The organism is uncultured Brevundimonas sp. (genome assembly GCF_947305955.1).
Taxonomy (GTDB): domain Bacteria; phylum Pseudomonadota; class Alphaproteobacteria; order Caulobacterales; family Caulobacteraceae; genus Brevundimonas.
Map to the genome: position 1 here is coordinate 57,152 of NZ_CAMZFB010000004.1, position 52,043 is coordinate 109,194.

A 52,043-nucleotide genomic window follows, 5' to 3' on the forward strand; every position below is an offset into this window, starting at 1 on the left:
GTCCGGCCCTGCCAAGGTCCAGGGACCGTTGCATTACTGGTCGCTGGTAGGGCTGTTCACGGTCTTCTCCGCGGGCTTTGCCTATGCCTCATGGTCGTCCGGCTCGGCTGGATATCCTTTCGCCATTGTCGCCTTCACCATGGGGGCGGTCGCGGTCTGGTCGCTGATCATGGCCGTCGCCCTGACGTTCAAGAAATAGGCGCGGCGGTTACGGGGCGCGATCCTTATGACACCGCAAGACATCCGTTGGCTGTCCGAGGCGCAGAACGGCTCGGACCTTGCCTATGGGCGGTTGATGGCCAGCCATCAGGCGATGGTGCGGGGTTTCCTGCGCCGGATGCTGGGCGGTGGCTGGGCCGATGCCGACGACGTGGCGCAGGAGGTCTTTGTCCACGCGTGGCAGAGCCTTTACGCCGTGCGCGAGCCGGAACGCTTCAAATCATGGCTGATCGGCATAGCGTGGCGCAGGGCGCAGGATCACATCCGCAGCAGCCAGCGCCGCGCCCGCCGCGATCAGGACTGGCTGCAATCCCTGTCCGTACCCGATGGCATCACTCAGGAGGACAGGCTGGCCATGGAACAGGCCATGCGGTCGCTGGCACCCGAAGCCCGCGCCTGTGTCGCCCTGTCGCTGGCCGAGGGCTGGACCCATGCCGAGATTTCGGCTTCGCTGGGCCTGCCGTTGGGGACGGTAAAGTCCCATTGTACCCGTGGACGCGAAAAGCTTGTCGCAGCACTTGGAGGTGCCGCATGACCCCCGAACAGAAATTGATGGCGCTGATGGCGGCGGACACGCCGAAACAGCCGGACCCCGCGTTCGAATATGCGGTGATGGAGCGACTTGCCCGCCTGCGCGCGGTCGAGCGTTTCTCGCGTCTGGCCATGGCGGTGGTGGCGGGCGGCGGTGTTCTGATGGGCCTGACGTGGGCGGCGGCGCAGGGGCAGATGGCTCAGGCCCTGCCCATCGTCGCAGCGGTCGGCGCGTCGTCCATCGCGGCCTTGGTCATCTGGACCTTGCGTCGCGCGTGAACGGGGAAACCATGCAGGAAGCCGTCACCATCCGCCGTTTCGAAGCGGACAAGGATACGTCCGTGCTGTCGGATATCTGGCTGCGGGCGTCGATCATCGCTCACCCCTTTATCGGAGAGGCGACACTGCGCGAGCAGCAGCCGCTGATGGAGGATGTCTATCTGCCGATGGCCAGCACATGGGTGGCCGAGCGGGGCGGTAAAGCCATCGGCTTCCTGTGCCTGCTGAAAAGCCATATCGCGGCGCTGTTTGTTGATCCGGAACAGCAGGGGCAGGGCGTAGGGCGGCAACTGCTGGATTTCGCGGCCACGCGCCACGACCGCCTGACGCTGGAAGTCTATACCGACAACGCCAAGGCCATGGCCTTCTATGAACGCTATGGCTTCATCATCGAGAGCCAGCGCGAGGCGGACGATCAGGGCCAGCCCTTTGCCAACGCCCGCATGGTGTGGCGGGCGACCCAATCCTAGAAATACGAAAAAGGGCGCTGGAGTGATCCAGCGCCCTTGATCGTTGGGGGATACGACCGCCTTACAGGCTGTCGACCATCACCAGTTCGGCATCTTCCTTGGCGGTGATGGTGATCACGGCCTCGTCGATGATGCCTGCGCCGTCGCGGGCGTTGAGGTGGGTACCGTTCACGTCCACCTGACCCACGGCGGGGACCAGATAGGCGCGGCGGCCCGACTTCAGGTCATAGCTCAGGCTCTCGCCCGCCTTCAGGGTGGCGGCCAGAACCTTGGCGTCGGCGTTGATCTTCAGGGCTTCGTCCGCCGGATCGCCGGAAGCGACGACGGTGAACTTGCCCGAGCGGTCGGCCTTCGGAAACTCGCGCTGACCCCACGACGGCTCGGCACCCGGACGGTCCGTCTCGATCCAGATCTGGAACAGGGTCGTGAGCTCGTTCTCCATATTGTACTCGGCGTGACGCACACCGATACCGGCGCTCATGACCTGCACATCGCCAGCGGCGGTGCGGCCTTGGTTGCCCATGGAGTCCTGATGGGTGATGGCCCCCGTGCGGACATAGGTGATGATTTCCATGTCGGCGTGCGGGTGGGGCGGAAAGCCCGACTTCGCACCGATCTCGTCATCGTTCCAGACGCGCAGACGGCCCCAGCCCATACGGTTCGGGTCGTAATAGTTGGCGAACGAGAAGTGGTGCTTGGCATTCAGCCAGCCGTGGTTGGCACCACCGAGGGTATTGAAAGGACGGACATCGATCATGGTGATCTCCCCAACGCTTAAAGTGTGCAGCCCGTTGCTGCGTCGTTGAGAGCTATATAAGGAACAGTTACTGTTACGAATAGGGGTAAGGGGATCACGGATTGTTACAGGGTGAGATTTGCTTGCGAGTTAGTGAAGTCTCTTCATTGTGAGTATCGCACCACAAAGGGGGAGGAGCGGATGGACGTTTGCTGGGCGACGAAGATTGATTTCGGAGCGGTAGGCTCTGTTCTAAGCAGCGTTGCGGCGATAATCGCGATAGTGCTGGGGCAGAGGAATACTAATCGCAGCTTGGATATGGCCGAGCAACAGCTCGAACACGCAAAGCAGTCTCAAGATGAAGCGAGAGAGTTAATCTCTATCGCTGACGATAAGCGAAATTTGGCTGCGGTTGGTGCGGGCTTAAGGGTATTGAGGGCCTCTAACGCCATGAGGTCTTCTTATGCGGAGGCTAAAGATCCAGAGGCAGTGGTTCCTATAAAGCAGGCAGATCGAACTGGGCAGATGTTGATCCGTCATGCAGAAAAAATTGAAGCCATTTCACCGCTTGATATTAGCCCTGAATACGGTGTTCAGTTAGCTGAGCTTGCAGAGTATTTTTGGATGAATGGAGATATGCTTCGCAACACTGATAAGAGGGCGGTTAGCTATAAGTATGTAGAAAATTTACTAAGTGATTGCGAGCGTGTTGCGCTAGGAAATCTGATTAGCGTATTGCCGTCTATACCTGCAGACGTATTTGTAGATTTCTGTTTTGTAGATCGGGATTTTTTAGAGGTGTTCATTAAAGAAAAATCATCTTCCGATGTAACAGATAAGCATTAGGCCATGAAATCACTTCCTATGGCATAGATTATCGCGAATTTGATAGTCTGGCGATGGCGCTATTTTCAGAAATGGTAAGTCTCTCCCCTGCGAGCAGAGGATGGGAAGCGTTACCCCACCTGCGCCCGATGCCGTAGCTTCGCATCCGCCAGCACAATCGCTGCCATCGCTTCGACGACCGGAACGCCGCGCAGGGCGACGCAGGGGTCGTGGCGGCCTTTGGTGCGCAGGTCCACTTCCTGACCATCGCGGTTGATGGTCTGGCGGTGGGTGAGGATGGAGGAGGTGGGCTTGAAGGCCACGCGGGCGGTGACGGGCTGGCCCGTCGAGATGCCGCCGAGGATGCCGCCCGCCTTGTTCGACAGGAAGACAGGTTCGCCATCTTCGCCCATACGCATCTCGTCGGCGTTTTCCTCGCCTGACAGCATGGCGGCCTCAAAGCCCGCGCCGATTTCCACGCCCTTGACGGCGTTGATGGTCATCAGCCCTGATGCAAGTTCGCTATCGAGCTTAGCATAAAGCGGTGCGCCCCATCCGGCGGGAACGCCGGTGACTTCCAGCGCGACGACCGCACCGATGCTGGAGCCCGCTTTACGCACGGTATCCAGATAGGCTTCCCATTCCGGCACGACTTCATTGGACGCCGCGAACAGGGCGTTGTCGTAAACGGCACTGAAGTCGATCTGGCCGTCAGGGATGCGGTGCGGACCCAGCTGCACCACGCCTGCGCGGATTTGGATGCTGTCACCCAGAACCTTACGCGCCACGGCACCAGCGGCGACGCGGCTGGCCGTTTCGCGGGCGGATGAGCGGCCACCGCCGCGATAGTCGCGGATGCCGTACTTGGCCTGATAGGTGAAGTCGGCGTGACCGGGGCGGAAGGCGTGGGCGATCTCGCCATAGTCCTTGGACCGCTGGTCGGTGTTTTCGATCATCAGGCTGATCGGCGTGCCGGTGGTGACGGGGCCGTTACCGTCGTCGAACACGCCCGACAGGATTTTCACCGCGTCGGCCTCTTGGCGCTGGGTGACAAAGCGGCTGCCGCCCGGTTTGCGCTGATCCAGAAAAGGCTGGATGTCCGCTTCGGTCAGCGGGATCAACGGCGGGCAGCCGTCAACGACGACGCCAATGGCCGGCCCGTGGCTTTCGCCCCAGGTGGTGATGCGGAACAGGTGACCGAAGCTGTTATGTGACATGGGTACGGCTTTACGCAGCAGTCGCCCGTGCCGTCCAGACCTCAGTGAAGCGTTCGCGTCGATACTCGGCTTCGGACAGGGGCGACTGGCGGGCGGTAAGGGAAATAATCAGGTCGCCCGTCTTGTACGAACCACGCGCAGGCAGCCCCAATCCGTCGAGGCAAAGCCGCACAGGCGATTCCATATCCGGCACCAGCCAGACGGTTTGCGGCCCCAGCGGCGTGAGGACCTCTATCCGGCCTCCATCGCGCAGATACTGGGCATCGACAGCGGTCTGGAAGAACAGGTCGTCGCCAAAGACCGACAGGCCCTGTGCCGGTTTGATCCTGACCGGAACCGTGCCGACATTCTTGAGCCGCAGGCGGTCGCCGTGGCGCAGGCCGGGGGCCAGTCGCAGACGGTATTGGCGGTCGCGGATATAGGTGCTGGCAATGCCGCCCTTGAGTGCCTGAAGCGGGGTGATGACCACCTCTGCCGGAGGGCGCACCACGCGCAGCCCGCTGGCCGGAGCCTGAAGCAGCGGGCGCGAGGGCGGTTGCTGCTGAAGCAGGTGATAGGCGTCCAGCACATAGCGGAACAGAATGACATCGCCGCGCGGCGAGTCAGGGTGAACAGCCTTGGCCACCTTGCGGAAGGCGGCGGATAGCTCTGACGGTGTGACGGGGCCGTTCAGCCCCAGCACCCGGTACGCTTGGGCTACCGTTAGCTGTCTCTCGTTCATGGGGGCAGTATTGGCCCAATATGGTCAAGAGCCCGTTAACCGTAATCCATCCGATTTGATCGCTTGAGCCGTTGGGCGGGCGCGGGCAGGGCGCTATAAGGCGGGACTATGAGCAACCCTGTGATCCCGCCCAGCCCCTCTCGCGAAGACTATGACGCCCAGCTGGTCCGCAATGCGGACGACAGCATCTTTGACGGCGGCGATCCCTATGCGGTGTTTGCCAACTGGCTGGCCGAGGCAGGGCAGAGCGAGCCGAACGATCCCAATGCCATGACGCTGGCCACCGTGGATGCGGACGGCATGCCGGATGCGCGGATCGTGCTGCTGAAGGATTTGGATCGACGCGGGTTCACCTTCTACTCCAACCTCGAGAGCGCCAAGGGGCGGGAACTGTCGGCGCGTCCGCAGGCGGCGCTGGTGTTCCACTGGAAGTCGCTGCGCCGTCAGGTGCGGGTGCGCGGCCATGTGGAGCCTGTCACCGCAGAGGAAGCCGACAGCTATTTCGCCAGCCGTGCGCGTGAAAGCCGGATCGGCGCATGGGCCTCGGCCCAGTCGCGCCTCTTGGCCAGCCGTGACGAGCTGGAGGCCCGCGTGGCCGAGGAAACCGCCCGTTTTGAAGGGCAGGACGTTTCGCGTCCGCCGCACTGGTCGGGCTGGCGACTGGTTCCGGTGGCTATCGAGTTCTGGCGTGACCGCAAATTCCGCCTGCACGACCGCATCCGCTTTGTGAAGCGCGACGGCAACTGGGTGATCGAGCGCCTTTACCCGTAAAGCGGCCTAGGCGGCGTAGCGCGCCCAGAAGGTCTCGATGGCATCCTCGACGATGGCGCGGCCATTGCGCGACTGAACCGGATCTTTGCCCGATGCCAGCGGCAACAGCAGCAGCGGGTATTCGATCATGCCCAGCAATTGGGTGATGGCCCAGCTGGGCTTGTGCACCTTGAGCACGCTGTCTTCCGCCAGGGTTTCGACCATGGTGATCAGTTCGTGGGCGATGTCGCCGCGGCCTTTGTCAAAGAACTCGACCGCCTTGTCGTTAAAGCGGGGACGCTCGGCCATGACCAGCCGGAACATCTTGCGGACGAATGCGTCCGACAGGAACTCGGCATAGCCTACCAGATACTCGGTCATGCGTTCGCGTGACGGCTGGCTGTTGGACGCGACGACGCTGACCCGATCGTAAAACTCTTGAGAGGCAGCCTCGATGACGGCTTCGAACAGATGCGCCTTGCTGGGGAAGAAGGTGTAGAGTGTGGCCGTGGACACGCCTGCGGCACGGGAAATAGGCTCGATACGCGCAGCGGCATAGCCGTCGGTCACGAAGCGCAGACGCGCTTCGCGAATGATAGAGTCAATACGTGGGTCACGACCCGGGGCCATGCGATACCGTCAAAGCTTAGCAGTAGTTAACCTTGACTGTGTCGTAGCAGAAGCTGCGACGCAAGGATACCGACGGTATTTATTTTGTAACTACATGAAAAAACCCGACAGTTAGGACTGATCGGGTTGTTTTCATTCTAATACATCAGGCTCGAAACTTCTCGAGTAGAGGATGGGTAAGTACCGGAGCGACCAAACGTTTGACGGCAAGGTTGTCGACCAGACGAACCGCCGCCGTAGCGTCAGCGACAATAAAGTCAGCGTGGACGCGAGACGGCTCGGTAAAGGACTCGTGCCCCGGACGAACGGTCAGCAGGTACTGGTTCACCACGGAATCGGCGGTGCGGCCACGCTCGACCTGATCGCGAAGTAGGCGACGGATGAAACGGATATCAGCCGGGGTATCGACATAGACCTTGATGTCGAACAGCGCCGTCAGCTGCGGATTGCACAGTAGGTGGGTGCTTTCGATGACCACCACCTCTGCGGCCTTGATCGGTTCGCCACCCGGCTCGCGGCCGTGGGTCAGAAAGGAATAGACGGGGGCGACGATGTCCTGACCATTCTTCAGGGTCATCAGGTCACGGATAAGCAAATCGTGATCGCGCGCATCGACGTGGTCAAAGTCGTGCGTTGCCGGATCAAAGCCGGGGACCGAAGCGGCGTCCCTGTAATAGGAATCTTCGCGCAGGAGGCAGGCGGTGCCCGACGGCAGTCCGTCAATAAGCGCCTCGGCAAGGGTGGATTTGCCCGAGCCCGAGCCGCCAGTGATAGCAATAAGAATGGTCATGGACGCGTCTCTTTCACCCTCGCGGGCGTCGGCGCAAGAAGACCAATGGGCAATAAGATCAATTTGTCGCGCAAATGCTGACCCTAGGTCACGTTGCGTACCGAGGCTTTAATGTCATAGCGTTCGGTGAGTGCTGATCACAAAACAATAAAGGCACCAAGGGAAAGACAGGAGGAACGCTTAATGCTCGGACTGATGCAGGACTGGCCGCTGACCGTGGACCGCATTTTGGACCACGCGCGGAACTGGCACCCCAATACGCAGGTGGTGACCCGCTCCGTGGAAGGTCCGATCACACGCGTGACCTATGCCGAGGTCCATGACCGAGCCAAGAAATTCTCCAATGTATTGAAGGCGTGGGGCATAAATGCCGGCGATCGTGTTGCGACCCTGTGCTGGAACACCGACCGTCATGTCGAGGCATGGTACGGCATCATGGGTATCGGCGCGGTGTGCCATACGCTGAACCCGCGCCTGTTCGCTGAGCAGCTGGTCTACATCATCAACCACGCCGAAGACCGCGTGGTGCTGACAGACCTGACCTTCGTACCGCTGCTCGAAGCGATCCTGCCGCATATTCCCAATGTCGAACGCTTTGTCATTATGACCGACAAGGCGCACATGCCGCAGACCAAACTGCCGAACTGCGAGGCCTATGAGGACCTGATCGACCAAGCCTCTGCCGATGTTGTCTGGGGCGGGTTTGACGAGAATACCGCCTGTGGCCTCTGCTACACCTCTGGCACCACGGGCAATCCCAAGGGCGTGCTGTATTCGCACCGTTCCAACTTCCTGCACACGCTGATGACGATGCAGGCATCGGTTCTGGGCGCGACGCCTGATGATGTGATCCTGCCGGTGGTGCCGATGTTCCATGCCAATGCATGGGGTATCGCCTTTGCCGCGCCGGCGACGGGGACCAAGCTGGTCATGCCGGGCGCAAAGATGGACGGTGCTTCAATCTATGAGATGCTGGAAACCGAGGGCGTGACCTTCTCGGCTGCGGTGCCCACCGTTTGGCAGGGGCTGTTGCAGCATATGCGCGACACGGGCGTGCGGCTGTCCACCGTCAAGCGCGTGCTGATCGGCGGCGCGGCAGTGCCGGAAATGCTGATCCGCGCCTTTGAGGACGAATACGGTATCGAGGTGGTTCAGGGCTGGGGCATGACCGAAACTTCGCCCGTCGGGACCATCTCCAACCTGAGGCCGGAAATGCGCGCGTGGGACAAGGACGACCAGATCCGCCAACGCATCAAACAAGGCATCCCGCCGCTAGGGGTGTCGCTGAAACTGGAAAGCGACGATGGCAAGGAACTGCCGCATGATGGCGAAACCTTCGGTCGCCTGCTGATCAAAGGACCGACCGTCGCCAAGGCCTATTTCAAGGGTGACGGGCCCATCGTGGACGAGGACGGCTATTTCGATACCGGCGACGTGGCCACCATCGACCAGCACGGTTTCATGCACATCACCGACCGCGCCAAGGATGTGATCAAGTCCGGCGGTGAGTGGATCAGTTCTATCGAGATCGAAAACCTTGCTGTCGGCCATCCCAAGGTCGAACTGGCGGCGGTTATCGGTGCGGCCCATCCCAAATGGGACGAGCGCCCGCTGCTGATCGTGAAGCTGAAAGAGGGCGAGATACTGGACAAGCAGGAGCATCTCGACTTCCTGCAAGGCAAGATCGCCAAGTGGTGGATGCCCGATGATGTTGTCGCAGTGGACGAGATTCCGCTTGGCGCAACGGGCAAGATCGACAAGAAGCTGTTGCGCGAGCGCATGAAGGATTATCGTTTACCTTCAGCGACATAGATCTAAACGCCTAAGGAGCGAGCGTATGGCAGGGGTGAACCGTACGGCATTGAAGCTGGCGAAGTTGGCCGTATTTCTTGCGGTGATCGCACCATTGGTTGCTCTGGTGGCTGTTCTGGCTGTCCGAATGGGGTTGGCGGACCTGAAGCCCGCGCTTCAGGTCGTCACCCTTCGCGGCGGGCTGGCCATGGCGTGGATAGGTGGGCTGGCAGGCGTCTTGTCGATCCTGTTGGTCTTCTGGTCGCGTCCGGTATGGCCCTATGCTGCCACTGCGCTGGTGGTCGGGCTTGCCAGCCTGCTGATCTATCAGGTGCAGGCCATCCGCTTTTATCCTGCGCCCCGCGACGTCGCGAGCGATCTGGAAGAGCCGCCAGCCTTCGGTCGCCAGATGCTGTCCGAGCGCCGTGCCGAACGTGTTCCGGCCAGCCAGCCGCAAAAATGCGACGGCCTTGAAGGCATCGACAGCCAGTTGGCCCCCGAGGTTGTGGCTTGGGGCATGAAACAGGCGGGGCTGACCGTCATGGGAACATCGCCCTTCCGTGTCGAAGGCTGGCAGCAGGGCATGTGGTTCGGCATCCAGCACGACGTGACCGTCCGCATCCGTCCGGGCCGCACCGATATCCGCGTGGCAGGACGTGATCAGCTCGCGGTCGGCCCGCGCGCCTGCGACCTCGCCAAGAAGGTGGTGGCCGAGATTAACGCCCTGCGTTGACGGGCTGAACGAGGGTCCAGACGCCCTCCAGCCCGCTTTGCCCCGCGACCGAAACGGTGCCGTCATTCACCAGCTTTTGCAGATGCGACAGCACCGACAGACTGGCCGCGGGCCACAGGCTCGGACTGACGGCGGCATAGAGAACGGGCACCATCTCGGCGATGGTGCGATCACCCGCTGAAAGTCGTTCCAGTATCTGGCGCTCGCGTTCCAGCCGGTGCGCCTTATAGCCAGCAAGAAATGGCGCGACGTCGGTGATCGGGGCACCGTGCGTGGGCCAAATGACGTGGAAGTCGCGCGCGATCACCTTGTCCAGACTGGCCATATACTGGCTCATATTGCCGTCCGGCGGGGCGACGATGGTGGTCGACCACCCCATGATGTGATCGCCACTGAACAGGCCGTTTTCTTCCAGCAGCGCAAAGCAGATGTGGTTGGACGCATGGCCCGGGGTGGCAACCACTTCGAGGGTCCAGCCATGGCCCTCGATCCGGTCGCCATCGCTGACCAGCACGTCGGGGCTAAATCGGTCGTCGTCCTCGGCATCGAGTTGCCCGCCACCTGCGTTGTGGGGCAGGGGGGCGGCATAGATGGCAGCACCCGTCGCCTTGGAAAGACGTTCGCTGAGAGGAGAGTGGTCGGCGTGGGTGTGGGTGACAAGGATGTGGCTGACCGCGCGGCTGCCGATGGCGCGCAGCAGGGCATCCAGATGCACCTCATCCAACGGCCCGGGATCGATCACCGCCACAGCGGCACCTTCATGGCTTCCGCCGACGATATAGGTGCCGGTCCCTGTAAAGGTGAAGGGACCGGGGTTGTTGGCAATCACGCGCTCGACCCGTTCGGACAGCCGGTCACAGCGGCCGTATTCAAAGTCGAACGATTTGATGAACTGCATGGACAACCCCGCGAACCCTATTAGCGGCGTCTGTTTACCCTAATCGCGCTCGCACGTCCCACGGTCAGCAGATAGCTGTTCATCGCGCCCCTGCGGATGCGCACTTCGGTGCCCGGTCGCGACGAGAAATAGGGGTTGGATGTGTCCAGCTGCTCCCATTCCGAACCGTCGGCGAGCACGAACCGCCACACACCTGCCGGTGAACGATTTGCGGACACAATTGTCGTTTCGATCTCGCTGATCTCTTCGGAGTCCGAGGATAGAAATTGCGGAACGCTGATACGGTCAATTCCAAACAGCCCGCGACGGGCAGCGCGGATTTCCGCTTTGTAAACAGGGACAAGATCGCCGCTGGCAATCTCGGCCTTCACCTGCGAGGTCCGAGAATCAAAGCACGCTAGGCGGGCGGTGCCGTCGGCAATTTCGCCACAGGCGAGCAGGGTGTTGAGGCTCGTGCCGGTATCCGGAACAGCGTTCGCGCTTTGAGCGTGGCTATTAGAAGTTGGCACTAAAAATGTCGCAATTCCAAATGAAAGAACTGCGATACTGCAAAGGTTGTTGGAAATTTTCACCTGCTAATTCCTCTATATAGAAATAGCTTAGCTTTGAGCGGCTGATCCAAAGCGTTGCTAAATTATGACATTATCTAGGCCGATTTGTTGCCCGAAGTTAATTGTGTTGGCCTAGCTGTGCCATAAAGTTCTACGGGTGGATGTCGGTCACAAACCAGAGTTCCGCTGGATTTGCTGACGGGGAAACAGGGCCGGTTGAGACGGGGGTAACCGAATTTCGCCGGTCCATTTGGAGGTAAGAGAGAGACATGAAGTCGATTTCAAAGCGCGAGCGCTTGCTCGCAACTTCGATTATCGCCGGCTTTACGGCTCTGGGCGCTGCGGGCATGGCCCACGCTCAGGAATCGGAGACCACCCAGGTCCAGGACATCGTCGTCACTGGTTCGCGTATCGTCCGTCAGGACTATAATGCTCCGAGCCCGGTCACGACCGTGACCGCCGAAACCATCGAACTGACCAGCACGCTGTCGGTCGAAAACCTGCTGAACCAACTGCCGTCGGTGGTTGCCGGTAACATGGCTACCTCGAACAACTCGGGTGGTGAATCGTTCGCAACCGTCGACCTGCGTGGTCTGGGTACCTCGCGTACTCTGGTCATCGTCAACGGCGAGCGTGTTCCGGCTTCGTCGACCACCGGCGTTGTCGACATCAACTCGATCCCGTCGGCCCTGATCAACCGCGTTGAAGTCGTGACCGGTGGTGCATCTGCCGTTTACGGTTCGGACGCTGTTGCCGGCGTTGTGAACTTCGTCCTGAAGGACGACTACGAAGGTGCCGAAATCTCGGCCTCCTACGCCCAGTCGTTCGACGGCTACAAGCCGGAATTCACCATCAACGGCCTGATCGGTGGTAACTTCGCCAACGGTCGCGGTAACATGACCGCCTACGCCAGCTACTACAGCCGTGAGGGCGTAAGCCAAGGCGACGTTCCGTTCGCTTCGGTCTCGCGCGGCGTTGCCTACACCGCTGATGGCCGTCCGGTTGTCGTCGGTAGCGCCCAAGAGTACTGGGATGCTGTCGCCGGTGGTGGCGGTAACTACTTCTCGGGTGGTTCGGGCACCTCGGCTTGGGGTACTATCTATAACAACGGCAACAACCCGTTCGCGGGTCTGGGTGCCGCGGTTGCTGGCGCTGGTAACACCAACTTCCTGGCCGGCAATTATGACGTCAATTGCGATGGTGTGGCCAACACTGCTGACTATAACGCAGGCAACCTGTCGTTCGACACCTCGGGCAAGCTGACGCCGTTTGCGGGTTCGGGCGGTTGTACAGTTCCGGATCGCGCTGCTGGTTCGTCGCGCTATAACTACGGCCCGGACAACTACCTGATCCTGCCGTCGGAGCGCTTCAATATCTCGACCGTCGGTCACTATGACTTCGAGAACGGCGTCCGCCTGGATCTGCGTCTGAACTATGCCAACACCTGGCAAGAAGTTTCGCTGGCTCCGACCCCGGCCACCGGTCTGGTTGTCAACCTGACCCCGGCCATGCAGGACCTGATCCAGACCAAGCACGCCGACCTGTGGGCTGCGCTGCAAACTCGTGCTGATCCGCTGGCTCCGTTCAACATGGACCGTCGTACCAACGAACTGGGTCCGCGTCTGGGTGAGACCAAGTCTAGCGCCCTGTCGATGATCGGTACCCTGTCGGGTGACTTCGGTGACTCGGGCTGGGATTGGTCGCTGACCGCCAGCTATGGCAAGAACCAGCTGCAGGACAACGGCAAGAACTCGGCCAACAAGACCGCCTTCTTCCAAGGTCTGTCGGGCTGTCAGGATCCGACCTCGGGTGCTTCGCTGGGCTCGAATGCACTGCCGGGCTGCGTGCCGCTGGATATCTTTGGCGAAGGCACTCTGACGCAGGAAATGGTCAACTTCCTGACCGTTCCGACCTTCTCGACCACCGACATCGAAGAGTCGCGCTTGGCTGCCTTCGTTCGTGGTTCGCTGATGACCCTGCCGGCTGGTGATCTGGCTGCTGTGTTTGGTGTGGAATGGCGTGAAAGCCGCGCATCGTTCCAAGTCGACAATGAACAGCGCGCCGGTAACATCTATGGCTTCAACGCCATTCAGGACCAAAACGGCTCGGTCAGCGTGACCGAACTGTACGGCGAACTGTCGGTTCCGCTGCTGCGTGACCTGCCGGCCGCCAAGTACCTGGGCCTGGACTTCGGTTACCGCTATTCGGACTACAGCACCGTTGGCGGTCTGGACACCTACAAGGTTGGTCTGGAATACGAGCCGCTCGACTGGCTGAAGTTCCGTACCGTGTTCAACTCGGCTGTTCGTGCTCCGAGCATCTTCGAGCTGTTCCAAAACGGTGACCAAGGCTTCCCGTCGGTTATCGACCCCTGCATGATCCAGGGCGGTCAAGCTCCTTCGGGCGCTCTGGCTAACCTGTGTAACCTGCAAGCTCCGGCGATCGACTTCACCACGGGTCTTACCCAGGCTAACAGCCAGACCGAAGCTTTCGCTTTCGGTAACCCGGACCTGAAGCCGGAATCGGCCGAAACCTTCACCATCGGTGCAGTGTTCCAGCCGAAGTCGTTCCCGATCGGCAACTTCCGCGCCACCATCGACTACTATGATATCGAAATCACCGACATCATTGCGTCGCTGGGTGCTTCGTACTGGGTGAACTCCTGCTACAGCGGCCTGGACATCAACTCCACCGCCTGCTCGAAGGTGTTCCGTGACCAAGTCACCGGTCAGCTGGACTACGTCAACACCAGCCGCGTGAACGGTGGTTTCTACCGTACGAAGGGCTACGACACCCAGATCGACTGGAGCGTCGACCTGGCTGACTACGGCTGGAAGGGCCGTCTGGCCTTCAACGAACTGCTCACCATCGTTAAAGAGCTGAACTTCGACGGCGACGACGATGTCGGTAACGCATGGGCCTCCATCGGCGGCGCATCGTTCGACTGGAAGTCGGTTCTGTCGGTGACCTACGACATCGGTGACTGGACCCTGTTCGGCCGCTGGTCGTACACCCCGGAACTGAACGACGTCACCTTCACCAACGCCTTCGATGACACGGTCTACAAGACCCCGGCCGCTAGCTACGTCGATTTCTCGGCCCGCTGGAATGTCACCGACAGCCTGCAACTGACGGCCTTCATCGGTAACGTCTTCGACAAGACCGCTCCGCTGCTGCCGATCGGCGTTTACAACGGTCAGGCCAACACCGACGTGCAGATCTACTATCCGGGTCTGTTCGGCCGTAACTTCTCGATCTCGGCCCGCGCCAAGTTCTAAGAAGTACGACCACTCGGTCTACAAAAGGGAAGGCGGTAGCTTCGGCTACCGCCTTTTCTTTTGCGCCTAGTCCACGCGGCGGACGCGGATGTCGCGTCTGTTTTCGATTTGCAGGAAATAGCTGCCAAGCGTGGCGCGTTTGACCACGACAGATTGGCCGGCGCGCATACCGGGGCGCACGCGGTCGCTGTCGGTTTGCAACCATTGGGAGCCGTCGGCCAGGGTGAAGCGATGCTTCCCGTCACCCAGCGCAGCGGCACTCGCCAAAGTTGATTCGATCCGGTCCGGAGCCTCTACGCCAAGCGTTGCGGCGATGGTTTCGTCACGCCTCTGTCCAAAGGTGGACCGGCTGCGTTCTTCCGCTGCGGCCTTATCGATCACCATCACATCGCCCTGGGCGATACGGGTGCGGAGCTGCTGCGCCTCGTTCCGGAAGCAGGTCGCCACGGCTTCGCTTGATGACAAATTCTCACAGTTAAACAATGCGGTCAGTGGTTCAGCTTGACCATAAGAGAATATGGCCAAGCTTGTTAATAGTGAAGCTTGAGTAATTATTATCATTGGAAGCTTTGCCTTAATTGGTTGACGTCATAACGTGTGTTCAAAAGGTGACTCAATTATCTTGATAATGTCACATATGTCGCAATTGTGTGGCAAATTCCTCTTTCGGATAACAGCATGCGGTCGGGCATTTATTTTATGCTGTTGGAGGATTCGACATGTCGAAGTTCAGAGGGCGGCCAGGTCTATTGGCTACAAGCATTCTGGCGGGCTTTACCGTCGCCGGAATGGCATCTACCGCGTTTGCACAGGAAGCCGTGCCGCAAGAGGGCGATCAGGCCACTCAGGTGAGCGACATCGTCGTTACCGGCTCGCGCATTCGTCAGCGCAACCTTGAGACGACCAGCCCGGTCGTTCAGGTCACCGGTGAGGATATCGACGTTGCCGGTGTGACCCGCGTCGAGGACCTGGTGGCCCAGCTGCCGCAGGCTTTCGCCGCGCAAAACTCGACCGTGTCGAACGGTGCATCGGGTACCGCAACCGTCTCGCTGCGCAACCTCGGCTCGTCGCGCACCCTGGTGCTGATCGACGGTCGCCGCATGGGCTATGGCTCGCCGAACGACGACGCGGCCGACCTGAACCAGATCCCGGAACAACTGGTTGAGCGCGTTGAAGTGCTGACCGGTGGTGCCTCGGCTATCTACGGTTCGGATGCTGTGGCCGGCGTCGTCAACTTCATCATGAAGAAGGACTTCGAAGGTCTGCAGATCGACGCTCAATACGGCTTCTATCAGCACAACAACGACTATGATGGTCCGGGCAATCTGCGCAACGTCATCCAAGGTCGTGCTGCACTGAACCCGTCGCAGTTCGTCCTGCCGGACGACAACGTGGTCGACGGTGAAAGCCGCTCGATCAACGCGGTTATGGGCGTGAAGTCCGACGATGGTCGCGGCAGCCTGATGGCCTATGCCGGCTATCGTAAGAACAATCAGGTCATCGGTGCCGAGCGCGACTATTCCTCGTGTTCGCTGGGCGGTACCGCCGCCAACGGCACTGACTTTACCTGCGGTGGCTCCGGCACGGCCTTCCCGGGCCAGTTCATCTCGCTGGCCAATGATGGTGCGTTCACGGTTGGCGGTTCGTCGGGCGTGGGCAACGGCACCTTCACGCCGTACAGCACGGCGACCGGCGCTTATAACTTCGGTCCGGTGAACTACTTCCAGCGTCCGGATGAGCGTTACACCCTGGGTGCCTTCGGGACCTATAAGCTGAACGACAAGGCTGAGGCCTTCGCCCAGTTGATGTTCTCGGACTATTCGTCGATTGCACAAATCGCCCCGTCGGGGGCCTTCCTCGGCCCGATCATCAACGTCAGCTGCGCCAACCCGCTGCTGTCGGCTCAACAGGCCACGGCTATCGGCTGTGACGCTGGCACCACCTCCGTCGACATGCTGATTGGTCGTCGTAACGTTGAAGGCGGCGGTCGTCAGGACTCGATCAACTACCAGTCCTACCGTGGCGTCATCGGCGTTCGTGGCGCGATCAACGAGAACTGGAACTACGATGTTTCCGGCCAGTTCTCGCGTGTTCGTCTGGCCCGTACCTATCTGAACGACTTCTCCAACACCCGCCTGGGCCGCGCGTTCGACGTGGTTGACGTCAACGGCGTGCCGACCTGTCGGTCGGTTGTGGATGGCACGGACACCGCTTGCGTTCCGTACAACATCTTCTCGCCGGGCGGCGTGACGCAGGAAGCGCTCGACTACCTGCAAATCCCGCTGATCCAAACCGGTGAAACCACCCAGCAGGTGCTGTCGGCTGTTATCAGCGGCGATACCGGCTTCGGCTTCTCGACGGCCAACAACAACATCCAGATCGCTGTGGGTGCGGAATATCGCCGTGACTCGCTGAACTCGGTCACCGACACCTCCTTCGCCACCGGCGACGGTGCAGGGCAGGGCGGTCCGACCATCGGCTTCAGCGGTAATGCCTCGGTCATCGAAGGCTTCGTCGAAGTTCAGGTGCCGATCGCTGACAACCAGCCATGGGCCTACACGGCCTCGCTGGATGCGGCCTACCGTCACTCGCAGTACTCGAACTTCGAGACCGACACCTACAAGGTGGGTCTGGACTACGCGCCGATCGAAGACGTCCGCTTCCGCGGCAGCTATTCGCGTGCTGTTCGTGCGCCGAACGTGATCGAGATGTTCGCTGCCCAGGGCTTCAACCTGTTCGATCTGGACTATGATCCGTGCTCGGCACCGGGTCGTGCGGCCAATAATGCAGGTCCGGTTCCGGCCGCCTGTATCGGTACCAACCCGTGGCAGGTCACCGCGGCTCAATCGGCCAACAACCTGCTAAACAACCCGTCGGGCCAGTACAACTTCCTGCAAGGCGGTAACCCGAACCTTGAGCCGGAAGAAGCCGACACCCTGACCTTCGGTGTCGTTCTGACCCCGCGCTTCCTGCCGGGCTTCAACCTGTCGGTCGACTACTACGACATTCAGGTCGACAACCTGATCGGTCAGATCGGTGCGCAGAACGTGCTGGACGCCTGCTACACGGCGAACAACGCGCAATCGTGCTCGCAGATCAACCGTGATCCGGGTACGGGTGCCTTCTGGCTGGCCGACGGCCACATCGTCGATACCAATGTGAACATCGGCGGCGTGAAGACCTCGGGTGTCGACATCAACGCCAACTACTCGGTTGATCTGGAAAACTGGGGTGCCCCTTCGTACGGCTCGCTGGCCTTCAGCTTCGCCGGTACCTGGCTGGAAAGCCTCGAGACCGACACCGGTCTGGGCTTCGCCAACAGTGTCTACGACTGCACCGGCTTCTATGCGAACCAGTGCGGCGTGCCGAACCCGGAATGGCGTCACCGCGCCCGTGTCACCTGGATCACGCCTTGGGACATGGACCTGTCGGCTACGTGGCGTCACTACGGTGGCACCGAGATCGCCGTGCTGGGTGACGATGGCAGCCTGAACAACAGCGGCCCGCGTGTGGACCGCGAGCTGGACGATCGTAACTACCTCGATCTGGCGATGACGTGGCAAGCCCGCAGCAACCTGAAGATCCGCGCCGGCGTGAACAACGTGCTGGACAACGATCCGCCGCTGTCGGCCAGCGTGGGTACCACGGGCAACAACAACACCTATCCGCAGCTCTATGATGCGATGGGTCGCTACATCTTCCTGGGTCTGACGGCCGACTTCTAAGCCGGAATCACCTGGAAGATTGAATTGGGGGCGGCAGATGTTAATCTGCCGCCTTCTTTTTGTCTCAAATAGACGATCATTACGCCAAGGTAATATTTTCGGCCCAGCTTCGACTTATTTGAGTATATCGTCGTAATATTTATGTGTTTAAAAAGAAACAGAGCAATGTGTTTGGCTGAACATTGCAATCTGTACATTTGATATTCCACGCAGGACTAACTCTTCTTCCGCTCCGTTAAATCGCTCGGGTATTCGTCCCGAAAAGGAGAGGGAATGTTGAAAGTCCACGGCAGGCGCGGCCTGCTCGCCGGTTCCATGTTGGCCGGCCTTTGCACCTTCGCCATGGCGGCCCCCGCCACGGCCCAGGAAGTCGATGACGGTGTCGCCGAAGTCGAACAGATCGTCGTCACCGGCTCGCGCATCCGTCAGCGCAATCTGGAAACCACAAGCCCGATCACCCAGGTGACCGGCGAGGATATCGACGTCGCCGGTGTGACCCGCGTCGAAGATCTGGTGACCCAGCTGCCGCAGGCTTTCGCTGCCCAGAACTCGACCTCGGCCAACGGTGCCTACGGCAACGCCACGGTGTCGCTGCGCAATATGGGGGCCAACCGCACGCTGGTGCTGATCGACGGTCGCCGCATGGGCTACGGCTCGCCGAACGACGTGGCAGCCGACCTGAACCAAATTCCGGAACAGCTGATCGAGCGCGTCGAAGTGCTGACCGGCGGTGCCTCGGCTATCTACGGCTCGGACGCCATCTCGGGCGTGGTGAACTTCATCACCAAGAAGGATTTCCGTGGCCTGCAGATCGATGCCCAGTACGGCTTCTATCAGCACAACAACGACTATGACGGTCCGGGCAATGTGCGCCGTGCCGTGTTGGACAGCGCCAAGCGCAATCCGGCTGAATACGTGATGCCTGATGATAATGTGTCGGACGGCGAGAGCCGCTCGATCAACATCATCATGGGTACCGGTTCGGATGACGGCCGTGCCAACCTGATGGCCTATGCGGGTTACCGCCGCAACAACGAGATCGTCGCCGGCCAGCGTGACTTTGGTGCCTGCGCGCTGGGTCTGGACGCAGAAACGGACCCGTACAACTTCTACTGCTCGGGTTCGGGAACCTCATACCCGGGCCAGTTCCGCAACCTGCTGAACGGGGACACCCTGACGATCGGGGGCAGTGCCGATAACGGGACCTTTGTGCCGTACGACAAGACGACGGGTGTCTACAACTATGGTGCCAATGTGCACTTCCAGCGCCCGGATGAGCGCTACATCCTCGGTGCCATGGGTTCGTATAAGATCAATGATCGTGCCGAGGCCTACGCCCAGCTGATGTTCTCGGACTACAAGTCCGTGGCACAGATCGCTCCGGCAGGGGCCTTCATGGGGCCGATCATCAATATGAAGTGCGGCAACCCGCTGTTGTCGGCACAACAGCGTACGACGCTGGGCTGCGGCGGTGCCGTAACCGAAGTCGAGATGATGATTGGTCGCCGTAACGTCGAGGGCGGTCCGCGTCAGGATTCGATCCACTACAACTCATTCCGGATGGTGACGGGCGTTCGCGGCGCACTGACCGACAGCTGGAACTATGACGTCACGGGCCAATTCTCGCGCGTGGGTCTGGATCGCGTCTACAACAACGACTTCTCGAAAGAGCGTCTGGCGCGTGCCTTCGACGTGGTTGATGTCAACGGCGTGGCGACCTGCCGCTCGGTTGTGGATGGCACGGACAAGAACTGCGTGCCGTACAACATCTTCTCGCCGGGTGGCGTGACCCCAGAAGCGCTGAAGTATCTTCAGATCCCGCTGCTGCAAAGCGGCTACACCACCCAGCAGATGGTGACGGCTGTCGCCAGCGGCGATCTGGGCGTGAAGATGCCGTGGTCGGACCTGACGGCTCAGGCAGCTCTCGGCGTTGAATATCGCCGTGACGCGCTGGAATCCCACGCCGATGCCGCGTTCGAAGCCAACGACGGTGCAGGTCAAGGTGGCCCGACCATCGGCTATTCGGGTTCGGCTGACGTGATGGAAATCTTTGGCGAGCTGCAACTGCCGCTGGCCGAGAATAAGTCGTGGGTCTACTCGTCGTCGCTCGACATGGCCTATCGCTATTCGAAGTACGACAACTATTCGGCCGATACCTACAAGATCGGTCTGGATTACGCCCCGACCGAGGATGTGCGTTTCCGCGCCAGCTTCTCCAAGGCTGTCCGTGCTCCGAACGTGATCGAACTGTACCAGGGCCACGGCTACAACCTGTCGTATGCCAAGTTTGATCCGTGCTCGACGGTGGGCCGCGGCGGTGCCGTTCCGGCCTCGTGTATCGGTACCAATCCGTGGCAGGTTACCGCGGCGCAGGCTGCGGACCCACTGCTGTACAACCCGTCCGACCAGTACAGCTTCAAACAGGGCGGTAATACCAACCTGACGCCGGAAGAGGCCGAGACCTTCACCTTTGGTGCTGTGTTTACGCCGCGCTTCCTGCCGGGCTTCAACCTGTCGCTCGACTATTATGACATCAAGGTCGAAAACCTGATCGGCAACCTCGGCATTCAGAACATCTTCGATGCCTGCTATGTCGCGAACATGACCCAGATGTGCGAGCGCATCAAACGTGACGCACGAACCGGTTCGCTGTGGCTGAACGAGGGCCACGTTGAGGACACGAGTGTCAACATCGGTGGCCAGCGCACGTCTGGCATCGACTTGAACGCCAACTACTCGGTTGACCTGAGCGACTGGGGCGCGACGGACATGGGCCGTCTGGCCTTTGGTATGTCGGGCACCTGGCTGCAAAGCCTCGAAACCGACACCGGTCTGGGCTTCTCGAACAGCGTCTATGACTGCGCAGGTTACTATGGCAGCGTCTGCGTGCTGCCGAACCCGGAATGGCGTCACCGCGCCCGTGTGACGTGGATGACCCCGTGGAACGTCGATCTGACGGCCACCTGGCGCCATATCGGCAGTGTGACCCAAGCTCACCTCGCTCCCGACGGTAGCCTGGGTGGTGCTCCGGCATCGGCGGAGTACGAACTCAGCGACCGTAACTACATCGACCTGGCAGTCACCTGGCAGGCCCGTCACAACCTCAAGGTTCGTGCCGGTATCAACAATGTGTTCGATATCGATCCGCCGCTGACCCAAGATGCCGGTTCGCAATCGCTGGGCAGCAACAACACCTATCCGCAAGTCTACGACTCGATGGGTCGGTTCATGTTCGTGGGTCTGACCGCCGACTTCTAAGGCGATCTGGCTCTAGGGCAAAAAGGAGGGGCGGTGGTTGATCCACCGCCCCTCATTTTTGTTTTCAGCAGCTTCAGGGCTGATAGTTCAGGATCGGGGCCAGCCATTTTTCAGCGGTGGCAATGTCCCAGCCCTTGCGGGCGGCGTAGTCTTCGACCTGATCGCGATCGATTTTGCCGACGCCAAAGTAGTGGCTTTCGTTGTGGCCAAAATAGAGGCCACTGACCGAGGCGGGCGGGTTCATCGCATAGCTTTCGGTCAGTTCCATGCCCGCCGCCTTCTCGGCATCGAGCAGGCGGAACAGGGTGGCCTTTTCCGTGTGGTCCGGCTGGCACGGATAGCCGGGGGCAGGGCGGATGCCCTTGTATTTCTCTTCGATCAGGTCCTGAACCGGCAGGTCCTCGTCGGCGGCATAGCCCCACAGCTTGGTGCGGACTTCCTTATGCAGGCGCTCGGCAAAGGCTTCGGCCAGACGGTCGGCCAGCGCCGTCGCCATGATGGCGGAATAGTCGTCGCCTGCTGCCTTGAACTCTGCGGCCTTGGCCAGCTCGCCGTGGCCCGCCGTGACGGCAAAGGCACCGATATAGTCGGCACCGTCTTCGGCCACGAAGTCGGACAGGCACAGGTTCGGCTTGCCATTGTTCTTGGCGATCTGTTGGCGCAGGCCGTGGAAGGTGGCGATCTGTTCGCGGCGGTCATCGTTGGCCCAGACCACAATGTCGTCGCCCTTGGCATTGGCGGGCCAGAAGCCGACTACGCCCTTGGCCGTGTACCATTTCTCTGAGACGATACGGTCCAGCATGGCGCGGGCGTCGCGGTACAGGTCGCGTGCGGCCTCGCCCACGATATCGTCGTCCAGAATCTGCGGGAACCGCCCGATCAGCTCCCAGCTGGCGAAGAAGGGCGTCCAGTCGATGTGGTCGGCCAGATCCTTCAGGTCCCACTCATAGGCGCGGGTGCCGATGAAAGACGGCGCGGGCGGCGGTGCCGGATTTTCGGCGCGGAAGCGGTTGGCGCGGGCGGCGGGCAGGGCGGCGCGGGCCTTCACTTCCTGACCACGGGCATATTGCTCGCGGATGCGGGCATAGTCCTCGCGGGTTGCAGCCTCGTTCTTGTCCTTGTCGGTCTTGGACAGAAGGCCCGAAACGACGCTGACGGCGCGGCTGGCATCGACGACATAGGTGGTCGATCCGGCCTTATAGGCAGGCTCGATCTTGACCGCCGTGTGGGTGCGGCTGGTGGTGGCGCCGCCAATCAGCAGAGGGATGTTCAGGCCGCGCCGCTCCATTTCGGAGGCGACAAACACCATTTCATCCAGCGACGGGGTAATCAGGCCAGACAGGCCGATGATGTCGCAGTTGTGGGCGATGGCCTCGTCGATGATGCGATCGGCGGGCACCATCACGCCAAGGTCCACCACCTCGTAGTTGTTGCACTGAAGCACGACGCCGACGATGTTCTGGCCGATATCGTGCACATCGCCTTTCACGGTTGCCATCAGGATGCGGCCCGCCTGTTCGCGCGGCTTGCCGGCCTTTTCCGCCTCCATAAAGGGCTCCAGATAGGCGACCGCCTGCTTCATCACGCGGGCGGACTTCACCACCTGCGGCAGGAACATCTTGCCTGCGCCGAACAGGTCACCGACGACGTTCATGCCGTCCATCAGCGGGCCTTCGATGACGTGCAGGGGGCGTTCGGACTGGGCGCGGGCTTCCTCGGTGTCGGCTTCGATGAATTCAGTGATGCCGTTGACCAGGGCGTGTTCGATCCGCTTGCCGACCGGCTGATCGCGCCATGCCAGATCGACGACCTTGGCCGCGCCCTTTTCACCCTTGTAGCGCGGGGCCATGTCCACCAGACGCTCGGTGTTCGAGACATTGGTGCGTTGCGGACGGTTGAGGATCACATCCTCGACGGTCTCGCGCAGTTCGGGGTCGATGTCGTCATAGACGGGCAGGTCGCCCGCATTGACGATGCCCATATCCATGCCCGCATTGATGGCGTGGTAGAGGAAGACCGAGTGGATGGCGCGGCGCACCGGCTCATTGCCTCGGAAGCTGAACGACACGTTCGAGACGCCGCCCGATACCCGCGCATAGGGGAGAGTCTGCTTGATGACCCGCGTGGCCTCGATGAAGTCCACGGCATAGTTGTCGTGTTCCTCGATGCCCGTCGCCACGGCGAAGATATTGGGGTCGAAGATGATGTCTTCGGGCGGGAAGCCGACCTCGTTGACGAGGATGTTGTAGGCGCGGGTGCAGATTTCGATCTTGCGGGCGGCGGTGTCGGCCTGACCCTGCTCGTCAAAGGCCATAACCACTACGGCGGCCCCGTAGCGCAGGCATTGCACGGCGTGATGGCGGAAGGCGTCCTCGCCTTCCTTCATCGAGATCGAGTTGACGATCGGCTTGCCCTGAACGCACTTCAGGCCTTGCTCGATCACCTCCCATTTGGAGGAGTCGATCATGATCGGCACGCGGGCGATGTCCGGCTCGGCGGCGATCAGGTTCAGGAAGGTCTTCATGGCCTTGGGACCATCCAGAAGGCCCTCGTCCATGTTCACGTCGATGATCTGAGCACCGGCCTCGACCTGTTGGCGGGCGACGTCCAGCGCGGCGGTGTAATCACCCTCGACGATCAGCTTGCGGAATTTGGCCGAGCCGGTGACGTTGGTCCGTTCGCCGACGTTGATGAAGGTGGGGCGCATCAGGCGTTTTCCAGTTGGGCAAGGCGGCGGACGATAGCGGCGAGGTAGCCCTTGCGGTGGCAAGCGGCGATGTGGCCCTCGCTGAACTTCTCGGAACGCACGATATAGGTGGCATAGCCGAGCAGGGTGGCCTGATCGGCGGCGGCAATGGTTTCCAGCGACGGGTTCGGTATCCGCTCACCCTTCAGCATGCGGTCATAGACATCCGACGGCCCGCCAAGACCGATGGCCCCCAGCGCCCGCTCCCACGCGTGGAAGACAGGCGCGTATTTGGCATAGGTGAAGCCGGTGCCTGTCCGCTCCCACGTGACGAACTGCTCGTCGGTGGTCGCGTCCAGTTGGTCGGCCAACGTCAGCAGGTCAGACATCAGGCGACCAGTTCGAACGGTTCCAGACCCGACAGTCGTAGCGCGACGGGGCGTTCCGGAATGGTGCGCGGGTCCACGCCCGCCACTTCGTCGGCGATGTGTTTGATGTGGTCGGGCGTGGTGCCGCAGCAGCCGCCGACGATATTGACCAGACCCGACTTGGCCCATTCCTCGATGAAGTGGCCTGTCTCGTGCGGTTCTTCGTCGTACTGGCCCATGGCGTTTGGCAGGCCCGCGTTCGGATAAGCGCTGACGAGGGTGTCGGCGACGCGGCTTAGTTCGGCGATGTGCGGACGCATCAGCTCGGCGCCGAGGGCGCAGTTGAAGCCCACGGCGAACGGCTTGGCGTGGCGTACCGAGTTCCAGAAGGCCTCTGCCGTCTGGCCCGACAGGGTGCGGCCCGAACGGTCGGTGATGGTGCCCGAAATCCAAATGGGCAGGGGCTCATAGCCCTCGTCCTCGAGGTCCTTCACGGCCTTGATCGCAGCCTTGGCGTTCAGGGTGTCAAAGACGGTCTCGATCAGGAACAGGTCCACGCCGCCGTCATGCAGGGCCTTCGCCTGCTGCTTGTAGGCGTTATAGACCTCGTCATAGGAAACAGCGCGGTAGCCCGGATCGTTCACATCGGGGCTGAGCGACAGGGTGCGGTTGGTCGGGCCAATGGCACCGGCGACAAAGCGCGGCTTGTGCGGCTCCTTCTCGGTCCAGCGGTCAGCGACCTCGCGACCGATACGGGCACCCTCATAGTTCAGATCATAGACCGCATCTTCCAGCCCGTAGTCGGCCTGCGCGATGGTCGTGGACGAGAAGGTGTTGGTCTCGGAGATGTCCGCGCCGACGCTGTAATAAACGTCGTGCAGGCCCGCCACGATGTCGGGACGGGTCAGGATCAGAAGGTCGTTGTTGCCCTTCTGCGGGTGGCTGTGGTTGGCGAACCGCTCGCCGCGGAAGTCTTCCTCGGACAGGTTCTCGCGCTGGATCATCACGCCCCAGCTGCCGTCCAGAACCAGAATACGATCCTTGGCTGCCTTATAGAGCGCCGCGATACGTTCGGAGCGGGTCAAAGCCATAACTCAAGCAGCCTTTTGTTCACGCACGCCCAGAACGCGGCAGATGGCATAGACCAGATCGGCACGGTTCAGGGTGTAGAAGTGGAAGTCCTCGAAGCCTTCTTCCTGAAGGCGGGCACAGGTTTCGGCGGCGACCGAGGCGGCGATCAGCTTGCGCGTCTCGGGGTCGTTATCCAGACCGTCGAAGTGGGCGGCCAGCCAGTCGGGCAGGGCGGTACCGCAGGCCGAGGTCATGCGTTGCAGACCGGCAAAGTTCGACACCGGCATGATGCCCGGAATGAGCTTCAGCGTGATGCCCGCGGCGCGTACCTGATCGCGGAAGCGCAGGAAGGCGTCCAGATCAAAGAAGAACTGGGTCACGGCGCGGGTGGCTCCGGCATCCTGTTTGGCCTTCAGAACATCCAGATCGTGCTGGATGGACGGGCTTTCGGGGTGTTTCTCGGGGTATGCACCAACAGTGATGTCGAAGCCGCCGACCGCATTGATGGCGCGGGCCAGTTCGGTGGCGTTGGCATAGCCGTCGGCGCGGGGCTGATAGACGCCGCCGATGCCGTTGCCACCGGGCGGGTCGCCGCGCAGGGCCACGATGTGGTCCACGCCGATGGACTTATAGCCCTCGATCACCTCGTCCACCTCCTCGCGGCTGGCCTCGACGCAGGTCAGGTGGGCCGCCGGACGCAGCGATGTTTCGGTGATGATGCGTTGAACCGTGCGGTGGGTACGTTCACGCGTCGAGCCACCAGCGCCATAGGTTACCGATACGAAGGCAGGGTTCAGCGGCTCCAGACGGCGGATGGCCTTCCACAGATTGGCCTCGGCCTCGTCCGTCTTGGGCGGGAAGAACTCGAACGAAACATTGACCGGATTCTTGCTGTTACCGGCGCGGGCCACGGGACCCAGCGGCGACAGCAGCAGGGCGCGGGCTTCGGCGAGAGAGGAGGGGGCCATGTCAGGCGCTCTTTCGGGCAGAGTCGACCGGACGGGTGCCGGTCCAGATGTGTACGGTCAGACCTTCGCGGTCGGGTGGCAGAATGATGGGGGCAGAGGCTTCAAGCCCACTCGTTTCCAGCCATTGCGCGATTTCCTCATCGGCAAAGCCGAGGCGGCGGTGCTGATGGGCCTCGCGCAGATGCTCGAAATTGTGAGGAGCGAAATCAACGATCAGCAGCTTCCCGCCGGGGCAGACGACGCGTGCGGCCTCGGCAATCGCGGCGGCCGGATCGTTCAGATAGTGCAGAACCTGATGCACGATCACCAGATCGGCGCTGCGTTCGGGCAGGCGGGTCGAGAAGATGTCGCCGTGGCGCAGTTCCACGCCTTCCAGACCGGCCTTGGTCACATTGGCGCGGGCGATGTTCAGCATGTTCTGGCTCAGGTCCAGGCCCACCGACATGCGGGCATTCTTGCCCAGCAGGGTCAGCATGCGTCCCGACCCCGTGCCAAGATCGACAACGCGCTCGAACGGTCCGGTGCCGACAGCGCGGATGACGGCTGCTTCGACGTCGCTTTCGCAGACATAGAGCGATCGCATCTTGTCCCACTGGGGCGCGACCTGTTCGAAATAACGGGCCGCTTCCTCGGCGCGTTCACGGCGCACCTCTTCAAGACGGCGGTGGTCCGCTTCGCCTTCGTCATCCGACAGGAGATCGAGAACCGTATCGGTCAGGCGGCGTGCCAGCGCATCGTGCGACAAGCGGTAGAAGACGCGCGCGCCATCAGGAAAACGTTCGATCAGACCCGCATCGGCCATCAGCTTCAGGTGGCGCGAGACACGCGGCTGGCTTTGGTCCAGGACGCGGGACAGCTCCATCACCGAGAGTTCCTCGGCGGCCAGTAGGGACAGGATACGCAGTCGGGTCGGCTCGCCAGCGGCGCGCAGAATCTCGACAGTCTGGTCTGCAGTCAGGTTCATGCCCCATATAAAGATATCTTTATATGATTATGCAAGAAAAATCTTAGCACAGGCGAACACTTATGTCCCGCAACTGACTGCTCAGTGGAATGGATTATCCAATTTGCGCACCAAATCGGTCGCGCAGAACACGATTTATTCCGGTATCGGCGTAACCAAGGGTTGTCCGGCGAAGTGGGCCGACAGGTTTTGCAGCGTCAAAAGCAGCATCCCCTGTACCCCGTTGGTCGTGGCACCGCCTGCATGTGGGGACAACAGGATATTCGGCACATCGATCCAGCGCGAGGAAGGCGTCGGTTCGGTCTCAAAGACATCCAGCGCGGCACCGCCCAACTGGCCGGTTTTCAGCGCGGCGATAAGGGCGTCCTCATTGACCAGAGAGCCGCGCGAGACGTTGACGATGATCCCCTGCGGTCCGACAGCCTGAATGACATCGGCGTCTATCAGTCCGCGATTGCTGTCATCCGCGCGACAGGCCACGACCAGAATATCCGTATCGCTGGCCAGTTGTTTCAGGCTGTCGGCGCGTTTCCATGCCGTCTGCTTGGGCCGCGGCCCCCACCACTGCACCTCTAGATTGAAGGCCGAGGCACGCCTGGCGACCGCCTCGCCAATGGCTCCCAGTCCGACAATGCCGACCTTCTGGCCCTGAAGCGATCCGGTGATATTGCGCTGTTCAAGGCTCCAGTCGCCGGTGAGGACCTTGGCATGTCCGGCGACAATCTCGCGGCGGGCGGCAAGGATCAGCCCCATGGCCAGATCGGCCACGTCCTCGTGGTTCACATTGGGCGAGTGGCTGAGCTTCAAGCCGCGCTGTCGGCACCATTCGATATCCAGCCCGTCGTATCCGGCGGTGAAACAGGCCACCAGTTCCAGATTGGGCAGCTTTTCGATGACGGGCTTGTCCAGTGGCTCCTCGCCAGCGGTGACAATGGCCCGAATGTCGCTGGCGGCCTCGACCGGCGGGCCTTCCCACAGGCGATAGACATCGAACTGGGTTTCGAGGAACGGGCTGAGCGGTGCCAGCATCCGGTTCATGATCAGGACGGCAGGGCGTGTCATGTCTCTACACTACCGCTGTTATCCAATCTGGCCAGACCTAACACGCCGCAAAGAAAAACGGCCCCGCCCGTGGTGGGCGAGGCCGTTGATCCGGTCAGCGAAAGATTGGTTTAGCGGCCGAACTTCTGGTGCTGGATACGCTTCGGAATGATGCTGTCGGCACCAAGGCGGCGCATCTTGTCCTGTTCGTAGGCTTCGAAGTTACCTTCGAACCATTCCACGTGACCGTCACCTTCGAAGGCGAGGATGTGGGTGGCCAGACGGTCAAGGAACCAGCGGTCGTGGCTGATGACCACGGCGCAGCCGGCGAACTCTTCCAGAGCCTCTTCGAGGTTCTGCAGGGTTTCGATGTCCAGGTCGTTGGTCGGTTCGTCGAGCAGGATCAGGTTGCCGCCGGTGGCCAGCGTCTTGGCAAGGTGGACGCGGTTGCGCTCACCGCCCGACAGCAGGCCGACCTTCTTCTGTTGGTCGCCGCCCTTGAAGTTGAACGAGCCGACGTAGGCGCGGGTGTTGATCTCGCGCTTGCCGACCATCATCACGTCGGTGCCGCCCGAAATGGCCTGCCAGATGGTGTCTTCAGGCTTCAGGTCATCGCGCGACTGGTCGACATAGGCCAGCTTCACGGTCTCGCCGACACGGATGGTGCCTTCGTCCGGGGTTTCCTGACCGGTGATCAGCTTGAACAGGGTCGACTTACCGGCACCGTTCGGGCCGATGACGCCAACGATACCGTTCGGCGGCAGCTTGAAGGTCAGGTCCTTGAAGAGCTGCTTGTCGCCGAACTTCTTGGACAGGCCATTGACTTCCAGCACCACGTTACCGAGGCGCGGGCCCGGCGGGATCTGGATGTGGGCGTAGGTCTGGGCGCCGCGTTGCGACTCCTGTTCCTCCACCATGCGCTCATAGGCGGCCAGACGGGCCTTCGACTTGGCCTGACGGGCCTTGGCACCCGAACGGACCCATTCCAGTTCGCGGGTAAGGGCGCGCTGGCGGGCTTCCGATTCCGATTGCTCCTGAACGACGCGCTTCTGCTTGGCTTCCAGCCACGAGGAGTAGTTACCCTCGTGCGGGTGGCCTTTGCCGCGGTCCAGTTCCAGCGTCCACTTGGTCACTTGGTCAAGGAAGTAACGGTCGTGGGTCACGAGGATGACGCAGCCCGGGAAGTTTTCCAGGTGGTGCTGCAGCCACGCGACGGATTCGGCGTCCAGGTGGTTGGTCGGTTCGTCCATCAGCAGCATGTCGGGCTTCGACAGCAGCAGACGGGCGAGTGCGACGCGGCGCTTTTCACCACCCGACAGGTTGGTCACGGCCCAATCGTCCGGCGGGCAGCGCAGGGCGCCCATGGCCATTTCGATACGGCTGTCGATGTCCCACACGTCGGCGGCGTCGATCTTCTCCTGGAGAGCGGTCATCTCTTCCATGAGTTCGTCGGTGTAGTTTTCACCCAGCTCGGCAGCGATCTGGTTGAAACGGTTCACCCACTGCTTTTCTTCGCACCAGGCTTCGACGTTTTCGCGGACGTTCAGGTTCGGATCGAGCTGCGGCTCTTGTTCCAGATAGCCGCGCTTGATGCCATCGGCAGCACGGGCTTCACCCTGATATTCGTTGTCCAGACCGGCCATGATCTTCAGCAGGGTGGACTTACCCGAGCCGTTCACGCCGACCACGCCGATCTTGGCGTCGTTATAGAAGCTGAGCCAGATGTTCTCGAAGACTTTCTTGCCGCCGGGGTAGGCCTTGGTCAGGCCCTGCATCTGGAAAATATATTGTTGCGCCATTCGGTGCGTCGCGCCCTTGATTCAGAGGAATTGGGAGAGTTGCAGGGGGATGTAGCGATTGGGGGGCAAAAGGGCAAATCCGGCGCGACCATTGTCGCCCCTAATCTGCCGATAAAAGCGCCTCAAACCGTCCTGTGGCCGACTGCAACTCTCAAACGGGCGCTGCGATCAAACCTGTCTTTCAGCAGATTTGATCGCAGATAGACGTCAGGCTGCTGCCTTGCGTTGGGTGGCGGTGCGGATTAAGCCGACGACCAAAAGGGCCAGACCAAGTCCGATCAGGAACATGGAGATCATGTTGCCGCCGACTTCCTGACGATTGGCGGCGCTGATGGATTGGGCTGCCGATCGGGCGTCGGTGGCCGTGATGGCCGAAGCGAACGCTTGATCGTCGCATTGTTTGATCAGGTCTGCATTGCCACCACGGTTCTGCATTTCAGCGCGGCAGGCGGCAGTCAGCTCGGGGTTGGCCGCGGGCGTCGTGCCGCGAAACTGCATAAAGCCGCCAATGACGAGCAGGACGAGGCCGACAACCACGGCGATCATGGGTTTGGATTTCATAGGTAACAGCCCTGAATAAAATGAACTCAGGACTAAACCCGCGACGCCTCAAAATGATGCGTGGTCCGAAAAAGGATTGCCGCCTGTCGGCATGGATCCGCAGGCGGCTGATCATCAGGCGATAGAGCCTCCGTCGGCGGTAATTCCTGTACCTGTAATGAAGGCAGCATCGGGACCGGCAAGGATGGCCACGGCCTTGGCGATCTCTTCGGGGCGGCCATAGCGACCGACAGGAATGGTGTTGGTGACCATCGACGCCAGTTCGCCGTCCGCCGGGTTCGTATCGGTATTGGTCTGGCCGGGGCGGACCAGATTGACGGTGATCTTGCGGCTGCCCAGTTCGCGGGACCGCCATCGCAAAGTCCATGCAGGCGTGGGACCGCCTGACGGCGGCTTGATCAGCTATAGTTGAAGCTGATCGAGATGCGTTGCTCGGTGGCGCGGTTGGCGGGCACTTCGTGGCGCAGCCAGCTTTCCCACATCAGGATCGTTCCAGCCTGAGGCTTCAGATAGACAAACGGCTTTTCGGCCTCGGTCGCGGCCTCGGTCACGCCGGGGCGGTTCATCATCATCACAAGGCGCGGATCTTCCATCTTGAGTGAGGACGCGCCGTCGGGGATGTGGATGTAGATGGTGCCGGAAATGATCGAGTGCGGGTGGATATGGCCCGTGTGCCCGCCGTCCGGCATCAGGATGTTGACCCACAGGTTGTCCAGCTTGGGCTTGCGCGCCAGATCGAAGTTCAGCGCCTTGGCATAGGCATGGGCGTGCTTGTCGAGGATGCGCTTCAGTTCGGCAAACTCGGGGAAACGCTGGGGCAGGTCATTGATCGACCCATAGGAAGTATAGCCCGGATAGTGGTTGTCCTCGCACCATTTGATGCCCGCCTCGTCCTCTTCGCCCATGACGAGGCACAGATCGAGCAGTTCCTCATGCAGCTCGGCCCAGCCTTTGTCGGCGGCGACGGAGGTTTCGTAGATCTGGGTCGGGAAGAGGGTGCGGATAGACATGCGCGCCTCATACGCCCCCAAGGGTCAGAACGCCAAGTCCGCTTCGCCGCGCAGGATGGCTTCGGCCTCGGGCGTGTGTTTGGGACCTGTGCGGGGATGCAAGACCAGCGGCGGCAGAAGGCGCAAGGGGGCCTTGCCTGTCTTGGTCGCCTGAACCAGCACGCGCTTGGCTGGTTCGTCGGCAAAGGAATGGACGGGGCGGATGGCGAATGAGCCTGCCTTGGGGGCCAGCAGAGACAGGATGTCGGCCAGACGGTCGGCGCGGTGGACGATGACGATTTTTCCGCCCTCGCGCACGGATTTCACCAGAAACTCGGTCCACGCTTTCAGACCGTGATCGGCGATCCATGCGCCGCGCCGTTCCTCAGCAGGGGCGCGGATTGTGTTCGGGTCATCGAAATAGGGCGGGTTGCTGACGGCCCAGTCGAACGTCGGCAGGTTCAGCGCCTTGAAGCGGTTGGCCACATCGCCGTGGATGATGTGGGCGCGGTCGGCCACATTATTGGCCTGTGCGTTATGCACGGCCAGCTCATAGGCGAACGGATCGCGTTCCAGTCCGGTCACGCTGACCTGCGGATGGCGCAGGGCGATCTGCATGAGAACGGCACCCGCACCGCAACCCGCTTCGATGACGCGCTCGCCTGCCTTGGGCGCGACCGATGCGGCCAGAAGGGCGGCGTCCATACCTGCGCGATAGCCCTTTGCGGGCTGCCGTAAAGACACACGTCCCCCAAGGAGATGCGTTTCCGTGGTGGATGGAGCGGTTTGAGTGTCTTGTTCGGCTTGACCCGTCATGGTGCCAACACCATTGTGCGCGCCAATGCATCGGAGCAAGACGACGCAGACTGAATTTCGGGCAGAATTCGCATTTTGCCCAAGACTTGAAAGAGATATCCGTGGACGCAAGCATCGCCGCCGCCCGCCCCAAGGGTGATGTGAACGCACTCGTCGCCCTGGCCAAAGAGGATATGAAGGCGGTCGACGCCCTGATCGTCGAGCGCATGCAGTCCGATGTGCCGGTGATTCCGGCGCTGGCCGAGCACCTGATTGCCGCTGGCGGCAAGCGTCTGCGTCCGCTGCTGACCGTGGCGTCGGCCCGCGCCGTCGGTGGTGAGGGCGATATCCTCGCCGCCCGCAAGCTGGCCGCCTCGGTCGAGTTCATTCACACCGCTACCCTGCTGCACGACGACATCGTCGATGGCTCGGAGATGCGTCGCGGCAAGGTTGCTGCCCATCTGATCTGGGGGGCGGCTTCGTCGGTGCTGGTGGGCGACTTCCTGTTCGCGCGTGCGTTCGAACTGATGGTCGAGACGGACTCCATCAAGGCGCTGGGGGTGCTGGCGACGGCATCGTCGGTGATCGCCGAGGGCGAGGTGCTTCAGCTGACCCGCTCGCACGATGTGAACCTCGACGAAGACACCTATCTTCAGATCATCCGCGCCAAGACGGCTGAACTGTTTGCGGCAGCATCCGAAACGGGCGCGCTGGGCGCAGGCGTTTCGGCAGACAAGGTGGCCGCCATGCGTGAATACGGCATGGCTCTGGGCATTGCCTTCCAGCTGGCGGACGATGCACTGGACTATGGCGCGACGTCCGAGGCGCTGGGCAAGAACGCCGGTGACGACTTCAACGAAGGCAAGGTCACCCTGCCGCTGTTGCTGGCGATCGAGCGCACCAAGGCGACCCACGCCGACTTCTGGACCCGCACCGTCGACAAGGGCGATCGCAAGGACGGCGACTTTGATACGGCGCTGAAGCTGATGCGGGACTGTGGTGCCATCACCGGCACGCTGGACCGCGCTTACGAATACGCCGATCAGGCCAAGGCCGCGCTTTCGATCTTGCCTGACAGCCCGTGGCGCAAGGCGCTGGAAGACGTCGCCGACTACGCCGTCAGTCGCGGCGCCTGATCGGAGATTGAGGTGATGCTGGCTGCTTGGGTCCTGATAGGTTTTATCTCGATGCAGCAGTCGGCACCGCAACCGCGCTTTACCCTCAGCGGTGAGGCGGGCGACCGATATATCGCCGAACTGTTCGAACTGAACGATAACGGCACGGGCATCCAGTACCGCGCCCTGCTGGACCTGCCCGTTCAGGCGGAGCTGGATATCCAGCCGCAGGACAGCGTCGTCTATATCGCCCAGCGCGACAGCGGGCGCCGAACCAGAATTCTGGTCGCAGCTTCCTCCGACAACAGTATGGGGCAGGGCAGGGTCTGCAGGCTGACCCGTCGCGACAATGGCGGGCGTGATAATCTGCAGGATGCCATCCGGTGGTGCGGATCATTTCTGGGACAGCCGCTGACGATCGATATCCTGCCTCTGGATCAGAGATAAAAGAAAAGGCGCTGGAGGGTGATCCTCCAGCGCCTTTATATTTCAACGCTCTGCGTGGATTACTTCAGCGAAGCGCAGAACTTTTGGATGCGGGTGCAGGCTTCGGTCAGCGCTGCTTCCGAGGTGGCGTAAGAGATGCGGAAGTAGGGAGCCAGACCAAAGGCTGAGCCCTGCACAACCGCCACGCCCTCGGCGTTCAGCAGTTCGGTGGTGAAGACTTCGTCGTTCTCGATGACCACGCCCGACGGGGCGGTCTTGCCGATCACGCCAGCGCACGACGGATAGACATAGAAAGCCCCTTCCGGCGTGGCGCAGGTGATGCCTTCGGCGGCGTTCAGCATGCCGACAACAAGGTCGCGGCGCTTCTTGAAGGCTTCGGCGCGCGGCACGAGGAAGTCTTGGGTGCCGTTCAGGGCTTCAACAGCGGCCCATTGCGAGATCGAGGTCGGGTTCGACGTCGTCTGGCTGGCCACCTTACGCATTAGGTCGATCAGCGGCTTGGGGCCACCGGCGTAACCGATACGCCAGCCGGTCATCGAATAGGCCTTGGACACGCCGTTGACAGTCAGGGTGCGGTCGATCAGGTCCGGCGCGACCTGTGCGATGGTGGTGTACTCAAAGCCGTCATAGACGAGGTGCTCGTACATGTCGTCGGTCAACACCCAGACGTGCGGGTGCTTGCGCAGCACGCCGGCCAGAGCTTCCAGCTCGGCGCGGGTATAGGCGGCACCGGTCGGGTTGGACGGCGAGTTCAGGATCAGCCACTTGGTCTTGGGCGTGATCGCCGCTTCCAGAACGTCGGGGCGCAGTTTGAAGCCGTCAGCCTCTTCGCCAATCACGGTGACTGGCTCACCGCCAGCCAGCAGGACCATGTCCGGATACGACACCCAATAAGGGGCCGGAACAATGACTTCGTCACCCGGGTTCAGGGTCGCCAGCATGGCGTTATAGATGACCGGCTTGCCGCCCGGAGCGACGTGGATCTGGTTGGTCTCGTACTTCAGGCCGTTCTCGCGCGCGAACTTGGCCACGATGGCGGCCTTCAGTTCCGGCATGCCGTCGGCATCGGTGTACTTGGTTTCACCGCGCTGGATCGCGTCGATTGCGGCCTGTTTGATGTTTTCCGGCGTGTCGAAATCCGGCTCGCCTGCGCCCAGACCGATCACGTCGCGGCCCTCGCGTTTGAGTTCGCGCGCACGAGCAGTCACGGCGATGGTGGCCGAGGGCTTAACGCGGGCAAGGGCGGACGACTGAAGGCTGGACATAGTAATCCCGTCTGAACGATTCACGAATGTGCCGGGGAGGCGAGGGTAGTTACCCACTGCTGTTCGATAGCACAATCTTTGTGCGCGCATTGCGGCGCATTTCCCTGCGTTGAGCGAGATTTATGCGACAGACGGTCAGTTTTGTGGTCTGAATCGACCCGTTGCGCGGGCAATCGCGACGTTGGTTGAGAGCGGGGCAAAGGCCGTGTTCAAGCGTACAGTGTCGAGTGTCGCTGAGCTGATGACGCGCCGATGGAGCACGGTCGTGGCGGGACTGACGCTGGTGGTCTGTACGGCGGCGCTCTTTGCATTCGGCAAACAGTTTTTCATCGACGGACAGGACGAGGTCGCACACTGGTTGGGCGGTTATCGCGCGGGGCCATGGGGATTGGCGGCGTCAATCGGCTTGTTTACCGCCGCCGCCTTGATCGGCGCGCCGCAGTTCCTGCTGGTGGGAATATGCGTGCTGGTATTCGGGCCGTGGCACGGCTTTGCCTATAGCTGGGTCGCGACCGTGGTCTCGGCGGCGGTAACCTATTGGCTGGGGCGTGGTCCGGCAGCGCGGTGGCTGCAGGGCGTCGGCGGTGTCGGCTATGAAAAGGTTCAGGCCCTGATTGGGCGTAATGCCTTTGTGGCCAGCTTTGTCATCCGTAATGTGCCATCGGCCCCGTTTGTCATCGTCAACGCAGCGTTCGGGGCGGTGCGGGCCAACTTCTGGGCCTATCTGGCGGGGTGCGGCCTAGGCAGCCTTCCCAAGACGGCGGTTATCGCCTTTTTCGGTGGTTCACTGGTCACGGCGGTCAGGGGCGATGGCGTATGGTCGTCCTTCATTCTGGCCGCATTGGCCGGCTTCTGGCTGTTGGTCATGCTGATGACCAAGCGGTGGATCGTCGCCCGCCAGCGCAGCCGTAAATCGGACGGCCTGCGATAGGTGTAACAATCCCGGAAAGGGATTTGGAATCACCATCTTCCTGACAGAATTATACTTATGGCTGCACAAGCGGTTGATCGTATCGCTTAGGCGCTTGCAATCGTCGCATCATAAGGGCAAACCGAAACTTCAGTCGGCTTGGCAAGGACGTCAAAAGGGCCATCACACCACCTGTGGTGTGAGGGCGGGGGCAATTGCCGTTGCAGACCAAACCTTTCAGCGCCCTAACAGGCCTAAAACATACATAGCGGTAACCGACGCATGTTCTCACCACTCTTCGGCATGATCTCCAACGACATCGCGATGGATCTGGGCACGGCCAACACCCTGATTTACATGCGCGGCAAGGGGATCGTTCTGAACGAACCGTCCGTGGTCGCTTTGCGAAATGTGGGCGGTCGCAAGATCGTTCACGCTGTCGGCCTCGAAGCCAAGCAGATGCTGGGCCGTACTCCGGGCCACATGGAAGCCATTCGCCCGATGCGCGATGGCGTTATCGCCGACTTCGAAGTCGCCGAGGAAATGATCAAGCACTTCATCCGCAAGGTTCACAACCGCAAGGGTTTCGTGAATCCGAAGATGATTGTTTGCGTTCCGTCGGGCGCTACCGCTGTTGAGCGTCGCGCCATCAACGACTCGTGCCTGAACGCTTCGGCTCGCCGCGTCGGCCTGATCGACGAGCCGATGGCCGCCGCTATCGGTGCCGGCCTGCCGATCCACGAGCCGACCGGCTCGATGGTTGTCGATATCGGTGGTGGTACGACCGAGGTGGCCGTGCTGTCGCTGTCGGGTATCGTCTATTCGCGCTCGGTGCGCGTTGGCGGCGACATGATGGACGACGCGCTGATCAGCTACATGCGCCGTAACCACAACCTGCTGATCGGTGAAACGACCGCCGAACGCATCAAGAAGGATATCGGCACCGCCCGTACGCCTGCCGACGGCGAAGGCCTGTCGATCGAGGTCAAGGGCCGCGACCTGATGCAGGGCGTGCCGCGCGAAGTGAAGATGAGCGAGCGTCAGGCTTCGGAAGCTCTGGCCGAGCCGGTCGCACAGATCGTCGAGGCCGTGAAGGTCGCTCTGGAAGCCACCCCGCCGGAACTGGCTGCCGATATCGCCGACAAGGGCATCATGCTGACCGGCGGTGGCGCACTGCTTCGCGGTCTGGATGCCGAGATCCGCGATCACACCGGCCTGCCGGTCCAAGTCGCCGATGATCCGCTGTCCTGCGTCGCCATCGGCTGCGGCAAGGTGCTGGAACACCCGTCGTGGATGAAGGGCATCCTCGACTCGACCCTCTAAGGTTCGACATTCTTACTGGTGTGAAGGCCGATTTCGTGAGAATCGGCCTTTACTCTGTCTCCCCCGTTCGACGTTTTCGTCGATTCTGAAACCCTAGCAGGAAGGTTGGCCGTGGCGTTTCGCGACGGACCATTCGAGAATCTCAAGGTGCCGCTGGCCTGGACGGCCGCGGTGGTTGTTGTCGTGGGCGTTGCCGCATCGGTGGTGATGCTGGCTGGCAGCAACCGCGATACCCCGACACGATCCTATATGCGCGCGGGCGTAGAAACCGCTGCTGCACCTGTCGGCGAAGTCCTTTCCGCGCCTGTCCGCTGGACCGGCAATGCGTTTGAATACATCGGCGGCTATTTCTTCGCGGTGTCGGAGAACCGTCGCCTGCGTGCCGAGCTGGCCGAACTGCGTGACTGGCGCGACGAAGCCATCGCGCTCAAGAATATCAATGCCCGCTATGAGCAGATGCTGGGCATCCACACCGATCCGCCGATCCCCATGGTCGCAGGCCGCACTGTCACGGATGCCCGTGGCCCGTTTGCCCGCGCCCGTCTGGTGAATCTTGGCTCTGCCGATCAGGTGAGGGCAGGCAACCCTGTCCTCAGCGAGCATGGACTGGTGGGCCGTATCAGCGGCGTGTCCGCCCGGGTCAGCCGTATGATCCTGCTGACAGACGTGTCGTCGCGTATCCCCGTGCTGATCGAGCGCACCAACGGCCGCGCCATTCTGGTGGGCGATGCCAGCCGCAACCCGCGCCTCGACTATGTGCGCGGCACCAATATGGTGAAGGAAGGCGACCGCGTGATCACCTCGGGTGACGGCGGTGGTTTCCCGCGCGGCCTTCCGGTCGGTGTGGTCGCCAAGGGCGTTGACGGTTCGTGGCGCGTGAAGCTGTTCAGCGAGCGTGCCGCTATCGACTATGTGCGTGTGCTGCTGTTCCACGACTTCAACCTGCTGGTTGATCCGACGGCGCTGAACGCTCCGCCGCTGGCGTCGCTGGATGCCGCACCGTCACCGACGCCCCAGCAGTCTGCTGCCATTACCGATGCCGCTACGCGCCGTGCCGCGGCCAATGCAGCCGCCGCTGAGCGCGCTCAACAGGCCGAGGCACAGGCCATCGCCCGCGAACGTGCCGAGGCCGAAGCCCGTCGTCAGGCCGCCGCCACGGCAGCCGCCACTCCGGCAGCACCTGCTGCTGCCCCCGCTGCCACCGCTCCGGTCGGGAATACGGGCAGATGAGGCGCCCCATATCGGTACGGATGGTCGGCCCGCTTGAGTGGGTTGTTTATCCGGCCCTGATGGCGGTTCTCGCGACCGTCGTCCTGTCCATCCCGTTCCGCCTGTTTGGCCTGACGCTGCCCGAGCCTGTGTTTCCGCTGGTTCTGGCCTATGCTTGGCCGATGATCCGTCCGGCGGCGATCGGCCCGATCGTTTTGTTCGTGTTGGGCCTGTTCCTCGACCTTTATTGGGGCGGCCAGTTTGGCCTGTGGGCTCTGGCCCTGATGATCGTGTACGGAGCCATGCTTCTGGCGCGGGCCTTTATGTCGGGCCATGCGACGGTTGTGAACTTTGCCCTGTATGTGGGATGTGTGGCGCTGGCCTTCTTCGTTGCCTATGTGGTGACGGCACTCAGGTTGAATAACGCCCCTTCGGTCATGGCATTGATTGGACAGATGCTGCCGACCCTGCTGCTGTTCCCCGTGGCGGACTGGTTGGTCCAGAAGTTTGACGACAACGATGTGAGGTTCGTGTGAGCAGCGAACCGCAACTGTTCTTTTCCGATGTTAACGAGCGTCAGGGATCGTTCCTGCGTCGTACGCTGCTGCTGGGTGGCGCGACGGTGGGCGGTCTGGCCGTGCTTGTGGGCCGCCTGACCCAGCTCCAGATTTTCAACGCAGAGCAATATGCGACGCTGGCCAGTAACAACCAGTTCAACTTCCGACTGGTGCCGCCGCCGCGTGGCCTGATCAAGGACCGCAACGGGGTGGTGATTGCGGGTAACCGCCCCAGCTTCCGCGTGCTGGTCGTGCGTGACGAAACCAAGGATCTGGACGAGACGCTCGACATTCTGGGCCGTCTTTTGCCCGATACGCTGGAGCGTCGCCGGACCATCATCCGCGAGGTGAACGCCGCGCCGCGTTTCTCGCCCGTTCCGATCAAGAGTGACCTGAACTGGGAAGAGTTCTCCAAGGTCAATCTGCACGCCGCCGACCTGCCGGGCATCATGGCCGACATGAACGAGGCGCGCTACTATCCGCACGCGGGGGCCTATGCCCACGTGGTGGGCTATGTCGCCAAGGTTTCGGACAACGATATCAAGGCCCTGCGCGAACGCGGCGAGGAAGTGCCTTCCATCCTCTACAACCCTGGCTATCGCATCGGGCGTCAGGGGATCGAGAAGTCGCTGGACGAACAGCTGCGCGGCGAGGCCGGTGGCAATCGCGTCGAGGTGGATGTGCGTGGCCGCGTCGTGGCCGAGGACATGGCAGGCTCCAAGCCGCCGGTCCAAGGGGCCGAGGTCGTCCTGACCCTCGACAACGACATCCAACAGCGCGCTCTCGAAGTCTTTGGCGAAGAGGCGGGCAGCATCGTCGTGATGGACGTGCGTAATGGCGACATCCTCGCCATGGTGTCGTCGCCGTCCTTTGACCCGAACCTGTTCGTGTCGGGCGTGCCGTCGCGCATCTATCGCGCCTTGGCCGACTATGAGCGCCGTCCCCTGACGGACAAGGCGCTGTCGGGCACATTCGCACCGGGTTCGACGTTTAAGCCGGTTGTCGGTCTGGCTGCCATGAAGCGTGGCGTCGATCCCAACCGCCGCATCGTCTGTAACGGCAGCTTCTATCTGGGGCGCCGCTTTGCCTGCCTTGGCCGCCACGGTGCCGTCGATATGCGCGGCGCGCTGAAGGCGTCGTGCAACGTCTATTTCATGACGCTGGCGACCGAAATGGGCCCCGACGCTATCGCCGAGGCCGCCCGCGACATGGGCTTTGGCCAGACCTTTGACATCGGCATCAGCGGCCAAAAGGCCGGTCTGGTGCCCGACCGCGAATGGCGTCGCAAAAATCCGGTGCGCGGCGATACCAAATGGTATCCGGGCGAGACGCCCAGCTATGGCATCGGGCAGGGCGCTTTGACCGTCAATGCGCTGCAACTGGCCGTCTATACGGCGCGTATCGCCAATGGCCGCAAGGCGGTTGTGCCGCGCCTGATCAAGTCCATTGGCGGTGTTGAACAGAACACCAACGCCTTTGCCGACCTGCCGTACGATCCGGACATGTTCCAGGTTCTACGCGATGGCATGGAGGCCGTGACCGCTGCGGGTGGTACGGGCTTTCGTAACAGCCAGCTGGGACTTGGCACTGTCAAAATGGCGGGCAAAACCGGTACGGCACAGGCCCGTAACTATGGCTCCGGTTCGCGTAAGGGCGCAGGGCGTCCGTGGAACCAGAAGGACCACAACCTTTTCGTGGCCTACGCCCCGACGGATAACCCGCGCTATGCCGTGTCGGTCATTGTCCAGCACGGTGGCATGGGTGGCGGTACCGCCGGTGCGCCACGCGCTCGTGAGGTGATGAAGGTCGCCCTGCTGAAGGACCCCGAAATCCGCGCTCGTATCGAGCAGTCCGGTTTCGAGGTACAAGAGGACCAAGGCGCTCTCGAAGCCGCCGCGCGTGGCGAGCCGACTGACACCGTGGCAACCGAGGCCGCCACCCCGCCGCCGCTTGTGGAGTAGGGACGATGACTTCATCCGCACTGACCCGCCCCGGCGAACGTGAAAGACTGTCGGTCAAGCTCACCCAGATCGACTGGCGCATTGTGGGCCTGCTGACCTGTCTGGCGGGCATGGGCACGCTGATGCTGTACTCGCTCGGCAAGCTGTCGTGGGAGCCGTGGGCGCTGAAGCACCTGCTGCGCTACAGCGTGCTGTTGGTGGCGATGATCTGTATGGCGCTGGTCCACCCGAAATGGTGGTTCCGTGCGGCTTATCCGCTTTATGCGATGCTGCTGGTCATGGTGTTGCTGGTTGAGTTCTCGCCGCTCGGCTATGTGGCGGGCGGCGCGAAGAACTGGCTGAACCTCGGCTTTATCCGCATCCAGCCGGCCGAATTCATGAAGATCGGCCTCGTGCTCGCTCTGGCGCGTTGGTACCACAACCATACGGCGCAAGAGGCGCGATGGTCGTGGAAGCTGCTGTTTCCGGCAGGCATGATTGGCGTGCCGTTCATTCTGGTTGCGGCCCAACCGGATCTTGGCTCGGCCATGATCATCGCCCTGACAGGCGGTGCGGTGATGGTTCTTGCAGGGCTGAGCTGGTGGGTGATTGGCGCAGGCGTTTTGGCTGCTGTCGTGATCATTCCGCCGTTCGTGATGTTCGTGATGCACGACTATCAGCGCAACCGCGTGCTGAACTTCCTCAATCCGGAAATGGACCCGACGGGCACCGGCTATAACATCATCCAGTCCAAGATCGCGCTCGGCTCGGGCGGATTGATGGGCAAGGGTTTTGGTCTGGGCAGCCAGAGCCAGCTGGAGTTCCTGCCGGAACGCCACACCGATTTCATCTTCTCGACCGTGGCCGAGGAGTTCGGCTTTATCGGCTCGACCGCTGTGCTGATCTGTTATGCGGCGCTGTTCCTGATTGCGTTCCGGATCGCGTCGCTGTCGCACAGCCACTTTGGCCGTATCGGATCGGCAGGTATGACGGCCTTCGTTGTGATGTTCGTTCTGATCAACGGGGCGATGGTGATGGGCCTGGCTCCGGTTGTGGGTGTGCCTATGCCACTCCTGTCGTATGGCGGCTCGGGCATGACGACCATCATGATCGGCTTTGCTCTGGTCATGAGCGTGCGTATCCACCGCTATGCCGAACTGCCCAAGGGGCAGGGCTTCTTCTGATCACATGACCGCGTTCGGGGTTGTGCTCTGCGCCCCGCACGCGGTTATCTGTGAGCATGAGTGAGACACCTATTCCCAAGGCCGATCCGGCCATGTTCGGCGATTGCGGCGACGTTCCCTGTCCTCAGCCGGTCACCGCCGATCCCTCCAACAGTGCCAGTTTGCAGGATCTCGGCGACCGCATGCGGGACAACCCCGCAGAGTGGGCCTTCGTGCGCCTGTCGCGGATGATTCAGGACTTCGAGGCGGGTCTGGACAAGGACGAGGAGATCGGGGCCAGCGTGGTGGGCCTGCCCGGCGACGGCACGATGCAGATCGTCGATGTCGGCTTTTGGGGCCCGGACCTGATCATGTTCTTCGGGCGCAATACGGATGGAAAGCCCGTCCGGCTTATCCAGCACTATAGCCAGATCAATGTGGTGCTGAATGCGGTCAAGAAGCCGGAGGATCAGGCCGAGGCCAATCGCATCGGCTTCCGGTTGGATGAGCTGGTGTCCAAGACCAACTAAGGAAAAAGCCCCGCCGATTGGCGGGGCTTTTTGTTGTCAGCCTAAACCGTTGCTGCCCAGTCGGTCGCGCGGATCAGGCTGCCGATGATGCCCGGTTCGCCTGCGGCGTGGCCGGCATCACCGATGATGTCCAGCTTGGCCTCAGGGAAGGCGCGGTGCAGCGCCCACGCGCCCGATGCGGGCGTCACCACGTCAAAGCGGCCTTGGGTGATGGAGGTCGGGATGTGGCGGATCTTGTCGATGTTCTCGATGATCCAGTTTTCACTGTCGAAGAAGCCGCCGTTGGTGAAGTACCAGTTTTCGATACGGGCAAAGGCGACGGCGAAGTCGGGATCGCCGAACTTGTCCGGCGAAGCGGTCGGTCCGGCGACGGTAACTGTATTGCCTTCCCACGTGGCCCAGGCGATGGCACAGCGGCGGCGTTCCTCGACATCGTCGCCCGTCAGGCGCTTGTAATAGGCGGCCATCAGGTTATCGCGCTCGTCCTCGGGGATGGGGGCGAGGAAGTTCTCCCACAGGTCGGGCCAGATCATCGAGGCACCGTCCTGATAGAACCAGTGCAGCTCCTTCTTGGTCATCAGGAAGATACCGCGCAGCACCAACGCGCGGGTGCGTTCCGGATGTTTGATGGCATAGGTCAGAGACAGGGTCGAACCCCACGAACCGCCGAACACCACCCATTTGTCGATGCCCAGCATCTCGCGGATGGCTTCGATATCGGCCACCAGATCCCATGTCGTATTATTCTCTAGGCTCGCGTTCGGACGCGACAGGCCACAGCCGCGCTGGTCAAACATGACGATGCGATAGACGGCAGGGTCAAAGTAACGTCGAAGGCCGGGGTTCACCGCACCGCCCGGACCGCCGTGCAGCACGACCACAGGGATACCGGCCGGATTGCCGCTTTCTTCCCAATAGATTTCGTGGACGCTGTCGGTCTTCATCCAGCCTTTGTTGAAGGCTTCGATTTCCGGATAAAGGGTACGACGCGGAGCGAGGGTCGAGGGAAAGGCCATCAAGGTTCCTTCGTTTAAATCTGGGCCGGATGGCCACGAAACGCCCGAACGGCGAGCGTGATCCAACCGGCTATCATCAATGCGCCACCAATCGGTGCGACTGCGCCCATGACGCGAATATCTGTCAGGGCCAGCACAGTCAGGGCGGCGCAAAAGACGATGCCCCCCGAAAGTGCCAACCATGCGGCGAAACGGCCCATGCGGCCTGATTGGCTCCACATGGCGACGGCGGCTGCCAAGGCGGCGTGAACCATCAGATACTGGCCGCCGGTCTTCAGCCATTCAGCAGCCTGTCCACCGACGACATGCGCGCCAAAGGCACCGACGGCGACAGACAGCGCGCCCGCAAAGGCGGCAGAGGCAAGGAGCTTGCGATCTGATTTCATGACCAAAGATGTAGACCACTCGAACCGCAAAGTCTGCTATCGCGCCGTATGAATTCCGCCGTCCGAGTCTCGCTCCACTACATCAGCATCTTCTCGGTGACGGGCGTGGCCTTGCCCTTTGCAGGTCTGTGGCTGTCGTCCAAGGGGATGAGCAGGGCAGAGATCGGCCTGCTGCTGGCTCTGCCTATGCTCGGGCGCTTGCTGACGGGACCGCTGCTGGCTGTGTGGGCCGATGGTTTCCGGCGTCGGCGCAGTGCCATTGCGATCATGGGTTTAGTGATGGCGCTGGCCTATGGGTTGGCGGGCCTTGTCGACAATATCTGGTTGCGGGGGCTGTGCTGGTTTGTTGCGGCGACCGCGACGGCTGCCATGTTCCCGCTGGGCGATGTGCTGGCGTTGAAGCTGGCGCGCAGGGATGGCTATCCGTTCAGCCTGCCGCGCGGGTTCGGGTCACTGGCCTTTGTGCTGGCCAATCTGACAATGGGTGCGCTTCTGACCCGTGCATCGGTCGAGGCTGTGATCATCTGGATTGTTACCGCCAGCAGCCTGTGCTGCCTGATCTCTCTGGTTTTGCTTCCGGCCATCGATGTCAGCGAGGGGCAGGGCAAGGCCCCGGTCCGCGACCGGTTCAGGGGCGTCGGTGGCCTGTTTGCCAACCGCACCTTCATGCTCGCCGTTATGGGCATCGCCGCCATTCAGGCCTCGCACGGCTTCTACTACGGCTTCTCTGCCATTCTGTGGAAGGCGCAGGGCATGCCCGAAAGCTATACCGGCATGCTGTGGGCCTTTGCTGTGGCGGTCGAGGTGGCCTTCATGTGGGTGGTCGAGCCGTGGCGTAGGCGGTTTGGCATTTCGGCCTTTACGCTTGTGGCCGTGGGGGCCGGTGCCGCCATTTTGCGTTGGACCCTGATGGCGGTCGAGCCGTCGATACCGATGCTGTGGGTTCTACAGGTTCTGCACGCCCTGACGTTTGCCGCCACCTATCTGGGTAGTGTCGAGATTGTCGATGCGCTCAGCCCGCCAAAAGACCACACGGCGTCACAAACCCTGTCGTCCATGCTGTCGTCGGGTTTGATGACGGGTTTGGCGACGGCTCTGTCGGGTCCGCTCAGCGCCCGTTTCGGTGCTGCGGGCTATCTGGGGATGACGCTGATTGCGGTGGGTGGCCTCATCGCCATCCTGTCGGTTCGCCTGCCGATCAGGCGCGCGCTGCAAAACGGGGCAGGGGCGTCAGGTGCTGCGTCATGACAGTCGCTGCTGACTTTACAGCCTGAGCAATCATGCCCTCGGTCATCAGATACGGAAAACGCATCATGGCCACGGCGGGCGTTTCCAGCGACCCATCCAAGCGCGATAAGACGTCATAGAGCAGCTCGCTGCCCGCATCGGCCTCGTTCTCGGATGTTGCGACGGCTGGGACATGTGCTTTCGCCAGCGCTTCCAGAATATCGGCTGTCGGTGCGGTAGAGCGCACAATGCCCGGCCCGTCGTGGGACAGGCGCTGGCCGTCATGGAGTGGGATTTCGGCGCGAAGCTGAAGACGGACAGGGCCGTCATGCTTGGTGCGACCGACCAGCAGCAGGCGGCGGACATCGGGACGCCCCAGCCGCTCGGCAAGGCTGATGGCCAGTTCGGCAGGCGATTGTCCGGGGTCCACCAGTTCGGTCCGCACGCCTTGCGGTTCCCACGGAACGCCGGACAGGTCTTCGACCAGGTCCCAGACGGGCTGGGTGGCCGACCAATTGCAGATCAGAATGCACGGGCGACGATCGTCACCGCCCGTCAGCTCCTGGTGGTGAGGCGTCGTCAAAGCCATAGCCCTATGCCACTCCTGCTCGCGCGGGGCGCACGCTGCGGATTTTGGCGCGTGCGGTCAAGTCCCGATCCGACAACGCGGGCTTAGCGCAGATCGTTCATCGCGGCGTCAAAGATCATGAACGCCCGACCTTCATCGGTGGCCAGACGGTTATTGATGCCGTGGTTGTCATCGCCGTATTCGGCCACGATGTCGTGGAAACGGGCGATGAAGGCGTTGATCTCGCTGTGCAGCTGGGCATCCGCCGTCACGCGGCGGTTGATGCTACGCACAGCCGCAGGGGCCACACGTCGCACGATCTGGCGGGCGCGGACAGCATCCTGACGGGCAAGGGCGGCGGCCACATCCTCGATACGCGCGCGCGGCAGCAGGGCATTGGGGTCAACACCCAATCGGCGCAGCGACGACACGGCCTGTTCCGCCAGTACGGGGAAGGCCACATTGGCGGCGGGGGCCTGCGCTTCCGGTGCGTGGCCTGACGGCGCGGCGGGCTGCGCGTGCGGGGCGTTGATCTGCCACTGCATGCCCTGATTGATCGGCGTCTGGGTGGCCATCGGCGGCGTCAGCGGTTGAGCCGGAGCCTCGTCCAGCGGGGCGGGGCGCAGCGGGATACGCATGGCGTCGCTGGCTTCCGACGGCGCGGGCGCGGCATCCTGCGGATGGCCGATCAGGCGGACGGCCTCATTGACCATCTCATAGTTTTTGCGGACGCGGTCCTGGAAACCAAGGTCCTGCGCCTCGGCCTCGGCGGCGGCGCGGCGCGAGGCTTCGTTGAGGGTCGCAAGGCTCTGCTCGGCGGTATAGCGGACCGAGGCGATGTGCTGGGCGGTATCTTCGGGCCGGCTGGCGGCGCGGGTGTCCAGTTCCTTCACCGAGGCCTCGATGCGCGACAGGGCGTCGGTCACGCGGCGGGTCAGGTTTTCGAGGCGCATCATCGCCTCGTTGCCGGTGATATCGACCAGCTTGACCGTCTCGTCGACGATCTTCTTGGCACCGGCGATGCGTGCTTCGGCGGCATCATCGGCCTGACGCGCGGCGTCGAACAGGCTTTCGCCCAGACGATCGGCGCGGATTTGCGCCTGTTGCAGGGCTTGTTCAGCCAGCAGGCGCTGCTCGGACGCGGCGCGGTTGAGGGCGTCGACAGCTTGCTGCGTTTCCTGCAGCAGGCGGTTGCGGCTTTCGGTGGCCAGAGCTTCGAAGGTGTCCAGCGACAGCTTGGTCGCGGAGTCAAAGCCCTCGGCTTCACGCTGCGACAGACCCACCAGCGAGCGGAACTGTTCGATAACGGCTTCGACCTGTTTCTTGATCGACTCCGCGATCTGGTCGCCGGTGTTGTTCAGGTCGGCAGCCGCCGTGCGGGTCTGCACCAGATGCTCGACGAACTGGGCGCGCTGGCTTTCGATCTGGGCGGCGAAGTCTTCCTGATCGGTCCGCAGTGAATAGGCGGCGTTGACCAGCGCGGCACGCTGCTGGCTCAGACCATCCTCGACGGCCTTGATCTGTTCCGACACACCCGTGCCCGCCGTTTCCAGACGCAGGGTCTGGCGCGACAGGTCCTCAGCCGCGACGCGTGCGGCGTCCTGTGCCTCGGTCGCGGCGGCGGCCAGATCGGCGGCGCGGGCGGCGAGGGCGGCTTCGGCCTCACGCAGCTGGGCCTGTGCCAGATCAGAGGCATCGGCCACCATCTGGGCCTGACGCTGGACAGCGTCGGCGACCGATAGGGCCTTGGTGTCGAGGGACTCGCCCAGCGTGGCCAGCAACTGGCGTTCATCGCCAATGGTGCGGGTGATGTTCTGGGTCGCGGTCTGCGCGGTGCGGGCGGCCTCGGTCAGGCGTGTCGCCTCGTTCAACAGGCTTTCGCGCAGGGCGGTCAGTTCCTGACGTGCGCGCTCGGCCATGTTGGCGGCTTCGTCGATATCGCCGCGCAGGCTTTGAACGATGCTGGAGGTTTGTTCTGCACCATAGACGGTGGGCGCAACCATGGCGTCGGCAAGTTCGCGGGCGCGGCGGTTTTCCTGTGCCAGCATTCCGCCCAGACGCAGCGAATGGGCGAGCATGAAGAACAGACCCGCGGGCGCGATGGCGATCAGCGCATAGACGGCAATACGGATCGGCTCCAGGTCAACCAGGCCCGCGCCGAACTCATAGGCAAACCATGACGCAATGCCGCCGATCCAAAGGGCGGACGCGATAATGGCGAGGATATAGATCGAACCGCCCGGCGACTTGGCCTTGGACTTCTTGCTGCCCTTTACCTTGGTGGCGGCCACGGTCGGGCTGGTTTCATTCGCCGTTGTCAGTTCACCGTTGGCGGCTTCATCGAGCGGGGAAAGCTGTTGGCTCTGACGTTCGGCCTCCAGCACGCGCAGCTCGGCCTGGCGTTGCTGCTCGGCCAGACGGCGGCGCTGACGCTCGGACATGGGGCGTGCGTAGGGGTCTTCGGCGGCGGCCGGTTCGGTCGTTTCCGAAGGCTTTGGAACGATGGTCAGGCCCTCGTCACCCCAGAATGCATTGTGCTGGGTACCGTCATTCTCGGTGGCGGGATTTTCGGTCGAGGTTTCAGGCCGATGGTTATGGGTCATGGGCGGTCATCTCGGTCGTATCAGCGCCTGACGGCAGGGACGAAGCTCGGACCCTAAACGCTATAGCTGTCGACGCAAAGGTGCCGAAGGGCCAATCCGGCCAAGATATTCACCGGAAACATCAACTTGTTGGCGCCGGACATCAAAAAGGGCCACCGTTGGTGACCCTCGCTTTCAGCATTCAGGCGATGGAGCCTTGCCCGAACTGTCGTCGCTGACCACGTCACACAGCGGGACGCGGGTGATTTCAACGGGCTTCGCATTGCGCGTCAGATCGATGCCGATCTGGGATATCGCCAGAGCAGCCAGAGCGGCAACGAGCGCCGCAATGAAATCGATCAGGGTCTTCATGGCGACAAAATGCCCGAACTGAGGCGTCATGACAACTGAGGGCCATCGGAATTTATTGATGAATCCCGTCGTGATGGAACCTTGTCATCGCTAGCCCGCTCGTCAACACTCACGCTGGCACATGGGCTGATGGACGAGGGGCATGCAGACGCGCGTCGCATACGAGGACACCCTCATTGAAGAGGGGCCCGCCATCTGGCGGCGCGCCATCGCGTCGCGTCTGGCCCCGATTATGGAAAATGATCAATATTTCCGCGCCTTGGACGCGTCTCTTGCCAAGGCAGAGAAATCGGTTGTCGTGCTGGGGTGGCAGTTCGATCCGCGCACGCGGCTCGATCCCCAGTCTCCAACCGATGCACGAAAGTTCGAGATCGGCGAGCGGCTGAAGTCCATGGTGCGTGCCAGGCCCGACCTGAAGGTCCGGTTGCTGATCTGGCGCTCGCCCCTCGTCATTGCCGCGTCGCAGGACTTCTACCCTCATAAGGCGCTCAAATGGTTCAACCAGCCGGTCGTTGATCTGGAGCTGGACAGCGTGGGTATTCTGGGGGCCTGCCATCACCAGAAGGTTGTGGTGATCGACGACAAGGTCGCCTTTGTCGGGGGCGGCGATATCTCTGTCGATCGCTGGGACAGCGAGGGGCATTATAGCGGTGATCCCCGCCGCTGCATGCCGTCGGGCTTGATCCCGTCGCCGCGACACGAATGGATGTGTGTGGTGGACGGCGAGGCTGCAAAGGCCTTGGGCGATCTGGCGAGAAGGCGCTGGAAACTGGCCTGCGGTGAGGACTTGCCCGAGGTCGAGACCGAAGGTGATCCGTGGCCCGATACGGTGCGGGCGCGGTTCTATGATATCCCCGTGGGGCTTTCCCGTACCGAGCTGGAAGCGCGTGGACAGCCCGAGGTGCGCGAGAATGAAACCTTATTCATTGAATCAATAAAACGCGCAAAGCATCTGATTTATATTGAGAATCAGTATTTCACATCGCCCTTCATCGCCTCGGCCATTGCCGCTCGTCTTGAAGAGGAGGACGGGCCTGAGGTGGTGCTGGTGTCTACGGGGCGCAGTCCGTCTTGGTTCGACGGGCTCACGATGGATACCGCCCGCGCCGAGGTGCTGTGGCGATTGGAGAAGGCAGACAAGCACGACCGGTTCTTTGCCTTCTATCCGCTGACCTCGCGCGGTGACCGGATCATCGTTCATGCCAAGATGTGCATCATCGACGACAAGCTGATGCGGATCGGGTCCACCAATATCAACAACCGGTCCATGGGTCTGGATACTGAGGTGGACCTGTGTTTCGAGGCCCGCAGCGAGGCCGAACGAGAGGCGGTGCGCGAATACCGCCAGCATACGCTGGGCCACTTCATCGGCGTCTCTTCCGCAGAGTTTGATCAGGCCGAGAGCATTATGGGTTCGGTGGGCCGCGCCATTGAAACCTTCGGGCAGGGGCGGATGAACATCATGGGCCTACGCCAGCCGACGCGGCTGGAGCGGATGTTCGCGGAGTGGCAGTTCGGTGATCCGCTGTCGGCCAAAGACGCGTGGAAGCCGTGGCGGCGCCGCTATCTGACCCGCATGACGCGCCCACGTTCCGAAGGCGGCCAATCCGCAGGCTAGGGCCGGATGGCGAAGTCCATTACCAGGGGTACATGGTCGGACGCTGTCCGCACCTCGGGGCTGTTGCCGGTAAAGACCCGTTCGACGGCGATGTGGCTGCTGACAAACAGGTGGTCGATGCGGATGGCCGGATAGGCGGACGGGAAGGTCTTTACGCTGGGCTTCAGGCCCAGCACGCGCTGGGCATCGCGCAAATGGCGCGTCAGGCTGCCATAGGGGCGGGTGATCGAGGTGGCGTTGAAATCACCCGCGAGGATGGTGGGGCCCTTGCAGGCACCCAGCCAGTCCTTGCCCACGAGGGCGGCGGCCTGACGGCGTTGCTCGGCAGGAACGAGGCCGAAATGGGTGTTCAGGACATTAAGGCCGACGCCGTCGATATCGATCTCGGTCCATACAGCGCCACGACTTTCCAGTCCGCGAATGCCCGACACGGTCGGCAGGCTTCCTGTGCGGCGCAGGGTGTCGGGATATCGGGTCAGGATGGCATCGCCATACTGTTCATCCTCGCGCTGCATGGCGGGGTGAAAGCGGGACGACATGCCCAACAGCTCGGCCAGCCGCGCGGCCTGATCGACGCCATCGGTGCGGGCGCGTCCGACGTCTATTTCCTGCAAGCACACGATGTCGGGACGTTCGGCAGCAATGACGCGGGCGATCCGTTCCACATCCAGCTTGCGATCCGTGCCAACGCAGCGATGCACATTATAGGTAAGCAATCTGGGCATATGTAACGAAACGACCGGACGTCGATTTGGATCAGACGATCACAGCACGATCAGGCGATCAGCCACCTCATTGATATCGTCCTCGCGGGGCGGGAAGTGTTCAGCCAGCGCCTGACCGGACAGGGCGATGGCGTCCTCCATGCCCTTGATCGGGTCACCCTTCTTGATGCCGGAAATCATTGCCGCGACCGTCTCGCCCCAAAACTCGGGCGTGGTGCGGGAATAGATGCCGGTATCGGCGATAACCTCGACCTCATGGTCGGCCATGGCGGCAAAGAGCAGCACGCCGGTGCGGTCGATGGTGTCATGCAGGCCGTGGGCCATGAACTGTTGCAGGGCGACCCGCCGGACGCGGGCGCGGCGGATGCGCTGTGGCACCATTATCCGCGCGATCACGGGGATCATGCTCAGCAGGTAGACAACCGAAAAGGTTAGAACCTGCGCGA

At 61.8% G+C, this 52,043-nt stretch carries 49 protein-coding genes (1 of these 49 cut by a window edge); 22 read left to right on the forward strand and 27 right to left on the reverse strand.

Going from position 1 to position 52,043, the window contains the following annotated elements; genetic code table 11:
- The 4 genes in view from Q0Y42_RS02105 to Q0Y42_RS02120 are tightly spaced (at most 27 nt apart) and all read left to right on the forward strand, a layout consistent with a single transcriptional unit that may run on beyond the window.
- Positions 1–199: the final stretch of a hypothetical protein gene (locus tag Q0Y42_RS02105; protein ID WP_297799644.1), read on the forward strand. 215 nt of this gene lie to the left of the window's left edge; the window shows 199 of its 414 coding nt (coding positions 216–414); the start codon falls outside the window, past its left edge; the stop codon is at positions 197–199.
- Positions 200–226: 27 nt separating this feature from the next.
- On the forward strand, positions 227–754 hold the full coding sequence (locus Q0Y42_RS02110; RefSeq protein ID WP_297799646.1) for an RNA polymerase sigma factor: 528 nt from the start codon (positions 227–229) through the stop codon (positions 752–754).
- A complete protein-coding gene (locus Q0Y42_RS02115) occupies positions 751–1,029 on the forward strand; it encodes a hypothetical protein (protein ID WP_297799648.1) in 279 nt (92 codons plus the stop codon). The genes Q0Y42_RS02110 and Q0Y42_RS02115 overlap by 4 nt, the downstream gene beginning before the upstream one ends.
- Positions 1,026–1,499 carry a GNAT family N-acetyltransferase gene (locus tag Q0Y42_RS02120; protein WP_297799649.1) on the forward strand — a complete coding sequence of 158 codons (474 nt, stop codon included), beginning with the start codon at positions 1,026–1,028 and terminating at the stop codon, positions 1,497–1,499. Before Q0Y42_RS02115 ends, Q0Y42_RS02120 begins: the two co-directional genes overlap by 4 nt.
- 61 nt (positions 1,500–1,560) lie before the next feature.
- Here the strand turns inward: Q0Y42_RS02120 and Q0Y42_RS02125 are convergent, their stop codons facing one another.
- A complete protein-coding gene (locus Q0Y42_RS02125; RefSeq protein WP_297799652.1) occupies positions 1,561–2,256 on the reverse strand; it encodes a pirin family protein in 696 nt (231 codons plus the stop codon).
- A gap of 297 nt (positions 2,257–2,553) precedes the next feature.
- Between Q0Y42_RS02125 and Q0Y42_RS02130 the strand changes: the two genes are divergently transcribed.
- Entirely contained in the window at positions 2,554–3,081 is a 528-nt protein-coding gene (locus tag Q0Y42_RS02130; protein WP_297799654.1) for a hypothetical protein, read from the forward strand.
- Between the two features lie 110 nt (positions 3,082–3,191).
- Here the strand turns inward: Q0Y42_RS02130 and aroC are convergent, their stop codons facing one another.
- Positions 3,192–4,277, reverse strand: a complete 1,086-nt coding sequence (gene aroC / locus Q0Y42_RS02135) for a chorismate synthase (protein ID WP_297799658.1) — start codon at positions 4,275–4,277, stop codon at positions 3,192–3,194.
- Between the two features lie 10 nt (positions 4,278–4,287).
- Complete coding sequence (locus Q0Y42_RS02140; RefSeq protein WP_297799659.1) at positions 4,288–4,998, reverse strand: J domain-containing protein; 711 nt, start codon at positions 4,996–4,998, stop codon at positions 4,288–4,290.
- A 108-nt stretch (positions 4,999–5,106) separates the two neighbouring features.
- Between Q0Y42_RS02140 and pdxH the strand changes: the two genes are divergently transcribed.
- Positions 5,107–5,769, forward strand: a complete 663-nt coding sequence (gene pdxH, locus Q0Y42_RS02145; RefSeq protein WP_297799662.1) for a pyridoxamine 5'-phosphate oxidase — start codon at positions 5,107–5,109, stop codon at positions 5,767–5,769.
- Between the two features lie 6 nt (positions 5,770–5,775).
- On the opposite strand, the gene Q0Y42_RS02150 is transcribed toward pdxH, so the two are convergent.
- Both Q0Y42_RS02150 and udk read right to left on the reverse strand, forming a co-directional pair.
- Positions 5,776–6,378: a TetR/AcrR family transcriptional regulator gene (locus Q0Y42_RS02150; RefSeq protein WP_297799664.1), complete on the reverse strand. Its 603-nt coding sequence runs from the start codon at positions 6,376–6,378 to the stop codon at positions 5,776–5,778.
- Between the two features lie 145 nt (positions 6,379–6,523).
- Positions 6,524–7,168, reverse strand: a complete 645-nt coding sequence (gene udk, locus Q0Y42_RS02155; RefSeq protein WP_297799667.1) for a uridine kinase — start codon at positions 7,166–7,168, stop codon at positions 6,524–6,526.
- A gap of 183 nt (positions 7,169–7,351) precedes the next feature.
- Here udk and Q0Y42_RS02160 point away from each other — a divergent pair, with 183 nt between their 5' ends.
- Positions 7,352–8,980, forward strand: a complete 1,629-nt coding sequence (locus tag Q0Y42_RS02160; RefSeq protein ID WP_297799669.1) for a long-chain-fatty-acid--CoA ligase — start codon at positions 7,352–7,354, stop codon at positions 8,978–8,980.
- Between the two features lie 25 nt (positions 8,981–9,005).
- Entirely contained in the window at positions 9,006–9,692 is a 687-nt protein-coding gene (locus Q0Y42_RS02165; protein WP_297799671.1) for a DUF1499 domain-containing protein, read from the forward strand.
- On the opposite strand, the gene Q0Y42_RS02170 is transcribed toward Q0Y42_RS02165, so the two are convergent.
- Complete coding sequence (locus Q0Y42_RS02170) at positions 9,676–10,590, reverse strand: MBL fold metallo-hydrolase (protein ID WP_297799673.1); 915 nt, start codon at positions 10,588–10,590, stop codon at positions 9,676–9,678. The genes Q0Y42_RS02165 and Q0Y42_RS02170 overlap by 17 nt on opposite strands.
- A gap of 20 nt (positions 10,591–10,610) precedes the next feature.
- Complete coding sequence (locus Q0Y42_RS02175) at positions 10,611–11,162, reverse strand: hypothetical protein (protein ID WP_297799675.1); 552 nt, start codon at positions 11,160–11,162, stop codon at positions 10,611–10,613.
- A gap of 248 nt (positions 11,163–11,410) precedes the next feature.
- Here Q0Y42_RS02175 and Q0Y42_RS02180 point away from each other — a divergent pair, with 248 nt between their 5' ends.
- Entirely contained in the window at positions 11,411–14,419 is a 3,009-nt protein-coding gene (locus Q0Y42_RS02180) for a TonB-dependent receptor (protein ID WP_297799677.1), read from the forward strand.
- A 66-nt stretch (positions 14,420–14,485) separates the two neighbouring features.
- Here the strand turns inward: Q0Y42_RS02180 and Q0Y42_RS02185 are convergent, their stop codons facing one another.
- Positions 14,486–14,884: a hypothetical protein gene (locus Q0Y42_RS02185; RefSeq protein WP_297799679.1), complete on the reverse strand. Its 399-nt coding sequence runs from the start codon at positions 14,882–14,884 to the stop codon at positions 14,486–14,488.
- A 284-nt stretch (positions 14,885–15,168) separates the two neighbouring features.
- Between Q0Y42_RS02185 and Q0Y42_RS02190 the strand changes: the two genes are divergently transcribed.
- Both Q0Y42_RS02190 and Q0Y42_RS02195 read left to right on the forward strand, forming a co-directional pair.
- Positions 15,169–18,144, forward strand: a complete 2,976-nt coding sequence (locus Q0Y42_RS02190; RefSeq protein ID WP_297799681.1) for a TonB-dependent receptor — start codon at positions 15,169–15,171, stop codon at positions 18,142–18,144.
- Between the two features lie 273 nt (positions 18,145–18,417).
- Positions 18,418–21,402 (forward strand): TonB-dependent receptor, encoded by a 2,985-nt coding sequence (locus Q0Y42_RS02195; protein WP_297799683.1) that lies wholly within the window; start codon positions 18,418–18,420, stop codon positions 21,400–21,402.
- Between the two features lie 73 nt (positions 21,403–21,475).
- Here the strand turns inward: Q0Y42_RS02195 and metH are convergent, their stop codons facing one another.
- From metH to Q0Y42_RS02250, 11 genes are all read right to left on the reverse strand, one after another.
- Complete coding sequence (metH, locus tag Q0Y42_RS02200) at positions 21,476–24,109, reverse strand: methionine synthase (RefSeq protein WP_297799685.1); 2,634 nt, start codon at positions 24,107–24,109, stop codon at positions 21,476–21,478.
- Positions 24,109–24,477 (reverse strand): DUF6508 domain-containing protein, encoded by a 369-nt coding sequence (locus Q0Y42_RS02205; protein WP_297799687.1) that lies wholly within the window; start codon positions 24,475–24,477, stop codon positions 24,109–24,111. Before Q0Y42_RS02205 ends, metH begins: the two co-directional genes overlap by 1 nt.
- On the reverse strand, positions 24,477–25,547 hold the full coding sequence (locus tag Q0Y42_RS02210; protein ID WP_297799689.1) for a homocysteine S-methyltransferase family protein: 1,071 nt from the start codon (positions 25,545–25,547) through the stop codon (positions 24,477–24,479). Before Q0Y42_RS02210 ends, Q0Y42_RS02205 begins: the two co-directional genes overlap by 1 nt.
- A gap of 3 nt (positions 25,548–25,550) precedes the next feature.
- Positions 25,551–26,495 carry a methylenetetrahydrofolate reductase [NAD(P)H] gene (gene metF / locus Q0Y42_RS02215; RefSeq protein ID WP_297799690.1) on the reverse strand — a complete coding sequence of 315 codons (945 nt, stop codon included), beginning with the start codon at positions 26,493–26,495 and terminating at the stop codon, positions 25,551–25,553.
- 1 nt (position 26,496) lies between these two features.
- Complete coding sequence (locus tag Q0Y42_RS02220) at positions 26,497–27,459, reverse strand: metalloregulator ArsR/SmtB family transcription factor (RefSeq protein ID WP_297799691.1); 963 nt, start codon at positions 27,457–27,459, stop codon at positions 26,497–26,499.
- A gap of 135 nt (positions 27,460–27,594) precedes the next feature.
- Complete coding sequence (locus tag Q0Y42_RS02225) at positions 27,595–28,521, reverse strand: 2-hydroxyacid dehydrogenase (protein ID WP_297799693.1); 927 nt, start codon at positions 28,519–28,521, stop codon at positions 27,595–27,597.
- 110 nt (positions 28,522–28,631) lie between these two features.
- Positions 28,632–30,299 (reverse strand): energy-dependent translational throttle protein EttA, encoded by a 1,668-nt coding sequence (ettA, locus tag Q0Y42_RS02230; protein WP_297799695.1) that lies wholly within the window; start codon positions 30,297–30,299, stop codon positions 28,632–28,634.
- A 207-nt stretch (positions 30,300–30,506) separates the two neighbouring features.
- Positions 30,507–30,860 (reverse strand): hypothetical protein, encoded by a 354-nt coding sequence (locus Q0Y42_RS02235; RefSeq protein WP_297799697.1) that lies wholly within the window; start codon positions 30,858–30,860, stop codon positions 30,507–30,509.
- Positions 30,861–30,974: 114 nt separating this feature from the next.
- Positions 30,975–31,220, reverse strand: a complete 246-nt coding sequence (locus Q0Y42_RS02240) for an SDR family oxidoreductase (RefSeq protein ID WP_297799699.1) — start codon at positions 31,218–31,220, stop codon at positions 30,975–30,977.
- A 38-nt stretch (positions 31,221–31,258) separates the two neighbouring features.
- Positions 31,259–31,870: a TIGR02466 family protein gene (locus tag Q0Y42_RS02245; RefSeq protein WP_297799701.1), complete on the reverse strand. Its 612-nt coding sequence runs from the start codon at positions 31,868–31,870 to the stop codon at positions 31,259–31,261.
- A gap of 24 nt (positions 31,871–31,894) precedes the next feature.
- Positions 31,895–32,665, reverse strand: a complete 771-nt coding sequence (locus Q0Y42_RS02250; protein WP_297799703.1) for a methyltransferase — start codon at positions 32,663–32,665, stop codon at positions 31,895–31,897.
- 140 nt (positions 32,666–32,805) lie between these two features.
- On the opposite strand from Q0Y42_RS02250, the gene Q0Y42_RS02255 reads away from it, so the two are divergent.
- Positions 32,806–33,780 carry a polyprenyl synthetase family protein gene (locus Q0Y42_RS02255; protein WP_297799745.1) on the forward strand — a complete coding sequence of 325 codons (975 nt, stop codon included), beginning with the start codon at positions 32,806–32,808 and terminating at the stop codon, positions 33,778–33,780.
- A gap of 12 nt (positions 33,781–33,792) precedes the next feature.
- A complete protein-coding gene (locus Q0Y42_RS02260) occupies positions 33,793–34,206 on the forward strand; it encodes a hypothetical protein (protein ID WP_297799705.1) in 414 nt (137 codons plus the stop codon).
- Positions 34,207–34,265: 59 nt separating this feature from the next.
- On the opposite strand, the gene Q0Y42_RS02265 is transcribed toward Q0Y42_RS02260, so the two are convergent.
- Positions 34,266–35,471, reverse strand: coding sequence for a pyridoxal phosphate-dependent aminotransferase (locus tag Q0Y42_RS02265; protein ID WP_297799707.1), 1,206 nt, complete (start codon positions 35,469–35,471; stop codon positions 34,266–34,268).
- A 205-nt stretch (positions 35,472–35,676) separates the two neighbouring features.
- On the opposite strand from Q0Y42_RS02265, the gene Q0Y42_RS02270 reads away from it, so the two are divergent.
- The 7 genes from Q0Y42_RS02270 to Q0Y42_RS02300 all read left to right on the forward strand — a co-directional run bounded on the left by Q0Y42_RS02270 (position 35,677) and on the right by Q0Y42_RS02300 (position 43,103).
- Positions 35,677–36,402 (forward strand): VTT domain-containing protein, encoded by a 726-nt coding sequence (locus Q0Y42_RS02270; protein WP_297799710.1) that lies wholly within the window; start codon positions 35,677–35,679, stop codon positions 36,400–36,402.
- Between the two features lie 261 nt (positions 36,403–36,663).
- On the forward strand, positions 36,664–37,704 hold the full coding sequence (locus tag Q0Y42_RS02275; RefSeq protein WP_297799712.1) for a rod shape-determining protein: 1,041 nt from the start codon (positions 36,664–36,666) through the stop codon (positions 37,702–37,704).
- Between the two features lie 111 nt (positions 37,705–37,815).
- Positions 37,816–38,934 carry a rod shape-determining protein MreC gene (mreC, locus tag Q0Y42_RS02280; RefSeq protein WP_297799715.1) on the forward strand — a complete coding sequence of 373 codons (1,119 nt, stop codon included), beginning with the start codon at positions 37,816–37,818 and terminating at the stop codon, positions 38,932–38,934.
- On the forward strand, positions 38,931–39,449 hold the full coding sequence (gene mreD, locus Q0Y42_RS02285) for a rod shape-determining protein MreD (RefSeq protein WP_297799717.1): 519 nt from the start codon (positions 38,931–38,933) through the stop codon (positions 39,447–39,449). The genes mreC and mreD overlap by 4 nt, the downstream gene beginning before the upstream one ends.
- Complete coding sequence (gene mrdA, locus Q0Y42_RS02290; RefSeq protein WP_297799719.1) at positions 39,446–41,431, forward strand: penicillin-binding protein 2; 1,986 nt, start codon at positions 39,446–39,448, stop codon at positions 41,429–41,431. The genes mreD and mrdA overlap by 4 nt, the downstream gene beginning before the upstream one ends.
- 5 nt (positions 41,432–41,436) lie before the next feature.
- On the forward strand, positions 41,437–42,594 hold the full coding sequence (rodA, locus tag Q0Y42_RS02295) for a rod shape-determining protein RodA (protein WP_297799721.1): 1,158 nt from the start codon (positions 41,437–41,439) through the stop codon (positions 42,592–42,594).
- Positions 42,595–42,650: 56 nt separating this feature from the next.
- A complete protein-coding gene (locus Q0Y42_RS02300) occupies positions 42,651–43,103 on the forward strand; it encodes a DUF6173 family protein (RefSeq protein WP_297799723.1) in 453 nt (150 codons plus the stop codon).
- A 41-nt stretch (positions 43,104–43,144) separates the two neighbouring features.
- Here Q0Y42_RS02300 and pip read toward each other — a convergent pair whose 3' ends face one another.
- Positions 43,145–44,119, reverse strand: coding sequence for a prolyl aminopeptidase (pip, locus tag Q0Y42_RS02305; RefSeq protein ID WP_297799725.1), 975 nt, complete (start codon positions 44,117–44,119; stop codon positions 43,145–43,147).
- A 14-nt stretch (positions 44,120–44,133) separates the two neighbouring features.
- Positions 44,134–44,505 carry a DUF423 domain-containing protein gene (locus tag Q0Y42_RS02310; RefSeq protein WP_297799727.1) on the reverse strand — a complete coding sequence of 124 codons (372 nt, stop codon included), beginning with the start codon at positions 44,503–44,505 and terminating at the stop codon, positions 44,134–44,136.
- Between the two features lie 48 nt (positions 44,506–44,553).
- On the opposite strand from Q0Y42_RS02310, the gene Q0Y42_RS02315 reads away from it, so the two are divergent.
- Positions 44,554–45,753, forward strand: coding sequence for an MFS transporter (locus Q0Y42_RS02315; protein ID WP_297799729.1), 1,200 nt, complete (start codon positions 44,554–44,556; stop codon positions 45,751–45,753).
- On the opposite strand, the gene Q0Y42_RS02320 is transcribed toward Q0Y42_RS02315, so the two are convergent.
- The 3 genes from Q0Y42_RS02320 to Q0Y42_RS02330 all read right to left on the reverse strand — a co-directional run bounded on the left by Q0Y42_RS02320 (position 45,704) and on the right by Q0Y42_RS02330 (position 49,284).
- Complete coding sequence (locus Q0Y42_RS02320; RefSeq protein WP_297799731.1) at positions 45,704–46,321, reverse strand: hypothetical protein; 618 nt, start codon at positions 46,319–46,321, stop codon at positions 45,704–45,706. The genes Q0Y42_RS02315 and Q0Y42_RS02320 overlap by 50 nt on opposite strands.
- Positions 46,322–46,404: 83 nt before the next feature.
- Positions 46,405–48,903: a tipN gene (locus tag Q0Y42_RS02325; protein ID WP_297799733.1), complete on the reverse strand. Its 2,499-nt coding sequence runs from the start codon at positions 48,901–48,903 to the stop codon at positions 46,405–46,407.
- Between the two features lie 174 nt (positions 48,904–49,077).
- The gene (locus Q0Y42_RS02330) at positions 49,078–49,284 is read right to left on the reverse strand and encodes a hypothetical protein (protein WP_297799735.1); all 207 of its coding nucleotides are present in this window, start codon (positions 49,282–49,284) and stop codon (positions 49,078–49,080) included.
- Between the two features lie 112 nt (positions 49,285–49,396).
- Between Q0Y42_RS02330 and Q0Y42_RS02335 the strand changes: the two genes are divergently transcribed.
- Entirely contained in the window at positions 49,397–50,872 is a 1,476-nt protein-coding gene (locus tag Q0Y42_RS02335; RefSeq protein WP_297799737.1) for a phospholipase D-like domain-containing protein, read from the forward strand.
- Here Q0Y42_RS02335 and Q0Y42_RS02340 read toward each other — a convergent pair.
- Positions 50,869–51,597 (reverse strand): endonuclease/exonuclease/phosphatase family protein, encoded by a 729-nt coding sequence (locus Q0Y42_RS02340; protein ID WP_297799739.1) that lies wholly within the window; start codon positions 51,595–51,597, stop codon positions 50,869–50,871. The genes Q0Y42_RS02335 and Q0Y42_RS02340 overlap by 4 nt on opposite strands.
- Positions 51,598–51,636: 39 nt before the next feature.
- A partial coding sequence (locus tag Q0Y42_RS02345) for a TPM domain-containing protein (RefSeq protein WP_297799741.1) occupies positions 51,637–52,043 on the reverse strand: 407 nt, incomplete at its 5' end.

Excerpts from the sequence above, each read along its gene's own strand:
- metF (WP_297799690.1), bottom strand. The coding sequence starts at position 26,495 with ATGGCCCCCTCCTCTCTCGCCGAAGCCCGCGCCCTGCTGCTGTCGCCG.
- Q0Y42_RS02315 (WP_297799729.1), top strand. The coding sequence starts at position 44,554 with ATGAATTCCGCCGTCCGAGTCTCGCTCCACTACATCAGCATCTTCTCG.
- Q0Y42_RS02110 (WP_297799646.1), top strand. The coding sequence starts at position 227 with ATGACACCGCAAGACATCCGTTGGCTGTCCGAGGCGCAGAACGGCTCG.
- Q0Y42_RS02220 (WP_297799691.1), bottom strand. The coding sequence starts at position 27,459 with ATGAACCTGACTGCAGACCAGACTGTCGAGATTCTGCGCGCCGCTGGC.
- Q0Y42_RS02265 (WP_297799707.1), bottom strand. The coding sequence starts at position 35,471 with ATGTCCAGCCTTCAGTCGTCCGCCCTTGCCCGCGTTAAGCCCTCGGCC.
- Q0Y42_RS02335 (WP_297799737.1), top strand. The coding sequence starts at position 49,397 with ATGCAGACGCGCGTCGCATACGAGGACACCCTCATTGAAGAGGGGCCC.
- Q0Y42_RS02160 (WP_297799669.1), top strand. The coding sequence starts at position 7,352 with ATGCTCGGACTGATGCAGGACTGGCCGCTGACCGTGGACCGCATTTTG.
- Q0Y42_RS02325 (WP_297799733.1), bottom strand. The coding sequence starts at position 48,903 with ATGACCCATAACCATCGGCCTGAAACCTCGACCGAAAATCCCGCCACC.
- Q0Y42_RS02125 (WP_297799652.1), bottom strand. The coding sequence starts at position 2,256 with ATGATCGATGTCCGTCCTTTCAATACCCTCGGTGGTGCCAACCACGGC.
- Q0Y42_RS02245 (WP_297799701.1), bottom strand. The coding sequence starts at position 31,870 with ATGTCTATCCGCACCCTCTTCCCGACCCAGATCTACGAAACCTCCGTC.
- rodA (WP_297799721.1), top strand. The coding sequence starts at position 41,437 with ATGACTTCATCCGCACTGACCCGCCCCGGCGAACGTGAAAGACTGTCG.
- Q0Y42_RS02205 (WP_297799687.1), bottom strand. The coding sequence starts at position 24,477 with ATGTCTGACCTGCTGACGTTGGCCGACCAACTGGACGCGACCACCGAC.
- Q0Y42_RS02115 (WP_297799648.1), top strand. The coding sequence starts at position 751 with ATGACCCCCGAACAGAAATTGATGGCGCTGATGGCGGCGGACACGCCG.
- ettA (WP_297799695.1), bottom strand. The coding sequence starts at position 30,299 with ATGGCGCAACAATATATTTTCCAGATGCAGGGCCTGACCAAGGCCTAC.
- aroC (WP_297799658.1), bottom strand. The coding sequence starts at position 4,277 with ATGTCACATAACAGCTTCGGTCACCTGTTCCGCATCACCACCTGGGGC.
- Q0Y42_RS02310 (WP_297799727.1), bottom strand. The coding sequence starts at position 44,505 with ATGAAATCAGATCGCAAGCTCCTTGCCTCTGCCGCCTTTGCGGGCGCG.
- udk (WP_297799667.1), bottom strand. The coding sequence starts at position 7,168 with ATGACCATTCTTATTGCTATCACTGGCGGCTCGGGCTCGGGCAAATCC.
- Q0Y42_RS02250 (WP_297799703.1), bottom strand. The coding sequence starts at position 32,665 with ATGACGGGTCAAGCCGAACAAGACACTCAAACCGCTCCATCCACCACG.
- Q0Y42_RS02165 (WP_297799671.1), top strand. The coding sequence starts at position 9,006 with ATGGCAGGGGTGAACCGTACGGCATTGAAGCTGGCGAAGTTGGCCGTA.
- Q0Y42_RS02150 (WP_297799664.1), bottom strand. The coding sequence starts at position 6,378 with ATGGCCCCGGGTCGTGACCCACGTATTGACTCTATCATTCGCGAAGCG.
- Q0Y42_RS02140 (WP_297799659.1), bottom strand. The coding sequence starts at position 4,998 with ATGAACGAGAGACAGCTAACGGTAGCCCAAGCGTACCGGGTGCTGGGG.
- Q0Y42_RS02340 (WP_297799739.1), bottom strand. The coding sequence starts at position 51,597 with ATGCCCAGATTGCTTACCTATAATGTGCATCGCTGCGTTGGCACGGAT.
- Q0Y42_RS02235 (WP_297799697.1), bottom strand. The coding sequence starts at position 30,860 with ATGAAATCCAAACCCATGATCGCCGTGGTTGTCGGCCTCGTCCTGCTC.
- metH (WP_297799685.1), bottom strand. The coding sequence starts at position 24,109 with ATGCGCCCCACCTTCATCAACGTCGGCGAACGGACCAACGTCACCGGC.
- Q0Y42_RS02210 (WP_297799689.1), bottom strand. The coding sequence starts at position 25,547 with ATGGCTTTGACCCGCTCCGAACGTATCGCGGCGCTCTATAAGGCAGCC.
- Q0Y42_RS02180 (WP_297799677.1), top strand. The coding sequence starts at position 11,411 with ATGAAGTCGATTTCAAAGCGCGAGCGCTTGCTCGCAACTTCGATTATC.
- Q0Y42_RS02300 (WP_297799723.1), top strand. The coding sequence starts at position 42,651 with ATGAGTGAGACACCTATTCCCAAGGCCGATCCGGCCATGTTCGGCGAT.
- Q0Y42_RS02195 (WP_297799683.1), top strand. The coding sequence starts at position 18,418 with ATGTTGAAAGTCCACGGCAGGCGCGGCCTGCTCGCCGGTTCCATGTTG.
- Q0Y42_RS02330 (WP_297799735.1), bottom strand. The coding sequence starts at position 49,284 with ATGACGCCTCAGTTCGGGCATTTTGTCGCCATGAAGACCCTGATCGAT.
- Q0Y42_RS02130 (WP_297799654.1), top strand. The coding sequence starts at position 2,554 with ATGGCCGAGCAACAGCTCGAACACGCAAAGCAGTCTCAAGATGAAGCG.
- mreD (WP_297799717.1), top strand. The coding sequence starts at position 38,931 with ATGAGGCGCCCCATATCGGTACGGATGGTCGGCCCGCTTGAGTGGGTT.
- Q0Y42_RS02170 (WP_297799673.1), bottom strand. The coding sequence starts at position 10,590 with ATGCAGTTCATCAAATCGTTCGACTTTGAATACGGCCGCTGTGACCGG.
- Q0Y42_RS02320 (WP_297799731.1), bottom strand. The coding sequence starts at position 46,321 with ATGGCTTTGACGACGCCTCACCACCAGGAGCTGACGGGCGGTGACGAT.
- Q0Y42_RS02275 (WP_297799712.1), top strand. The coding sequence starts at position 36,664 with ATGTTCTCACCACTCTTCGGCATGATCTCCAACGACATCGCGATGGAT.
- pip (WP_297799725.1), bottom strand. The coding sequence starts at position 44,119 with ATGGCCTTTCCCTCGACCCTCGCTCCGCGTCGTACCCTTTATCCGGAA.
- Q0Y42_RS02225 (WP_297799693.1), bottom strand. The coding sequence starts at position 28,521 with ATGACACGCCCTGCCGTCCTGATCATGAACCGGATGCTGGCACCGCTC.
- pdxH (WP_297799662.1), top strand. The coding sequence starts at position 5,107 with ATGAGCAACCCTGTGATCCCGCCCAGCCCCTCTCGCGAAGACTATGAC.